The sequence below is a fragment of the Arthrobacter sp. ISL-65 genome (assembly GCF_018613795.1).
Taxonomy (GTDB): domain Bacteria; phylum Actinomycetota; class Actinomycetes; order Actinomycetales; family Micrococcaceae; genus Arthrobacter.
Genome location: NZ_JAGGPN010000015.1, coordinates 114050 through 170662 on the forward strand (window position 1 = coordinate 114050; position 56613 = coordinate 170662).

Genomic DNA, 56613 nt, shown 5'->3' on the forward strand with positions numbered 1-56613 from the left:
ACCTCCAGCCGGCACCGGAATCCGCAGCCCTCACCACCGACGCCGCCTAGGAAGACGCCATGGAAAAGTTCACCACCCACACCGGTATCGGCGTCCCGCTGCGCCAGAGCAACGTTGACACGGACCAGATCATCCCCGCCGTGTACCTCAAGCGCATCACGCGCACTGGCTTTGAAGACGCGCTGTTTTCCGCGTGGCGCAAGGATCCTTCCTTCATCCTGAACCAGGAGCCGTTCAATGCCGGGTCCGTCCTGGTTGCCGGCCCTGACTTCGGCACCGGTTCCTCCCGCGAGCACGCCGTCTGGGCTCTGAAGGACTACGGCTTCCGCGCCGTCCTCTCCTCCCGCTTCGCCGACATCTTCCGCGGCAACTCGGGCAAGCAGGGACTCCTCGCCGCCCAGGTTGCCCAGGATGACATCGAGCTCATCTGGAAGGTCCTCGAGAACGCGCCCGGGACCGAGGTGACCGTTGACCTCGCCTCCAAGACCGTCACCTGCGGCAACGTGGTTGCGCCGTTCGAGATCGACGATTACACGCGCTGGCGCCTGCTGGAGGGCCTCGATGACATCGGGCTGACCCTGCAGCACGAGGAGGACATTACGGCCTACGAAGCCACGCGGCCGTCCTTCAAGCCGCTAACGCTCCCGGCCAGGACTTCCTGACCGCTTATCAAAAAGCATTGCCAAAAGGCCCGCCGTGCATAGCCGCGGCGGGCCTTTCCGCTGCCCCCGGTCCGGCCGTCGGGCCCCACTCGCCCGCGTCAGTATTTCGGTTCGGTAACGCGAACTCATATGCTTAGCTGGTGCCTTTGTAAGGATTTGGGGGCGAGTAGTCGTGAGGAAACCGGTAAATGAGTAGTGTTCTGACAATCCGCGGAGGCGTCCCGCTAACTGGCCGCGTCAGCGTCCGCGGTGCCAAGAACCTTGTGCCCAAGGCCATGGTGGCCGCGCTGCTGGGCAACGAGCCCTCCGTGCTGCGGAACGTTCCGGAAATCAAGGACGTCGAGGTGGTCACCAGCCTGCTCCAGCTCCACGGCGTGACCGTCGAGAAGGACCCCGTCACCGGTGACCTGACCTTGGATCCCAAGGCTGCTAAGACTGCGCCGAGCACGGCCATCGACGCCCACGCCGGCGACTCCCGGATCCCCATCCTGCTGTGCGGTCCCCTGATCCACGCGGTCGGCGAAGCCTTCATCCCGGACCTGGGCGGCTGCAAGATCGGCGACCGGCCCATCGACTACCACATGAACGTGCTGCGGCAGTTCGGCGCCGTCGTCGAAAAGCGCCCGGGCGGCATCCACATTTCGGCGCCCAAGGGGCTGCGCGGGGCCAAGATTTCCCTGCCGTATCCCTCCGTCGGCGCCACGGAGCAGGTTCTCCTGAGTGCAACGCGCGCCGAAGGCATCACCGAACTCTCCGGTGCCGCCACCGAGCCCGAGATTGTTGACCTCATCGCCGTGCTCCAGAAGATGGGCGCCATCATCAGCGTCCAGACGGACCGCACCATCCGGATCGAGGGTGTCCGCGAGTTGGGCGGCTATAACCACCGGGCCCTGTCGGACCGCAACGAGTCGGCCTCCTGGGCGTCCGCGGCGCTGGTGACGCGCGGCGACATTTTCGTCGAAGGCGCCTCGCAGCGGGACATGATGACCTTCCTGAACACCTTCCGCAAGGTGGGCGGCGGCATGGACATCGGCGAGGACGGCATCCGCTTCTACCACCGCGGCGGAAAGCTCAGCCCCCTTGTCCTGGAGACGGATGTCCACCCGGGATTCATGACCGACTGGCAGCAGCCCCTCGTCGTGGCCCTGACCCAGGCCGAAGGCGTGTCCATCGTGCACGAGACCGTCTACGAGAACCGCTTCGGCTTCACCGACGCGCTCATTCGCATGGGCGCCAGCATCCAGGTGCATCGGGAATGCCTGGGCAGTGTGCCGTGCCGCTTCGGGCAGCGGAACTTCCTGCATTCTGCAGTCATCTCGGGCCCCACCCAGCTCAAGGGAACCGACATCGACGTGCCGGACCTCCGCGGCGGATTCAGCCACCTGATCGCCGCTTTGGCTGCCACGGGGACCTCGCGTGTAACCGGAATCGACATCATCAACCGTGGCTACGAGCGGTTCACCGAAAAGCTGGCCGGGCTCGGCGCCGACTTCGACATCTCGTCGGCGAAGTAGCGGGGGCCCGGTGAAGGAATCGGCCAAGAGCCACATAACGTTCGTGCTTATCGCCAGCCTTGTCCGGCCGGTCCTGAACCTGGTCATGAACAAAAAGTGGGAGGGCACGGAAAAGCTTCCCGCGGGTGGCTTCATCGCCGTACCCAACCACTGCACCGAGATCGACCCCCTCGTGATCGGGCACATGCTGTACAACCAGAAGCGCGCCCCGCACTTCCTGGCGAAGTCGGGCCTCTTCAAGGTCCCGGTGGTGGGCGCCGTGCTGCACGCCACCAAGCAGATTCCGGTGGAACGCTCGACGGCGGGGGCCAACCGCTCGCTGCAGCTCGCCCAGGAGGTTGTGGCCGAGGGCGGAGCGATCATCATTTACCCCGAGGGTACGCTGACCCGCGACCCCGACCTGTGGCCGATGAAAGGCCACACGGGCGCCGCCCGCCTGGCCCTCGAGGCCGGAATCCCGGTCGTTCCGATGGCGCACTGGGGCGCACATGAGCTCTTTCCCCGCTACGCCAAGCGGTTCCACCTGTTCCCGCGCAAGACGTCCAGAATCCGGATCGGGGACCCGGTAGACCTTTCCCGCTTCGCGGGCCGGTCCCGGGACAGGGCCACGCTTGCGGAAGCCACGGACGTCATCATGGATGCCGTCACCGGGCTCCTGGCCGAGCTCCGCGGGGAGCAGCCGCCGGCCCGGCGCTGGGACCCGACTGCCCACAACCAGACGAAGCACGGACGCGACGTCGAACGGGGCGGAAAATGACGCCTGTGTACGCCCGGCCCGGTTCTGCCGTGTCCGTGGCAGTCCTGGGCGCCGGTTCGTGGGGGACCACGTTCGCGAAAATTCTGGCCGACGCCGCCACGGCCTCCGGCGTTGACCGCAGCATCCGGCTTTGGGGCCGCCGGGCGGAAGTCGTGGCGGAGATCAACGGCAACCACCGAAACCCCCAGTACCTCACCGACATCGATCTTCCGCCGAGCATCACGGCCTCTGCCGACGTGGCGGATGTGCTGTCCGGAGCCGATCTGGTGGTCCTCGCCGTTCCGGCGCAGTCGCTGCGCCTCCAGCTGCGCAAGTGGAAGCCCCTGATCGGGCCCGACGCCCTCGTGGTGTCGCTGATGAAGGGCCTCGAACTGGGCTCGGACGCACGGATGAGCGAGGTCATCGCCGAGGAACTGGACATCCCTGCCGACCGCATCGCGGTCGTGTCCGGTCCCAACCTGGCCATGGAGATCGCCCGGGAGGAGCCCACGGCTTCGGTTGTTGCCTGTCCTGACGCAGCCGTGGCCGGCTGGATCGCCAGAAGCTGCACCGCCCCGTACTTCCGTCCCTACACCACCTCTGACATCGTGGGTGTTGAAATCGGCGGCATCGTCAAGAACGTCATCGCGCTGGCCGTGGGCATCTGCGAGGGAAAGCAGATGGGGGACAACACCAAGGCTTCCGTCATTACCCGCGGGCTGGCCGAAACCTCGCGGCTGGCGCTGGCGCTTGGCGGCAGAGCCCACACCATGGCCGGGCTGGCCGGACTTGGGGACCTGGTGGCCACGTGCTCGTCACCGCTGTCCCGGAACCACACTGCCGGCCGCCTGCTGGGACAGGGCCTGACGCTGGACGAGGTCGCGCAGAAAATGACCCAGACCGCCGAAGGCATCAAGTCCGGCCAGGCAGTCCACGAACTGGCCGGCAAGCTCGGCGTCGAAATGCCCATCACGGCGGCCGTCGTCGCGGTCCTCGCCGGAAAATTGTCCGTTGACCAACTCGGGCCGCTACTGCTGTCCCGGGAACTTAAAGCCGAAGGCGATTACTGACAGTGTCGGAAGATAACTTGACCGCAGCGGACATCACCAGCCAGGGCAAGACCGCCCACGGCGGAACTCAGCCCAAGCCCCGGGTGGCCGTCCTCTTTGGCGGCCGCTCCAGCGAACACGCCGTCAGCTGCGTGACCGCTGCCGGCGTGCTGGGGGCCATCGACCGGAACAAGTACGACGTCGTTCCCATCGGCATTGCCAAGTCCGGCCAGTGGGTCCTCGCGTCAGGGGACACGGCGCAGTGGTCCTTCTCCGCAACCTCGCTTCCGGAGGTCCCGCCGTCGGCCCAGACGGTAAGCATCACGGAGATCCGGGGAGAGCACCAGCTCATCGTGACGGCCCCCAACGAGGTGCCGCAGGAACTCGGATCCGTGGATGTGGTGTTCCCGCTGCTGCACGGGCCGTTCGGTGAGGACGGCACCATCCAGGGGCTTCTGGAGCTCTCCGACACCCGCTACGTCGGTGCCGGCGTGCTCGCCTCGGCGGTGGGCATGGACAAGCACTTCATGAAAGTGGTCTTCGAGGCCGCCGGCCTGAAGGTGGGCCCGTACATCGCTGTGACCGACCGGCAGTGGCGCAACGACCCCGAGTCTGTCCGCAAGCAGGTTGACCTGCTGGGCTTCCCGGTGTTCGTCAAGCCCGCCCGCGCCGGATCCTCAATGGGCATCTCCAAGGTGGAATCGCTTGACGGCCTGGACGCCGCTATAGAGGCGGCCCGCGAGCATGATCCGAAACTGGTGATCGAGGCCGGCATTGTGGGCCGGGAAATCGAATGCGCCGTGCTCGAGGGCCGCGGTGGCGATGCTCCCCGCACGTCCCTGCCCGGCGAGATCTCCGTGGCCGGCGGCGGGCACGAGTTCTACGACTTCCAGGCCAAGTACGTGGATGACGCGGCCGCCCTGAGCTGCCCCGCGGACATGCCCGAGGAAGCGATTGCCCGCGTCCGCGAGCTCGCAGCCGCGGCGTTCGACTCTGTGGGGGCGGAGGGCCTGAGCCGGGTCGACTTCTTCTACACGCCGGACGGCGACCTCATCATCAACGAGATCAACACGATGCCCGGATTCACGCCGAAGAGCATGTACCCGCAGATGTGGGCGGCCACCGGACTGAGCTATCCGGACCTGATCGACGAGCTGATCCACCTGGCGCTGACCCGCAAGACCGGCCTGCGCTAGTCCCCACCGGCACCCTAACCTCGCTCCGCTTCGGCCAGGGAACCCTGCCGGCGTGGGCCCAGCACCGGCACCCTAACCTCGCTCCGCTTCGGCCAGGGAACCCTGCCGGCGTGGGCCCAGCACCGGCACCCTACTTGCTGGTGGGCAGGTCTTGGAGATCCTCCTGGCCCACGCAGTTGCGGCTGGCCTTGATCTTCGCGGCTGCGGCGGACAGGTCAGCCAGGACGGTGGCCGAGCTGATCTTGTCCGGATCCATCAGGATTTCCGTGGCGGGTTCCCGGCCATAGGTGGTCAGCGTCCACGCAGGGCTGCCCTCCTTGATGACCCAGTCCACGTCGTTGACGCTGACGCAGCGGTCCGTGGTGGGCCCGGGGGCGTTGACGCCGCACCGCAGGACCACCTGAGACGGGTCGCCCCAGGCGGCGGTGGCCTGGCTGTTCGTCTTCCGCAGGCGGGCGTCGCCAATGGCGTCCGGAAGCGCCACCATCATCGGGGCGCAGGCCGGGTTGGCTGCGTCGGCGGCGGGGGCAACGTCGACGGCGGGTGAACAGCCGCCCAGCGCCAGTCCGGTTAGCGCCGCGGCCCCTGCCACTGTCAGCCTGCGGACGGGTTTCTGGGCGAGCGGGAAATGCATCCGTCAAGCCTATCGTTCCGCGGGGAGCCGGACTGACCGCCGAGTGACGCCCGCACTCCGTGCCGGCCCGGGGCCGGGAACCCGGCCAGCCAATGAATGTCGGTCCGTGGCGGTAGCGTAGTGGCGTGCCTCAAACACCATTGACTGTCGCCCAACTGTCCGAAGCGGAGCTTCTGGCACGGATTTTCCCGCGCCTGGAACTTAGCGCCCTGCACAGTGCCGCCGTGGTCCTCGGACCGGGCGATGATGCCGCCATCGTTGCGGTTCCGGATGGCAGGACCGTCATCAGCATCGACACCCAGGTCCAGGACCAGGACTTCCGGCTTGAGTGGAACAACGGCTACCGGACCACCGGATACGACGTCGGATGGAAGGCCGCAGCACAGAACCTCAGCGACATCAACGCCATGGGTGCCTCGGCAACGTCCATGGTGGTGAGCCTGACCCTGCCGCCTGGCACGCCGGTCGGATGGGTCGAGGATCTGGCTGACGGTCTCACGGCCGCCATCAGCAAGCTGGGCGCGGGTGCCTGCTCTGTCGCGGGCGGCGACCTTGGCCGCGGCCGCGAACTGTCTGTCACCGTTGCAGTCCTCGGCACGCTCGACGGCGGCCAGCCAGTACTCCGGTCCGGCGCCCAGGAAGGCGACACCGTGGCCATCGCCGGGCGGGCGGGCTGGGCTGCCGCCGGGCTGGCACTGCTGGAGTCCGCCCATCATGTGGATTCACTTTCACCGGAACTGCTGTCATTGCTTGAGCTTCAGTGCCGGCCGGAGCCGCCCCTGGATGCCGGGCCCCTGGCGCGCATGTCCGGCGCCACAGCGATGATGGACATTTCCGATGGCCTGGTGCGGGACGGAACCAGGATGGCCGTGGCCAGCCACGCTGTGCTGGACCTGGATCCCGGGCACCTCGGCCAGCTCGCCGAGCCGCTCCGCCCCGCAGCAACTCTGCTGGGCGCCGACCCGCGCGCCTGGGTATTGGGCGGCGGGGAAGACCATGGCCTCCTGGCGACATTCCCTGCGGCCATGCAGGTGCCGCCCGGCTTTACTGGGATAGGCTCAGTACAAGCCTGCGGCGCTGACAAGGCACCGGGCGTGACGATCGCGGGACGGCCCGCTGACTCCGTGGGATGGGATCACTTTGCAGACTAAGGTTGCCGCGAACGCGCAAGCGATGAAGCGGTGGTTGGGTAAGGCCGAAACCGCACTGGGCAACCACAGCGACCGCTTGAATGCCATCAATATCTTCCCGGTAGCGGACGGCGACACCGGTACCAACCTCTACCTGACGGTCCGTGCCGCCTACCGGGCACTGCAGGATGCCAGCCCCGCAGACGCAGTCGACGTGGGCGCCGTCCTTGCGCGTGCCGGCCAGGCAGCGATGGAGCAGGCCAAGGGGAACTCCGGCACGCTGTTCTCCGTATTCCTCTGCGCCGCCGCCGAACCACTGGCCGGGCATGCCAGGCTCACCTCGTCGCTCCTCGCCGCAGCCCTCAACCGGGCGCAGATCAGGGCCTGGTCCGCGCTGAGCGACCCCGTGCCGGGCACCATGCTGTCCGTCATGGAGGCGGCGGGCCGGGCCGCTGCTGCCGTCGACGCCGGACAGAACGGCAACGACAGCAACCACGCCCTCGGCCTGGTCCTGGATGCGGCCGTGGAGGCCGCCCTCGAGGCCGTGGTTCGCACGGAGGGGCAGCTCGATGCCCTGCAGGCCGCGCACGTGGTGGATGCCGGCGGCGTGGGCATGCTGCTGATCCTGGATTGCCTCCGCTCGGCGGTGCTCGGCGAGGAGCTCCGCAGCGAACTGCTGGACGGCCTGCACGGGTACGACCTCCAGGACCCCCACATCCACACCGACATGCCGGACGACGACGGCGTGGAGGTCATGTGCACCATCAGCCTGTCCCCGCTTGACGCCGCCACACTCCGGCTGCGCCTGGATGAACTCGGGGACTCCGTGATCATGAGCCAAGTTGGCCCTTCCGCTGATGCTGAGGGCCTGTACCGGTGGCGGGTCCACGTACACGTCCCGGCCCCGGCTCCGGCCCTTGCGGTGATCAGATCGCTGGGCGATCCGGCGGACGTGTCCGTCAGCGAGCTCGCCCTGCCCAGGGATCCGTCAGGAGAAGTGAGCGCAGAAGGACGATGAACGTCGAACTGGAACTCAGCCTGGAGCGCCGGGTCGGCAAGCGCTCCGCGGCCGTGATCGAGAAACATTTGGGCATCACCACGGTGGGCGGCCTGCTCAACTACTATCCGCGCCGCTACCTCAACCGCGGTGAACTGACGCCCATCAGCGAACTGCCGCTCGATGAGGAGGTCACCCTCATCGCCAGCGTTGTCTCCAACAGCACCCGGCAGATGCGCGCCCGGAAAGGCTCCATCACCGACGTCGTCATTACCGACGACGGCAGAACGGGCACGCTGAAAATCAGTTTTTTCAACGGCCGCCGCCCCAAGGCCGAGCTGCTGCCCGGCCGGCGGGCCATGTTTTCCGGGAAAGTGACGCGCTACGCCGGTTCGCTGGGACTCACCAACCCGAACTACCAGCTGCTGGACGAGGATCCGGATGTTCCGGGCATGGACCCGGAGAAGCTCGCGGCCATGCCCATCCCGGTTTACCCGGCCACCGCAAATCTCACCAGCTGGTCCATCCAGAAGGTCATGAAAACCCTGCTGGAAACGGCGGACCTGAACGCCCTGCGGGATCCGCTGCCGGCGGCCATCTCCACCCGCGAGAGATTTTTGCCGCTGCCGGAGGCCTACCGGCTCATCCACGCCCCGGAGACCGCGGAGGACTGGCGCAAGGCCAGGGACCGGTTCCGTTACCAGGAGGCGCTGGTCCTCCAGTCCGCCCTTGCCCGGCGCCGTGCCCAGCTTGCCGCGGAGGAGGCCACCGCACGGCGTCCCGTGCCGGAGGGACTGCTCGCAGCCTTCGACCGCCAGCTGCCTTTCACCCTGACCGCAGGCCAGTCTGCCGTCGGCAAGACCCTCTCGGAGGAGCTGTCGCAGGACGGGCCCATGAACAGGCTGCTGCAGGGCGAGGTCGGCTCCGGCAAAACCATTGTGGCGTTGCGGGCCATGCTCCAGGTGGTGGACGCCGGGGGACAGGCCGCGCTGCTGGCGCCCACAGAAGTTTTGGCGGCACAGCACTTCGATTCCATCCGTCGCACGCTCGGCCCGCTGTCCCGCGATGGACTCCTCGGCGGGCTGGGCGACCATTCGGTGCAGGTCAGCCTGCTTACCGGCTCCATGCCCACCGCCGCGCGCAAGCAGGCGCTGCTCGACGCCGCCTCCGGCACGGCCGGGATCGTCATCGGCACCCACGCGCTGTTGAGCGATAACGTCACCTTCTTTGACCTGGGCCTGATCGTGGTGGATGAGCAGCACCGCTTCGGCGTGGAACAGCGCGACGCTCTGCGTGCCAAGGCCAGCAAGCCGCCGCACCTGCTGGTCATGACCGCCACCCCGATCCCCAGGACCGTAGCCATGACGGTGTTCGGCGACCTCGAAACGTCCGTGCTTGACGAACTGCCCGCGGGCCGGGCGCCCATCACCACGCACGTCGTCGGCCTCGCGGAAAACCCCGCCTGGGCGGGCCGCATCTGGTCCCGGTCACGCGAAGAGATCGAGTCAGGCCACCAGGTCTACGTCGTGTGCCCCAAGATCGGGGCGGACGACGACGGCGACTTCACTCCCGGTGAAGCGGAACCCGACCCCGGGGAACTGGAGGGGGACGGAGGCGCGCGCGAACTGGCCTCCGTGACCGCCGTCGTCGAACACCTCAGGGAGGAACCGGCCTTGGCCGGAGTGGCGCTGGCGCCGCTCCACGGGCGCCAGGACCCGGTGTTGAAGTCAGACACCATGGCCTCCTTCACCGCCAACCAGACCAAGCTGCTGGTATCCACCACCGTCATCGAGGTGGGCGTGGACGTGCATAATGCCACCCTGATGGTCATCCTGGACGCCGACCGCTTCGGCATCTCCCAGCTTCACCAGCTCCGCGGGCGCGTGGGCCGGGGAGGGCTGCCGGGCACGTGCCTGCTCGTGACCACCCTCGAGCCGGGGCACCCGAGCCGGCGCCGGCTGGATGCCGTCGCGGCCACCACCGACGGGTTCGAGCTTTCCCAGGAGGACCTGAAGCTGCGCCGCGAGGGCGACATCCTCGGCGCCTCGCAGTCCGGTGGCCGGTCCACGCTGAAGTTGCTCCGTGTCCTGGAGCACGAGGACATCATTGCCCGGGCCCGGCAGGACGCCCAGAAGATTGTGGGCACAGACCCTGCGCTGGCCGGCTATGCGGCACTTGCCGAGGCCATTGATGAGTACCTGAATCCCGAGAAGGAGGCGTTCCTTGAACGCGGCTAGCACGATCCACCTGCCACCCGGACCGCCACGGGCGGGGGACGGGGCATGAGCAGGATCGTTGCCGGTGCCGCGGGCGGAACCCCGCTGGCCAACGTGCCAGGTTCAATGACGCGTCCCACTACGGACCGGGTCAAGGAGGCGCTGTTTTCCAGGATGGACGCGTTCAACGTGCTCGGCGGCGCCCGGGTCCTGGACCTGTACGCCGGATCCGGAGCGCTGGGGGTCGAGAGCGCCAGCAGGGGTGCGGAAACGGTTGATCTCGTGGAGTTCGACGCGAAGGCCAGCGCTGTGTGTCAGCGGAACGCGGACCTCATCAATGGCGTCCTGGGCCGGAAGGCCGTCACAGTGCACCGCTCCAAGGTGGAGTCCTTCCTCGAACGCACGGCCGGGGACACCACATGGGACGTCGCCTTCCTGGACCCGCCTTACCCCCTCGGTGAGCCCGAGCTGGCGTCTGTCCTGGCAAAGCTTGCCCCGCATCTCAACGACGGGGCAGTCGTGGTGGTCGAACGGTCGTCGCGCACCAGCGAACCCGGATGGCCGGACGGCCTGGAGCGCTTTGCCGAGAAGAAATACGGCGAGACACGGCTGTGGTACGCCGAACCCTCCAGCGGCCAGGATGTGGACCTCGCGCTGGAGGCCGAGGACTGAGCGCTAGTCCGATAGACCGTCCAGTTCCACGCCCGCCAGGACCTTGGCCGGATGGGGGCCGCGGGCCGTCAGGGCGGCGGTCCACTCGGGCGGCCACGGCTTGCGGGTGCCGGCAAGGATGATGTTCCCCGGATACTTGCCCGTGAACATGCCCGCCTCGGCGCAGGCTGCGACGTCCGTCATGGCCCTCCGCAGCGCAGCCACCTGGCTCCGGACGAGTGTCAGGCCGGGCTCGTCGCCGACATTCACGATCAGCACGCCCCGTTCCGCAAGGACCGCTGCGGCCTCCTGGTAGAACTCGGTGCAGGCGATATGACCGGGCGCCTCCGGTCCGGAAAAGATGTCAAGGATGACGACGTCGAAACGCAGGTCCGCGGGCAGCTCCGCCAGGGCAGCGCGTGCGTCGCCGATAACGGTATGCAGTTCGGTGCCGTCCGGCAGCGGCAGCCGCTCCAGCACGAAGTCCAGCAGCTCCCGCTCCAGCTCTACGGCGTACTGCACGGAGCCGGGGCGGGTCGCCTGGATGTACCGCGCCAGGGTCAGGGCGCCGGCGCCCAGATGGAGCGCGCGGATGGGTTCACCCCACGGAGCGGCGAGGTCCACGATGTGCCCGATGCGGCGCAGGTATTCGTAGAAGATGTCCTCAGGGTCGGCCAGGTCCACGTGTGACTGCTCGGCGCCGCCGATGCTGAGCACAAAACCGCCGTCAGTGTAGGTATCCGGTTCTATGACGGCGTGCTGGCCGGTGGCGCGCAGGAAGCGCGATGCCCGGGCGCCGTCGGCCATGGTCAGAGCCTGTCCCGGAGGGTCGCCAGCCGCCCGGCGGCCTCCTCAATTACTTCGTCGCGTTTGCAGAACGCGAACCGCAGCAGGCTGCGCGTCCTCTCCGCGCCTTCGGGGTGGCAGAACACGGGCACCGGGATGGCCGCCACTCCCAACAGCGCGGGCAGACGGCGGGCCAGGTCCACCGAGTCCCGGATGCCCAGCGGCGAGGTGTCCACGTTGACGAAGTAGGTGCCGTCGGGGCTGAATACCTCCAGTCCGGCGGCGCGCAGCCCCTCACTCAGGATGTCGCGCTTTTTCCGCAGCGTGGCGGAGATGCCTTCATAGAACTCGTCGGGCAGCGCCAGTCCGGTGGCGATGGCGCTCTGGAACGGCGTGCCGGAACTGTAGGTGAGGAACTGCTTCACCGTCCGGACCGCCGCTACGAGGTGCTCAGGGCCGCTCAGCCAGCCGACCTTCCAACCGGTGAACGAAAATGTCTTGCCCGCCGAGGAAATGGTGACCGTCCTGTCGGCGGCCCCCGGCAGCGTGGCCACCGGAATGTGGGTGACGCCGAACGTAAGGTGCTCGTAAACCTCGTCCGTGATGATGATCGCGTCATGCTTGCGGGCGAGGTCGACGACGCGCTGAAGCACCTCGCGCGGGAAGACCGCACCGGTCGGATTGTGCGGGTTGTTCAGCAGCACGACTTTGGTGCGGTCGGTGAACGCCACCTCCAGGGCTGCGGAATCCGGCAGGAAATCGGGGGCCAGCAGCGGAGCGGTGACATGAGTGCCGCCGGAGAGCCCGATGATCGCGCCGTAGGAGTCGTAGAACGGCTCGAAGGTCAGGACCTCATCGCCGGGGCCGACGAAGGCCAGCAGTGACGCGGCGATTGCCTCGGTGGCGCCGGTGGTGACGATAATTTCGGTGTCCGGGTCTGGCTCCAGCCCGTAGAACCGCCTCTGGTGTGCGGACACGGCCTTCCGGAGCTGGGGGATCCCCTTGCCCGGCGCGTACTGGTTGGAGCCTTCGGCGATCGCTGCCTGGGCGGCCGCCTTGATCTCTGCGGGGCCGTCCTCGTCGGGGAATCCCTGCCCCAGGTTGATGGCGCCGGTCTGCATGGCCAGCGTGGTCATCTCCTCGAAGATCGTCACGCCCAAAGTGCCGTCACTCGCTAGCAGGTTCGCCCCGGTGGCCGCACGCTGCCAGGGCGCCGGAAGTGTCTCTGTCATTGGTTTCCTGCCTGTCTGTTCAGCCGCGGCCCCCGTGGGCGGCCGGTGCCCAAGTCATGGTATCCCGGCCCGCAGATACGGTAGGTTCGGAGCATGAGACGCGCCGTATGCCCAGGCTCCTTCGACCCCATCCACAATGGACACCTCGAGGTCATCGCCAGAGCCGCGAGCCTGTTTGATGAAGTGATCGTCGCCGTGTCCACCAACTATGCCAAGAAGTACCGGTTTCCGCTGGAGGAACGGATTGAGATGGCCAGGGAGACACTGGCCTCCCTGCGCGGCATCGTCGTGGAACCCGTTGGGGAGGGACTCCTGGCGGAGTACTGCCGGCAGCGCGGCGTGTCCGCCATCGTGAAGGGGCTGCGGTCGTCGTCGGACTTTGACTACGAACTTCCCATGGCGACGATGAACCGCCAGCTGAGCGGAGTGGAGACCGTGTTCCTTCCGGCGGAGGCGCACTACCTTCACCTGTCATCAACCCTGATCAAGGAAGTGGCCACCCTGGGCGGCAGCGTCTCCGAATACGTCCCCAGGTCCGTTCTGAAACGGCTTCTCGCCGGCGGCGCGCCTTAGGCCGGCCAGCCCTCAAGGGGGTAGGCTTGTCCGGTACGTTTCCGGTGCACGCCGGCCGCGTGCCCCGGCGTGGCATCCGGTTTGAGTCCGTCAGGGAGTTCAGGCTAAGATGGTACGTCGGTCATATGTTCAACAGGAGTTCTCATTAAACGAGATGCAAGTTCGCCCTTGATGCTCGATGTCAAGGACCTCGGACGCAGTCCGGGGAGCATGCGTACACTGACGGAACATGTATCTGCGCCGGGGGATCTCGGCGTGGCGCTCATTGGCGTTCAGGAAGGCTCGGATATCGAGCTCGACCTGAGGCTTGAGGCCGTACACGAAGGAATTCTGGTATCAGGAACCGCCCTTGCCGAGGTAAAAGGCGAGTGCGGCCGATGCCTGGATCCCCTTGCGTATGACCTTGAGGTCAATGTGCAAGAGCTTTTCTTCTACGAAGGCGCACTGCCTTCCGATGAGGAAGACGATGAAGAGCAACGTCGAGTCGAGCACGATCTGATCGATCTTGAGCCGGTGTTGCGGGACGCAGTCGTGACCGCGCTGCCGTTCCAGCCGGTGTGCCGGGAAGACTGCCAGGGTCTGTGCTCCGAATGCGGGGCGCGCCTGGAAGACGATCCGGGGCACCACCACGAGATCGTAGATCCTCGCTGGGCTGCCCTGGCTGATCTGGCTAAGCCTGACCGGCAAAATTGATTTGTAAGTGTTTTTCTAGAGAGAAATGAGTTAGCCGTGGCTGTTCCCAAGCGGAAAATGTCTCGCTCGAATACCCGCGCCCGTCGTTCCCAGTGGAAGGCAACTGCCCCCCACCTGGTGAAGACCGTCGAGAACGGCCAGGTCACCTACAGCCTGCCGCACCAGGCAAAGGTCGTCACCGACTCGGCTGGCACTGCGCTGTTCCTTGAATACAAGGGCCGCAAGGTCGCGGACGTCTAATCGGCCTCCAAGCTGATCAGGATGTCTTCAACTGAAGAGCTTCTGAAGCGTCTCGGTGTCTTCATTGACGCCGGGACGCTTCGTCTTGCTCTCACACACCGTTCGTACGCCTACGAAAACGGCGGCATACCCACCAACGAGCGCCTTGAGTTCCTGGGCGACTCCATCCTGGGCTTCTCCGTCACCGATGCGCTGTACCGCGACAACCCGACGCTCCCCGAGGGCGACCTGGCCAAGCGCCGGTCGGCCGTGGTGAGCACGCGCGCCCTCGCCGGCATCGGCCGCAGCCTGGGCATCGGGGACTACATTTACCTCGGCCAGGGGGAGAAGCTCACCGAAGGCAAGAACAAGGCCTCGATTCTGGCCGACACCATGGAAGCCCTCATTGGCGCCACCTACGTGTCCAACGACATCGAGACCGCCCGCCAGCTGGTGATGCGCCTCGTCGGACCGCTCCTAAAGGACGCCGCCGCCCTCGGCGCCGGCACGGACTGGAAAACCAGCATCCAGGAGCTGGCCGCGGGACGGCAGCTGGGCAGCATCTACTACGCCGTCGAGGGCTCCGGCCCGGACCACGCGCGCACCTTCGTCGCCGTCCTCCAGATCGGCGGAACTGCCTACGGGAAGGGCTCCGGCCACTCCAAGAAGGAAGCCGAGCAGGAAGCTGCCGCGGATGCCTGGCGGAAGCTTACGGGCGCGGAGTCCAAGGTCCTTGGCGCGGAGTCTGCACCGGCAGATACAGCGGCGGCTCCTTTGGATTCCGCCGCGGGCAGCTAAGCGCCGGTGCCTGAACTTCCCGAAGTCGAGGTAGTCCGCCGCGGCCTGGTCAACTGGGTCCGCGGCCGGACCATCACCGGCGTCGACGTTGTGGACCCCAGGTCCGTGCGCCGGCACGCGCTGGGGCCGGAGGATTTCGCCGGGAACCTTGAGGGAGCCAAAGTCCTCGACGTCGTCCGCCGGGGCAAGTTCCTCTGGATGCCGCTGCAGGAGAACGGCATGCCGAGCGGCAGTACCGGTAGCGGTATGTCTGGGCGGCCGGGCGTCGCGCTCATGGTCCACCTCGGCATGAGCGGCCAGCTCCTGATGCAGGACAGCTCCGTTCCGGGCGAGAAACACCTGAAGATCCGCCTGCGGCTGAGCCCGGAGGGGACCATGCCGGAGCAGTTGCGGTTCGTGGACCAGCGGATCTTCGGCGGCCTGTTCGTGACCACTCTTGTTCCCACGGACGACGGCGGACCGGGCGGGATCGCGGAGGACCCGGTGCCGGTCATTGCGGAGGAAGCCTCGCACATCGCGCGTGACCCCCTGGATCCGCACTTTTCCTTTGACACCTTCTACCGCCGCCTCCGGAAGCGGAAGACCGGGCTGAAACGCGCACTGCTGGACCAGGGGCTCGTGTCCGGGATCGGAAACATCTACGCTGACGAGGCCCTATGGCGGGCAAAGCTGCACTATGCACGGCCCACCGACACTCTCCGGCGGACTGAAGCCGAACGCGTCCTCGCCTCTGCCCGGGACGTGATGGCCGATGCCCTGGCCGCCGGCGGCACCAGCTTCGATTCCCTGTACGTCAACGTCAACGGCGCGTCCGGTTACTTTGAGCGGTCCCTCAATGCCTACGGCAGGGAGGGGGAGGAATGCAGGCGCTGTGCAACCGCCGGAATCGTCAGCATCATGAAGCGCGAGCAGTTCATGAACCGTTCCTCCTACACCTGCCCGGTGTGCCAGCCGCGGCCACGCAACGGCCGCTGGTGACCATTGACACCTTGGTTGAAAAGGCCCGGAACGCCGTAAATCCGGGGATCCCGGCCCCATAGCCAGTAGATTTGGTGGAGGACCAGCACCCGCTGCCGCCACCTATGGAGATCTGAAACCTTGCACCTCAAAAGTCTGACCGTCCGGGGCTTCAAGTCGTTTGCGTCGGCCACGACGTTCGACTTTGAGCCTGGCGTCACGGCGGTCGTCGGGCCAAACGGCTCGGGCAAGTCCAACGTCGTGGACGCCTTGGCCTGGGTCATGGGGGAGCAGGGTGCCAAAACCCTCCGCGGCGGCAAGATGGAGGACGTCATCTTTGCCGGCACGTCCGGCCGACCGCCCCTAGGCCGGGCACACGTCTCGCTCACCATCGACAACGCCGACGGCGCCCTGCCGATCGAGTACAGCGAAGTCACCATCTCGCGCACGCTCTTCCGCACAGGCGGTTCCGAGTACGCCATCAACGGCTCGGCGTGCCGGCTCCTGGACATCCAGGAACTCCTCTCCGACTCCGGACTCGGCCGCGAAATGCACGTCATCGTGGGACAGGGGCAGCTGGACCGGGTGCTGCACGCCACTCCCGAGGACCGCAGGGGCTTCATCGAAGAAGCCGCCGGCATCCTCAAACACCGGCGGCGCAAGGAGAAGACCGTCCGCAAGCTGGAGGCAATGCAGGCCAACCTCCAGCGGCTCAGCGACCTGACCGGGGAAATCCGCCGGCAGCTCACACCGCTTGGCAAGCAGGCAGAGGTGGCACGGCGCGCGCAGACCGTCCAGTTCGAGGTCCGCGACGCCCGCGCCAGGCTGCTGGCCGATGATCTGGTCCAGCTCCAGAACACCCTTGCACAGGACATCGCCGACGAGTCCGCGCTCAAGGCGCGGCGCGCCGTCGTCGAAACCCGGCTTGCGGAAGGCCGCCGGCGGCAGGCTTCCCTGGAGCAGCTTGCGGCGGAGGCGACCCCGCAGCTGAACGCCGCCCGGGACACGTGGTACCAGCTGTCCGCAGGACGGGAGCGGCTGCGCGCCCTCGCGTCCCTGGCCCACGAACGCTGCCGCCTGCTGGGATCCGCGGATCCAGCGCCGGAGCCTGGCCGGGACCCGGACCAGCTGGAGCGGCAGGCCGCACGGGTCCGCGGCGAGCAGTCGGACCTGGAAAAGGACATCCTCGCCGGGCGCGCCGGGCTCGACGCCGCCACCGCCGCCAAGTCGGCGGCTGAGGATGCCGCGGCGGCCGAGGAGAAGCGGCTCACCGCCGCGCTGCGCGCGGCCGCCGACCGGCGTGAGGGCCTGGCGCGGCTGGCCGGCCAGGTGGGCGCGGCGCGGTCAAAGGTGGAATCTGCCCAAGCCGAAGTGGGCAGGCTGCGCGAGTCCCTGGCCGCCGGCGATGAGCGCCGCCGGCATGCCCAGTCGGAGTTCACCGCGCTGGAATCGCAGGTGGCGGGCGTCGAGGACGGCGAGGAAACCCTTGATGCCGAATACGAGGACGCCAGCGCCGCCCTCGACGGCATCCTCGCGGAGATCGACTCGCTGAAAAGCACCGAGCGCGACGCCGTCCGCGAACGGGACGCGCTGAGGGCGCGGCACGAGGCCCTTCAGCTGGGCCTCAACCGCAAGGACGGCTCCGAGCATGTCCTCGGTGCCGGGGTGGCTGGCACCGTCGGCCCGCTGGCGACGGCACTGACCGTTGAACCGGGCTATGAGGCCGCCGTCGCTGCAGCCCTGGGCAGCGCTTCGGATGCCATCGTGGTGCGGGACGCCGGAACGGCAGCAGAATTGGTCCGCCTCCTCAGGGACGACGACGCCGGCCGCGCCACGCTGCTGCTACTCGAGGAAGCGGCACCTCCCGCAGGAGCGCCCGCTGCCGCAGGAAAACCCGCTGCAGGAAGGGGTGCCCTGCCAGCCGGGGCCCGCCCGGCCGCGGACCTGGTAACGGCCTCCGGAACCACGGCGGCGGCCGTGCGTACACTGCTCGCTGCCACCGCCGTCGTCGAGGATCATGACACGGCGGCGGAGCTGGTCGCCGGGCGTCCCGACCTTACCGCCGTGACGCTCGCCGGCGATGTGTTCACCGCTTTGACCGTCACCGGCGGTTCCGCGAAGGCGCCCTCACTGCTTGAGGTGCAGGCCGCCGTCGACGACGCCGCGTCCCGCCTGACGGCGGTCACCGCCGGGCTGGAGCAGGGCCGCTTTGCCCTGGCTGCCGCCGAGGCCCGGCGCGCCGAGGCGCAGGAACGCGCGGACGCCGCGCTGGAGCGCCTGCACGAATCGGATGCCCGGCTGGCAGCGGTGGCCGAACGGCTGGGCCACCTCAACTCGGTCCTGCGCAGCGCCGTCGGCGAAAGCGAACGGCTCGCCGCGTCACTGGCCCGTGCCGAGGCAAACATTGTCACCGAGCAGGAGGCGCTGACGGCGGTGACCGCCCGGCTTGCGGCAGCACAGGACGCGCCCGCCGAAGAGGAACCGTCCACGGAACAGCGGGACGCGCTGGCCCTGGCCGCATCACAGGCACGGTCGGCAGAAATGGAAGCCCGGCTGTCCCTGCGAAGCCGGGAGGAACAGCTCACGGCCATCCGCAATCGGGCCACTTCGCTGGAACGGGCAGCGGCCTCGGAACGCCGGGCCCGGGAACAGGCGGCCGAACGGGCCCGCCGTCGAAGGATTCAAGCCAAACGGGCGGCAGCTGTCTCGACGGCGGCCGAGCAGCTGATCCGGTTCAGTAACGTTTCCGTTGAGCTGGCAGGCCGGGAACGGGACGGCGCCGAGCAGATCCGGGAGCAGCGGGACCGGGAACTGGCCGACATCCGTATGGCCAACGACGCGCTGGCCCGCGAACTCGCGGAGCTGACCGACTCCGTGCACCGCGACGAGCTGGTTCGTGCCCAGCAGCGGCTCCGGATCGAGGCGCTGGAAACGAAGTCGGTGGAGGAGCTGGGGCTGACGGCGGACCAGCTCGTGGCAGACTACGGGCCGGACCAGCCGGTGCCCCTGCCTGCCGCCGCGTCCACGGACAAGTGGGCGGCGCTGCGGACAGAGGTTGATGCCGAGGGCCAGCCGGTAGTGGAGGGCGTGCCGTTCGTCCGCGAGGAGCAGGAAAAGCGGCTCCGCAAGGCGGAACGGGACCTGTCATCGCTGGGCAAGGTCAACCCCCTGGCGCTGGAGGAGTTCGCCGCTCTGGAGGAACGCCACCAGTTCCTCAGCACCCAGCTGGAGGACCTCAAGGCCAGCCGCAAGGACCTGCTGGACATCATCAAGGAAGTGGATGACCGCGTGCAAAAGGTCTTCTCGGAGGCCTTCGCGGACACCTCCGCCCAGTTTGTGCGGGTCTTCGGGCGGCTCTTCCCCGGCGGGGAGGGAAGGCTGGTTCTGACCGACCCCGCGGACATGCTCACCACCGGCATCGAGGTGGAGGCCCGGCCCGCGGGCAAGAAAATCAAGCGGCTGTCCCTGCTGTCCGGCGGCGAGCGGTCGCTCACCGCGGTGGCCCTGCTCGTGGCCATCTTCAAGGCCCGGCCCTCGCCGTTCTACGTCATGGACGAGGTCGAAGCGGCCCTCGATGACACCAACCTCGGCAGGCTCATCACGATCTTCGAAGAACTCCGCGAATCCAGCCAGCTGATCGTGATTACCCACCAGAAGCGGACCATGGAGGTGGCCGACGCGCTCTACGGCGTGACCATGCGGGGCGACGGCGTCTCCACCGTCATCAGCCAGCGGCTCGGAGCGGACGTCTAGGGGACCTCCAGGACCGTTTCTCAGGACGGTCTTTCAGGACGGTCGTTCAGGACGGCGGCGGCCGTGGCTGTCCGCGCTGCCCGCCGCTTGCGGGAAGCTCCTGTGGCTTGTGAGAAGCTAGGGGTGTGAATGACATTATCCCCATTCTTCTGCCCATTCTGGCTGCCCTGGTAGTTATCGGCGGGCTGGTCCCGGTGCTGATGAAGGCCCGGAAATCCCGCACACAATACCTCGGCACCCGGGACGCCAACGACCCCGTTGAGCCGCTCGGAGGCGGAGGGACCCTCCTCGAGGACCGCCCCACGGCGCCTCCGACGCCTGCCGACCGTCAGGCGCCGGACGCCGTCGACCTTGAAGGACTGGAAGCCGACGTCCCGGACGACGCCGCCGGCCTGGAAACCATTCCGGTGGAGACGCCACTGCCCGTGGCCGGGCGGCTCATCCGCCTCCGGGAGCGCCTGGTCAAGTCCAACAACGTGCTCGGCAAAGGCCTGCTGGCACTGCTCGCCAGCGACAAGATCGACGAGAACGTCTGGGACGAGGTGGAGGAAACCCTGCTCCTGGCCGATCTTGGCACTGAACCGACCATGCAACTCGTGGACGCGCTCCGCGAACGCGTCAAGGTCATGGGCACACGCGACCCCGAGCACGTCAAGGCGCTGCTCCGGGAAGAGCTCATCAAGATCGTGGACCCGTCGATGGACCGGAGCCTGCGGACTGAACGGCACGCGGACCGGCCCGCCGTCGTGATGGTGGTCGGTGTAAACGGCGTGGGCAAGACCACCACCGTGGGCAAGCTGGCCCGCGTGCTCGTGGCGGAGGACAAGGACGTGATCCTCGGCGCGGCGGACACCTTCCGCGCCGCCGCCGCCGAACAGCTGGCCACCTGGGGACAGCGTGTGGGGGTTCCCACGGTGAAGTCCGACATTGACGGCGCGGACCCGGCGTCCGTCGCGTACGAGGCCGTCAAGGCCGGCATCGACCAGGAAGTCGACGTCGTCATGATCGACACCGCCGGCCGCCTGCAGAACAAGGTCGGCCTGATGGACGAACTCAGCAAGGTCAAGCGCGTCGTGGAAAAGCTGGCAGAGGTGGACGAGGTCCTCCTGGTGCTGGATGCCACGACCGGCCAGAACGGGCTGAACCAGGCGCGGGTCTTCGCGGAGGTCGTCAACATCACCGGCATCGTGCTGACCAAGCTGGACGGAACCGCCAAGGGCGGCATCGTGGTCGCCATCCAAAAGAGCCTTGGAGTACCCGTGAAGCTCATCGGCCTCGGCGAAGGTGCGGACGATCTCGCGCCGTTCGAGACCGAGGCTTTCGTCGACGCCCTCCTGAACTAAGGCCCGATCTCCCAAGTAGGTAGCAGCAGTAGGCGTTCCCAGCCTTGGGAACGCCCCCTGCTGCTACCTAGTTGGGTTTTAAGGGGTGGTGTCGGCAGGCTGGCGGTGCACCGTTTCCCGCGCGGCCAGCCAGCCCACCGCGGCGACCAGCAGCACGGCACCTGTGGCTGCGAAGGCCCAGCTGTAACCCAGCCGGTCGGCCAGCAGACCGACGAGCACCGGCCCGAGGATGGCACCTATGTCCGACGTCATCTGGTAGGCCGCCAGCACAGGTCCGCCCGACCGTTCGCGGCCGATCACATCGGCAACCGCCGCCTGCTGCGCCGGGTTGAGCATTCCCGCGCCCACGCCGGCCAGCAACGACGCGGCCAGGAACCACCACAGCCCCTGGGTGAGGCCGATTCCTGCCGTGGCTGCGCCGGTGACCACGAGGCCGGCCACCATCATCGGCTTCCGGCCCAGGCTGTCGGCGAGCCTGCCAGAAACGGTCAGGGCGAGGGCGTTTCCGGCTGCGAAAACTGCCAGTGCCCAGCCGGCCGCCTCCGGCCCGGAGCCCAGGGCCGTGACGGCAAACAGCGGCACCGTGGCCATGCGCACACCAAAAGTTGCCCAGCCGTTGGCGAAGCTGGACAGCATGGCGGCCCGGTAGGCACTGTCGCCGAAGGCCTCGCCGAGTTTCATGGCCGGGGCGCCCGCTGCCTCGCCACGGGCTGAGCCGGGAACATGGCTGAGCTGCGTCTGCACCACCAGGGCCGCCAGGACGAGCGCGGCCGCATAGGCCAGGAACGGGATGCGCAGGCCGAAGCCGGCGAGCAGGCCGCCGACGATGGGCCCGCAGACGTTGCCGATCAGGAACGCCGACGCGTACGCGCCGGACACCCGGCCACGGCTCTCCGGCGGCGCCAGCCTGATGACCAGCGCCATCGATGCCACCGTGAACATGACCGATCCGGCACCGCCCAGCCCGCGGAACACCAGCAGCTGCCAGTAGTTCTGGGCGAAGGCGCAGGCCGCGGTGGACGCAGCCACGATGAGCAGGCCGGCGACGTAGACCGGACGTTCGCCGAGCCTGCCGATCAGGGCACCGCCGGCAGGCGCGAACAGCAGCCGCATGAGCGCAAAGATGCTGACGATGACAGCGGCGGCCGTCGCGCCGACGTCGAACGTGGTGGCGAATTGTGGCAGCACCGGAGCAACGAGGCCAAAGCCCAGAGCTATCAGGAAGGCTGCGACGAGCATCACCTTGATGTCACGGGGCAGCGGAGCACCGTTGGGGCGGCGGACCGCCGAAAACCGTGGTTTGCCCGCGGCGTTACGGGGGAGTGGCGTCATGGAGCGGAGAATCCTTGCGAAACAGGCGGACGGGCGTTTGGGGGCGATGAAACATAACCGTAACAAGCAGGATATGCACCATTTACGTCAGGGAGGTTGTTGTAACAGGCCCGCAATCTAAATCCTCCGCCAGCGAAACACACCGCGGCAAAACTTGATTCAGGACGCAAAAGGCGTTGGGCAGGCGGATCACTCCGCAGCATTCGATCAGAGAGGACGTGCACCATGGAACTTACCGCAGGTCACGTATGGCTCATGGTGGCGGCGGCACTCGTGCTGTTCATGACACCAGGTCTGGCATTTTTCTACGGCGGCATGACGCGCGCCAAGGCTGCACTGAACATGATGATGATGAGCTTCATCTCCATCGGCATGGTCGGCGTGGTGTGGGTACTTTGGGGCGCATCGATGAGCTCCGGCGAGGGATTCCTGCAGATTGTCGGGAACCCGTTCGCCACCTTCGGCCTCGAGGGCATCACCACCCCTGACGGCCTCATCAAGGTCGGCTACGCGGCCACGTTCGCAATCATCACGGTTGCCCTCATCAGCGGCGCCATCGCGGACCGCGCGAAGTTCGGCGCCTGGAGCGTCTTCGTGCCCGTCTGGGTCACGCTGGTGTACTGCCCCCTCGCCTACATGGTCTGGGGTGGTGGCCTCTTCGGCCCCGAGGGCGCCATTGGCAAGGCTCTCGGCCCCGCGATCGACTTCGCCGGCGGCACCGTGGTTCACATCAACGCCGGCGTGGCTGCGCTGATCTTGGTCCTCATCATCGGCAACCGCAAGGGCTTCGGCAAGGACCCGAACCACCGCCCGCACAACATCCCGTTCGTCATGCTCGGCGCGGCCATCCTGTGGTTCGGCTGGTTCGGCTTCAATGGCGGCGCCGCAACCACCGCGGAACAGGGCGGCCTGATCTGGATCAACACCCTGGCGGCTCCGGCTGCAGCCATGCTCGGCTGGCTGGTCACCGAACGCGTCCGTGACGGCCACCCCACCTCGCTGGGTGCTGCCTCCGGTGTGGTCGCCGGCCTCGTCGCCATCACCCCGGCCTGTGCAAACGTGAGCCCGGTCGGTGCCCTTGGACTCGGCGTCGTCGCCGGTGTGGCCTCCGCCCTCGCCGTCGGCCTCAAGTTCCGCTGGGGCTTCGATGACTCGCTCGACGTCGTCGGCGTCCACCTCGTCTCCGGCATCATCGGCACCGTGGCCCTCGGCTTCATCGCCCTCCCCGCCGACGGCGTGGGCGGCGGCCTCTTCTACGGTGGCGGCTTCACCCAGCTCTGGGCCCAGCTGGCGGCAGCGGGCATTTCCATCGCCTACTCAGCCATCCTGACCGCGATCATCGCACTGGCCATCCACAAGACCATGGGCTTCCGTGTCTCCCAGGAGCAGGAAGCGGTGGGAGTGGACCTCAGCCTGCACGCAGAAACCGCCTACGAGTTCGGCGTCGGCGGCCACGGCGGCAGCTTCCAGCCCCTGCATGAGCTCATCACCGGCGGACAGGCCAGCGGCGACGCGGTAGCGGCAGGCACCGACGGCAAGAAGGCATCAGCAGCAACAGGTAAGGAAAGCGTGGGGGCATGAAACTGATCACAGCAATCGTTCGTCCGGAGAAGCTCGAATCGATCCGCGAAGGCCTGGAGGCCTACGGGGTCCAGGGCCTGACGGTCAGCGCCGCCAGCGGCTACGGCCGGCAGCGTGGCTACACCGAGGTTTACCGCGGCGCCGAGTACAACGTGGACCTGCTGCCCAAGATCCGCGTTGAGGTGCTGGCCACGGACGAACAGGCTGACGACATCCTGGATGTCATCATCGCCAGCTCCAACACCGGCCGGGCCGGCGACGGCAAGGTCTGGACGGTCGATGTGTTCGAAGCAGTGCGGGTGCGGACGGGTGAACGCGGCGTAGCCGCCATCTAGCACCGGCCACCAGCCCAACGCAGCGAGAGGGCCGGTCACCACAACGGTGACCGGCCCTCTCCGCGCGTTAAGCCTGTGTGGGTCCGGGCCCTCCGGAGCCCGCCCGGTATTCCTCCAGCGGCACCTTCCCTGCTGCCCAGGCAGCCAGCACCGGCTCCACGATCCGCCAGCATTCCTCGGCGGTGTCGCCCCTGACCGACAGCAGGGGATCGCCGGTCAGGACGCCTTCCAGCACTTCGCCGTACGGCAGCAGCTCGGAGGCGTTGAGCTCGGCCACGAGTGAGGCGCGGTCCAGGCTGAAAATGTCCCCGGGGCCGTTGACGTCGACGTCGAGCTCCAGGGTGTCCGGACCGAAGCCGATCCGGAGCGTGTTGGGCGTGTCCCTGCCTGTGAATCCGGCGGGCAGGTGCGGAACCGGCCGGAAGGTGACCACTGCCTCCTTGCGCTTGGTCCCGAGGGCCTTGCCGGAGCGGAGGATGAACGGCACGTCCTTCCAGCGCCAGTTGTCGATGTCCACGCGCACCTCGGCCAGGGTCTCGGTGTTCCGGCCCGGGTCCACACCCGCTTCCCCGGCGTAATCGGGGACGTCCTTGCCGCCGAGGCTGCCCGCCAGGTAGCGCGCCCGCCGGGTGCTGTCCGTGTAGGGCGGCTTGATGCTGCTGGCCCGCAGGACGGCGGCGATGGCGTCGCGGAGGTCGCGCTCGCCGATGGTGGCCGGCGGCTCGATCGCCAGCAGCGCCATGATCTGCAGCAGGTGGCTCTGGATCATGTCGCGCAGCGCGCCCGCGCCGTCGTAGTAGCGCGCACGACCCTCCAGGGCCAGGTCCTCGTCGAAGATGATTTCTACCTTGGCGATGTGATCGCGGCTCCAGACCGGCTCCAGGAAATTGTTGGCGAACCGCAGGCCAAGGATGTTCAGGACGGTGGCCTTGCCCAGAAAATGGTCCACCCGGTGGATGTGGTCCTCCGGAACAAGGGACAGGAGTGTCCGGTTGAGTTCGCGGGCCGACTCCTCGCCGGCGCCGAAGGGCTTCTCCATGACCAGACGGGTCCCGGCGGGGACCTGCTCAGGGCGCAGGATTTCGCAGGCCTTCTGGCTCACCTGCGGCGGCAAGGCGAAGTAGACCGCAACCGGCCCCTCGAGGCCGGCGAGGAGTTCTGCGAGCGGGCCGTCAGCGGTGACGTCGGCCTGGTGGTATTCCGTGGACTTTGCCATGGCCGCCAGCGCGTCCCTGCCGGCGTCGTCCGCCGTTTCGGCGGCAGCGTCAAAGGCGGTGTGCACGCGGTCCTGCCACTGTTCAGATGACCACGGGTCCGATCCGGCCCCCACTAGCAACAGGTCGGCGGCACGTCCTGTGGCCACCAGCCTGGCCAGGCCGGGAAGGAGGAGCCGGCCGGTGAGATCGCCGGAGGCACCGAGGATGAGCAGGGTTTTTACTGTCGTTTGGCTCGTCACCCTGCCAGCATGCCACCTTGCGGGCGTGTCTTGATACCCTAGATAGTCGAGTCTCGTACATCCACTGAAAGAAGTGCACGGCGCGTGTTCAATTCACTCTCTGACCGGTTGACAGCAACCTTCAAGAACCTTCGCGGCAAGGGCCGCCTCACCGAGGCAGATGTCGACGCCACAGTCCGTGAGATCCGGCGCGCCCTGCTGGACGCGGATGTTGCCGTGCCCGTGGTCCGCGAGTTCACCGGGCGGGTCCGTGAACGCGCGCTTGGCGCCGAGGTCTCCGGGGCCCTGAATCCCAGCCAGCAGATCGTGAAGATCGTCAACGAGGAACTTGTTGAGATCCTCGGCGGCGAGACGCGGCGCATCCGGATGGCCAAGACCGGCCCCACTGTCATCATGCTCGCCGGCCTCCAGGGCGCCGGCAAGACCACCCTGGCCGGAAAGCTCGCCAAGTGGATGAAGGCGCAGGGCCACAGCCCCCTCCTCGTCGCCTGCGACCTCCAGCGCCCCAATGCCGTGACACAGCTGCAGGTAGTGGGCCAGCGCGCGGGGGCCCCCGTCTTCGCTCCGCACCCGGGCGCCACCTCTGAACTCGCCCACCCGGCCGGCGACCCTGTCGCCGTGGCACGGGCCGGCGTCGAGGAAGCACGCCAGAAGCTGCACGACGTCGTCATCGTGGACACCGCCGGCCGTCTCGGCGTCGACGCCGACATGATGGAGCAGGCGCGCCAGATCCGCCGCGCCATTGTGCCCAACGAAGTCCTCTTCGTGATCGACTCCATGATTGGCCAGGACGCCGTCAACACGGCGACCGCTTTCGACGAAGGCGTGAACTTCACCGGCATCGTGCTGTCGAAGCTCGACGGCGACGCGCGCGGCGGTGCCGCGCTGTCCGTTTCGTCGGTCACCGGCAAGCCCGTGATGTTCGCCTCGACCGGTGAAGGCCTGGACGACTTCGAACTGTTCCACCCGGACCGGATGGCCTCGCGCATCCTGGACATGGGTGACGTCCTGTCCCTCATTGAGCAGGCCGAAAAGTCCTGGGACAAGGATGAAGCCGCCCGGATGGCGAAGAAGTTCGCCGACCAGGAGGACTTCACGCTCGATGACTTCCTCGCGCAGATGCAGCAGATCCGCAAAATGGGCTCCATGAAGAAGATGCTCATGATGATGCCCGGTGCGCAGAACATCCGGCAGCAGCTGGAGCAGTTCGACGAGCGCGAGATCGACCGGGTGGAGGCCATTGTTCGCTCCATGACCCCGCACGAGCGTGTGGCACCCAAGATCATCAACGGCTCCCGCAGAGCCCGCATCGCCCGGGGCTCCGGCGTGCACGTATCCGAGGTCAACGGGCTCCTGGAGCGCTTCGCCCAGGCCCAGAAGATGATGAAGAAGATGGCCCAGGGCGGCGGCATGCCGGGCATGCCCGGGATGCCCGGGATGGGGGCAGGCGGTGCCCGCAAGGGCGGCGGCAAGAACGCGCCCAAGAAGAAGGCCCGTTCGGGCAATCCTGCCAAGGCGGCGCAGGAGCTTCGCGAGGCGGAGGCCAGGCGGGCCGCCGGGCCCAAGGCGGTGCCCACCGGAGCCGCCTTCGGCCAGCAGTCGGCCGACTTTGATCCGTCCCAGCTGAACCTCCCCAAGGGCTTCGACAAGTTCATGGGCGGCAAATAGGGAGCACGGTCATGTCGGCCGGCGCCGATGTCAGACCGCTGCCATAAGGTTGGGTCATGTATAAGCAGCGGGTAGTGTTCGTCCACGGTGCCGGTAACTTCGGCTCCGCTGCGTGGCCGCGCCAGCACGGCATGGCACTGCAGTACGACGCCCTGTTTCTGCGGCGCCACGGCTTTGACGCCGAGGCAGAGCCGCTGGAGACCGACTTCGCCGAGGACGCCCGCATTGTGCTGCGGTCGCTGGCCGACGACGGCCGCGGGGCCGCCGGTGGCCACGTTGTGGCGCATTCGCAGGGGGCCATCGCAGCGATGATGGCCGCCGTCGAACGCCCTGATTTGGTCTTCTCGCTGACGCTCGTGGAGCCGGCATGCCTGTCGCTCACCGCTGAATTGCCGGCCACCGCCGCGCACCGTGCCCTGATGGAGCCGCTGTTCGAGGTCCGGCACCAGCTTGGCGACGACGACTACGAGCGTGAGTTCCTGCGCCGCGCGTTCGCTGCCGACACACCGGAGCCCAGTACCCCCGAGGCGAAGCTCGCGGCCAGGAGACTGCGGCTGCAGGCACCGCCGTGGCAGGCGCCGCTGCAGATCGTGCCGGGTGTTCCCACCCTGGTCCTCACCGGCGGCTGGGAGCCGCTGTACGAGGAGATCGCGGGATACCTGCGCGAGACCGGGGCCCTGCACCGCATCGCTGCGGGAGGGCACCGGCCCCACGACTCACCGGAGGGCGACCGCTACATCAGGTCATTCATCGCCGAGGTCAGCCGCCGGCAGCAGCCCCGCGCCTCCTGATCAACGTTCCGCGCCCAGATCCGGCTGGCCCCCAATGCCAGCCGGACCTGCGCACGAACGCCGGTTATTTGCGGGCTGACTCCGGAAGCCGCAGCTCCGGCAGATACACCTTTCCGCCCGCAGCGAGGAACTCCTGGCTCTTCTCGCGCATGCCCTCCGCCATCTCGGCGAGGGCGGCCTGGGCTTCGGCGGAGCCATACTCGTTCCGGATGTCCTGGCTGATCCGCATGGAGCAGAACTTGGGGCCGCACATCGAACAGAAATGCGCGGTCTTGGCAGGCTCCGCGGGCAGTGTCTCGTCGTGGAACGCCTCGGCCGTCACCGGGTCCAGCGACAGCGCGAACTGGTCGCGCCAGCGGAACTCGAAGCGGGCCTTGGACAGCGCATCGTCCCGCTCGTTCGCGCCGGGGTGCCCCTTGGCGAGGTCGGCCGCGTGGGCGGCGATCTTGTACGTGATGACGCCGGTCTTCACATCGTCCTTGTTCGGCAGGCCCAGGTGTTCCTTGGGCGTGACATAGCACAGCATGGCCGTGCCGTAGCGGGCGATTTCGGTCGCGCCGATGGCCGAGGTGATGTGGTCGTAGCCGGGGGCAACGTCCGTGACCAGCGGGCCCAGCGTGTAGAAGGGCGCACCCTTGCAGAGCTCCTGCTGGCGCTCAACGTTCTCACGCACCAGGTGGAACGGGATGTGGCCCGGCCCTTCCACCATGACCTGCACGTCGTACTCCCAGGCCCGCTGGGTCAGCTCAGCCAGGGTGTCCAGTTCGGCGAACTGCGCGGCGTCGTTGGCGTCCGCCGTCGCGCCCGGGCGCAGCCCGTCGCCCAGCGAGAAGGCGACGTCGTACTTCGCGAAGATTTCGCAGAGCTCGTCGAAGTGGGTGTACAGGAAGTTTTCCTGGTGGTGGGCAAGGCACCAGCCGGCCATGATCGATCCGCCGCGGGACACGATGCCGGTGACGCGGTTCGCCGTGAGCGGCACGTACCGCAGCAGTACGCCGGCGTGGATGGTCATGTAGTCCACACCCTGTTCGCACTGTTCAATGACGGTGTCGCGGAAGATTTCCCAGGTCAGGGCGTTCGCTTCGCCATTAACTTTTTCCAGGGCCTGGTAGATCGGGACCGTGCCGATGGGGACGGGGGAGTTGCGGATGAGCCACTCACGGGTGGTGTGGATGTCGTCGCCCGTGGACAGGTCCATCACGGTGTCCGCGCCCCACTGGGTGGCCCACTGCAGCTTGTCCACCTCCTCAGCGATGGAGCTGGTGACGGCCGAGTTGCCGATGTTGGCGTTGATCTTCACAAGGAACGCCTTGCCAATGATCATCGGCTCGGATTCCGGGTGGTTGATGTTGGTGGGGATGATGGCCCGTCCGGCGGCGAGTTCGCTGCGGACCAGTTCCACATCGCAGTTCTCGCGGAGGGCCACGAAGCGCATTTCGGGGGTGATGACGCCCTGCCGCGCATAGTGCATCTGCGTCACGGTCTTGCCTTCCGCCGCACGGCGGGGCACCGGCCTGGCGCCCTTCCATTCGGCGGAAGCCGCGCCGCGCCGCACGGCCGATTTGCCGTCGTCGAGCAGGTTGCGCTCACGTCCGTCGTACGGCTCCGTGTCTGCCCGCGCCTCAATCCATTCCGCACGGAACGGCGCGAGGCCCACCACCGGGTCGCTGCCGGGACCCGCCGTGCGGTAAACGCGCAGCGGATCATTCTGCTCGCCGTTCGGGGAAGGCTCCAAGGCGATTTCCGTTACCGGAACCCGTAGGCCGTCGCCCTCCAGATAGGCCAGTGAATGGGATTTCAGCGACTGCGTTACGGTGGCGGAACCGTTTTGGGCAGGGATCAGCTGTGATTTCTGGGTGCTCAATTTACTGCTCACTTCCTTCGCCGGCATTACCCGGACAGGTTCAACGGTCGCAGGCTGCGCCAGCCTGATCTCAGCCCCTGCAGGGGCACCCGTGTGGTCGTAACCGAAGCTACCACAGCTCGGATCGTGCCTGTCCATCTGTGAAGGGCCAGTCGGAAAAGGCACGATCCCCGTAGAGGGAGCCGATTAGGCTGGAACCATGGCGCACATCATCGAATTCAGTGGACCCGTGCTCACTGCGGCGGATGAGGAACGCCGTGGGCTCTGGGCCGTGGACGGGAAGCTGACGTTCAATTCTCCGGGCAGGCGGCCGGACGCCGTCATGGACGGCTGGGTCCTGCCCGGCTTCGTCGATGCCCACTGCCACATCGGGCTGGGCCCGGGCGGTGCCGTGGACGACGACGTGGCGTATGGCCAGGCCATAACGGACCGCAACGCCGGCACGCTGCTGGTCCGGGACGCGGGGGCCGCCAGCGACACCCGGTGGCTGCAGCAGCGGGCCGACACGCCGCGGATCATCAGGGCAGGCCGGCATGTGGCCCGGTCCCGCCGGTACCTGAGGAATTTCGCGGTGGAAGTTGAGCCGGAGGGCCTCGTGGAGGCGGTGCGTAAGCAGGCGCGGGAAGGGGACGGCTGGGTCAAGCTGGTGGGGGACTGGATCGACCGGACCGCCGGCGACCTCACGCCTTCGTTCCCTGCGGCGGCCGTGCGGGACGCTGTCCGGGCCGCCCACGACGAGGGGGCCAGGGTCACGGCGCACTGCTTCGGCGAGGACACCCTGGACGACATGCTGGACGCCGGCATCGACTGCATCGAGCACGCCACGGGCCTGCTGCCCCGGCACATTCCGCGGTTCGTCGAGCAGCAGGTGCCCATCGTGCCGACACTCATCAACATCGCCACCTTCCCGGACATCGCCAGCCAAGCAGAGCCGAAGTTCCCGCGGTATGCGGAGCACATGCGCGCACTCTGGACCCGCCGTCGCGAGCGCGTCCTGGAGGCCTACGAGGCCGGCGTCGAAGTCTATGCGGGAACGGATGCCGGCAGCGTGATCCGCCACGGCCGCATCGCGGACGAAATCCTCGAACTTCACGCTGCCGGGCTCCCGGCACGTGCGGCGCTGGACGCGGCCTGCTGGCGTGCCCGCCGCTGGCTGGGAGCCGAGGGTCTGGCGGAAGGCGCGGACGCGGACGTGGTGGTGTGCCGGGAGGACCCACGCACCGTGCCGGAGACCGTCCGCAGCCTCACGAATGTTGTGCTCCGGGGAAAGATCGTGCATTAGGAATAAATTGAAGCTTCAAGTAATTTAGAGATGTAGAGGCCGCCGAAATCCGGTGGCCCGGACATCCGGGAGTATTCGATGACAGCAGCAGCCAGCAGCCAGGACTTGCTTCCTGCCGACCTCACCATGGGCACCGTCATGCTCAAGGTGGGCGACATGAAGCTCATGACCGACTACTACCAGCGCGCCCTCGGCCTCGACGTCGTCGCCGAGCAGGACGGCGGCCTCTACCTCGGCCGGCTCAGGACGCCGCTGGTGCACCTCGCTCCCGCTCCGGGCCTCAACATTCCCGGCCGCGGCGAGGCCGGCCTCTTCCATACAGCTCTTCTGTTCGGGGACCAGTCCTCGCTGGCCGCCACCATTGCCAGTGCGGCCCAGTACGAGCCGCAGTCCTTCGTGGGCAGCGCCGACCACCTGGTGAGCGAGGCATTCTATTTCACCGACCCGGAAGGCAACGGGATCGAACTCTACTGGGACCGCCCGCGCGAGGCGTGGTCCTGGGACGGCAAGAACGTGGTCATGGACAGCCTGGCGCTGCCGCCGCAGAAGTACCTGCAGGACCACCTCACGCAGCAGTCCGTGGAAGGCCAGCGCGGCACCGATGCGGAGGTGGGCCACGTCCACCTGCAGGTCGGCGACGTCCAGTCGGCCCACGACTTCTACGTCGGCACCCTGGGGTTCGAAAAAACGGCGGGCTGGCACGGCCAGGCCCTCTTTGTGTCGGCCGGCGGCTACCACCACCACATGGCCATGAATGTCTGGAACAGCCGAGGCGCCGGCCCGCGCCGGGACACGCTGGGCCTGGGCGAGGTGCTCATCGAGGTGCCGTCCGGTGACGACGTCGGCGCGCTCGCGGACCGCCTCAGGGTCGCCGGAGTCGAATCGCAGCACACCGGCACCGAGCTCCGGTTTGAGGATCCGTGGCGCAACCGCCTCCGCGTCGCCGTGCGCTAAGTCGCGTGAACGCAGTTGGGTTAGGCTGATTTCGAAGAGCCCCGGCCGGTACTGTCGCGGGGCATGCACCGCCGACGGAATGAGGACGAATCCATGGGCTTTACCGAAGTGTTTGTCGCCACCCACAAAGACGCCCTCAAGCGTGCAGAAGCGCTGGCAGGCGGCGCCGCCGCCGCAGACGGCATCCGGATTGCCGGCATCAGTGATTTTGAGATCGAACAGCTCGGCGACCTCGCGGGTGCCGCGGTGCACGCCGCGGGTGCGGACTACGAGCTGGCCATGGTGGATGTGGCAACCGATTCACTTCTGGGCGTGCCAGCGGCGATGGTCCGGGCGCTGGCCGAGCTCCTCACGTACGAATCCGAGGGTGAGGGCAACGTTTTGGATGAGGTGTCCGAGCGCTGGGCCGCCGAGGATGACATGCCCTTTGGTGCCGGGGAAGCCAAGAATTACGTTCAGCAGCTGGCAGAGCTCGCCGGCACCGTGGACGAAGGCACCAGGACCGGCCTCTACGTCTGGTCTTCCTAGCGCCGCCTGGTCTTCCGGGGACCCCGCGAGGCTCCGTCCGCATGTCAAGTCGAAATAACGCGGACGATCTGGCACAATAAACAGGTACTCGATCTGCGCGGCCCCTCTCTCCGCGTCCGGATCCTGTCCTTTTCGAACCCCCAAGTACGGCCCGCCCCACGGGTGCAGAACGCGGGTTCAACCCCGTTTCAGAAACAGGAGTGACCACAAAAGTGGCCGTAAAGATTCGCCTTAAGCGCTTCGGTAAGATGCGCGCACCGTACTACCGCATCGTTGTCGCCGATTCGCGCACCAAGCGTGATGGCCGTGCCATCGAAGAGATCGGCAAGTACCACCCCACCGAGGAGCCCTCATACATCGAGGTCAACTCCGAGCGTGCACAGTACTGGCTCTCCGTCGGCGCGCAGCCGTCGGAGCAGGTCGCCGCGATCCTGAAGATCACCGGTGACTGGCAGAAGTTCAAGGGTCTGCCGGGCCAGGAAGGCACCCTGAAGACCAAGGCCGACAAGGAAGCATTCGTTGCTCCGGAGAAGGGTTCCGTGATCATCCCGGAAGCCATCACCAAGAAGGCCAAGGCATCGGAAGCCCCCGCCGAGGCTGAAGCAGAGACCACCGAGGCTGAGTAAGTTGCTGGCAGAAGCGCTCGAACACCTTGTCCGCGGCATTGTTGACTCCCCTGAGGATGTCAAGGTCAGTGCCAAGAACAACCGCCGCGGGGATACCCTCGAGGTGCGCGTTCACCAGGAAGACCTGGGACGGGTAATCGGACGCCAGGGCCGCACCGCGCGTGCACTGCGCACGGTCGTGGCGGCGCTGGCAGAAGGCGAGCCGGTCAGGGTCGACGTCGTCGACACCGACCGCCGCCGGTAACGCGCCTGCAACACTTGCCTTAACGTCCGGCCCCTCCACCAGCTAACGGTGGAGGGGCCGGACTGCTTTGGGCCCGGATACGCACAAATATTCGGACACCCGCAAAAGTCATAACCACGCATCAACACGCAGCCCAAAACAGAGGAACACATGCAGCTTCAGGTGGCCCGTATCGGCAAGCCCCACGGAATCCGCGGCGAGGTGACAGTCCAGGTTCTTACCGACGCCCCCGAGGACCGGTTCGTCCCCGGCACCGAGTTTGTGGTGGAACCCGCCTCCGCCGGGCCGCTCACGGTGCGCAGTGCCCGCTGGAACAAGGACATCCTCCTGCTCGGCTTTGAAGAGATTCAAACCCGGAACGAGGCCGAGACGTTCCGGGGCGCCAAGCTGTTCATCGAGACCGAAGAGCTCGACGAGGACGACGACGACGAGGGCTGGTACGAACACGAGCTCGTCGGCCTCGAGGCCCGCGTCGGAACCCGGGTCGTAGGCAAAATCACCGCCCTGAACACCATGCCGGTGCAGGACCTGCTCGTCGTCGAAACGACCGACGGCAAGGAAATCCTCATCCCGTTCGTGGAACAGATCGTCCCCGAGGTGAACACCGAGGGGGGCTACGTCCTGCTCACTCCGCCGGCGGGCCTGTTCGAGATCAACGAGGAGGGCGCGGGGGACCCGGAGACCAGGGGCTCGGACTCCGCCGAGGAAGAGGCTGAGCCGGAGGCCAACGCGTAGATGAGAATCGACGTCGTCAGTATCTTTCCCGAGTACCTGGCACCGCTGGAGCTGTCCCTCATCGGCAAGGCCCGCCAGGACGGGCTGCTGGACCTGAACGTGCTCGATCTCCGCACCTTCACCACTGACCGCCACCGCACCGTGGACGACACCCCGTACGGCGGCGGCGCCGGCATGGTGATGAAGGCCGAGCCGTGGGCCCTGGCGCTCGAATCCGTGGCGGCTGCCCGGCCGGCCGGCGCGGCCAAACCCGTGCTGATCGTCCCGTCCCCGGCGGGGGAGCGCTTCAACCAGGCGCTGGCTTACGAGCTTGCCGAGGAGGAGCAGTTGGTGTTCGCCTGCGGGCGGTACGAGGGCATTGACGAACGCGTCATCGAATGGGCCGAGGAGCACTTCACGGTCCGCCCGGTCAGCCTCGGCGACTACGTCCTGAACGGCGGCGAAGTCGCTGTACTGGCCATGGTGGAAGCCATCGGCCGGCTGCTCCCCGGCGTGGTGGGAAACCCCGAGTCGCTCGTGGAGGAGTCGCATTCGGACGGCCTGCTTGAGTACCCGGTCTACACCAAGCCGTCGGTCTGGCGCGACCGGGAGGTCCCGGCCGTCCTGCTCAGCGGCAACCACGGCAAGATCGCGCAGTGGCGCCGGCACGAGCAGTACCGCAGGACGGCGGAACGCCGTCCTGACCTGCTGCAGACGTTCGACGCCGGGACCCTGCCCCGCGCGGACCGCACCGCTCTCGCGGACCTGGGATACGACGTCGTCGACGGTCACCTAAAGCCCAGGCCGGAAGCCGACGGAGCAGCGGGCGCCTAATTGGTTGATCTTGGTTGTTGAACTACCAGAACGAACCAGAAATGTGGCACAATTAGTCCTTGTGTCTGCTGGGTCCGCGCCTGCCACAGGGGGAGCGTAACCAACAGCAAGGCACCCCGGTGCCGCCAAAGGGTGGCAGAACCGGATCTCAACACTTCGGCAGCGATTCCCGGAATATCCGGGCTTGGCCGCCGTGACCCAAAGTGGATGACCTGTGGCGTTCACCAGGAGTGGATCAATGCATATCCTCGATTCCGTAGATGCAGCCTCGCTGCGCACTGACGTTCCCGAGTTCCGCGCGGGTGACACCATCAAGGTTCACGTGAACATCATCGAAGGCAAGAACTCCCGTGTCCAGGTATTCCAGGGCTTCGTCCTGGGCCGCCAGGGTGACGGCGTTCGCGAGACCTTCACCGTCCGTAAGGTTTCCTTCGGTGTCGGCGTTGAGCGTACCTTCCCGGTGCACTCTCCGATCATCGACAAGATCGAGGTCGTCACCAAGGGTGACGTCCGCCGCGCCAAGCTTTACTACATGCGTGCACTGCGCGGTAAGGCTGCGAAGATCAAGGAAAAGCGCGACTTCAGCACCGCCAAGTAAGTCTTCACGGACTTTAATGGCGGGTCCCGAACCCGTATCCGGCCAGCGCCGGAGCCATCCGCAACAGCGCCACAGGATACGGATTATGGACCAGACAAAACGCCAGCCAGGGAGACCGGGCTGGCGTTTTGCGTTGCTGGCGGTGGTTGCTGCCGTCCTGCTCAGCGGGCTGATCCGGTCCCTCTGGCTTGACGTCTATTACATCCCGTCCGCCTCGATGGAGCCGCTGTTCGGCACGGGTGACAGGATCCTGGTGTCCCGCACCGCCTTCCAGTCGGAACCGATCCGCCGCGGCGACGTCGTGGTGTTCGACGGCCGGGGCTCGTTCGCCCCGCTGAACAGCGGGGAGGGTCCGCTGCAGCAAGCGGCGGCCGCGGCAGGACACTGGCTGGGACTGACCGGCAGTGATACTACATACGTAAAGCGGGTCATCGGGCTTCCCGGCGACCATGTGGTCTGTTGCGACGCCGGCAAACGCCTCACAGTCAACGGTCAGCCGCTCGTGGAACCATACCTCCATGACGGTGATGCAGCGAGCACCCAGAAGTTCGACGTGACTGTTCCCGAGGGCCGGCTGTGGCTGCTCGGGGACCACCGCTCGGTGTCGGCGGACTCCCGCAGCCTGCTGGGGGCGCCCGGCGGCGGCATGGTGCGGTCGGACAGGGTGATCGGCAGGCCGGTACAGATACTCTGGCCGCTTGATAGATTTGCGTCAGTGGCGCGGCCGCCGTTGGCGGCCAATACAACAACAAAGGACGGACAGTAGATGCCGGAAATCGATCCCGGGAGCTCCGAGCCGCGGCAGACTGCTGCGGGGCCGGGACGGCATGCCGCCCACGAGCCCGCTTCGGAAGTACCCGCTCCCGGCGGACCCGGACCCGGGTCACTTGCTCCTGCCGGTTCCCGCCGGCAGGAAAAGGGCGGTCCCCGCAACCCCTTCCTGCTGTGGCTGAAGGAAATCGCCACGGTGGTGGTGATCGCTGTTGTGCTGTCCTTCCTCATCAAAACCTTCCTGTTCCGGGCCTTCTACATTCCATCCGAGTCGATGGTGAACACGCTGGACATCAACGACCGCATCTTCGTGAACCTCCTCGTGCCTGAGCCGTTCGCCCTGGAGCGCGGCGACGTCGTTGTCTTCAAGGACACCAAGGGCTGGCTGCCGCCCACACCGCAAAAGGCCGACGGGCCGTTCAACGTTGTGGAGGACGGGCTGACCTTCGTTGGCCTGCTGCCGGACAACTCCGAGCAGCACCTGGTTAAGCGGGTCATCGGGCTGCCTGGGGACCACGTCATCTGCTGTGACGCCGGCGGGAAGATCACCGTCAACGGTGCCGGGCTGGACGAGGCGTACGTCAATCCGGCCGAAGTTCCCGCAGTGCGCACCTTCGACGCCGTCGTGCCCCAGGGCAAGGTCTGGGTGATGGGGGACAACCGCAACCATTCGGCGGACTCCCGTGCCCACACCGACACCAACGGAGGCTTCGTGGACATCGCCGACATCGAAGGCAAGGCAGCGGTCATCGCCTGGCCAATGAATCGCTGGGCGGCCCTGAACAACTATCCCGACGTCTTCAAGAATGTGCCATCGGCAGGTTAGCCATGTCCGTTGCACCCACCCTTGACTACGAGAAGCGCTTCCTGCCCCGCGGGGCGCGGTTCCTGGCTGGCGTCGACGAAGTAGGCCGCGGCGCCCTCGCAGGGCCGGTGAGCGTGGGAATCGCCGTCGTGGACCTGCAGAACATGGAACTTCTCGCCGACGTCCGGGACAGCAAACTCCTCAAGGCGGCAGACCGCGAACGGCTCGACCCGCTGGTGCGGGCCTGGAGCGTCGCCTCGGCCGTCGGACATGCCACTGCCCGCGAAATCGATGAACTCGGCATCATGGGCGCCCTCCGGGCCGCCGGGAACAGGGCCTGGTTCGAGATCCTCGGCGCCGGCATCACGCCCGACGTCGTCCTTCTGGACGGCAGCCACAACTGGCTCTCACCCGCCGTCCAGCCCTCTCTGTTCGACGAAGTCATCACCGACCCCGGCTGTGACGCGCCCGTCCACACCCTGGTCAAGGCCGACATGCAATGCCTCAGCGTCGCCGCCGCCAGTGTCCTGGCCAAGGTCGAGCGCGACCAGCACATGCAGCAACTCCACCTCGAGTACCCCGACTTCGGCTGGGACGTCAACAAGGGCTACGGCACGGCGGCGCACCGGGAAGCGATCCGCACCCGCGGCCCGAGCCCCTACCACCGGGTCAGCTGGAACCTGCTGTCCGAGTAGCGAACCTGCTCTCCGGGTAGCGCGGTGCGCGGGTTCCCGCCGCATGGTGCAAGATGGAACCATGAGTGCCGAAGACCTTGAGAACTATGAGACCGACATGGAGCTCCAGCTCTACCGGGAGTACCGCGACGTCGTGGGTCTTTTCAGCTATGTGGTCGAGACCGAGCGGCGCTTCTACCTCGCCAATCACGTCGACCTGCAGGCGCGCAGCGCCGACGGCGAGGTCTACTTCGACCTCACGCTCCAGGACGCATGGGTCTGGGATGTGTACCGCTCAGCGCGGTTTGTGAAGAGCGTCCGGGTCATCACGTTCAAGGACGTCAACGTCGAGGAACTGCCGCGCAACGAGGAACTTGCGCTGCCCAAGGACGTCGACCTCGGCAACTGAGGTTCCTGACCCTCCGGGGTCTCCCTGGGGCACTGCCTCAGGGGCACTGTTCCTCCACAGCCGGTGTTTCTCCGGCATCCCTGCCGCCTTTCCCCAGGATCCCCACGACCTTTCCCACATAGCGTGACAGTGCCCTGTTGGGCGTGATCCTGCCCCCGCAGTCTTGATGCGGAGGTGGATATGAAAGCCAAGGACCTGCTGGGCCGGCGCGGGGAAGAGCTCGCGGCGGAATACCTGGAATCGCTGGGAATGCTGATCGTGGAGCGCAACTGGCGCTGCCCGGACGGTGAAATCGACATCGTCGCCCTGGACGGCGATGCCCTCGTCATCGCCGAAGTGAAGACGCGGCGTTCGCTCGCCTACGGTCACCCGTTTGAAGCAGTGGGCGCAGACAAGCTCGCCCGGCTGCACCGCCTGGGTTCGGCCTGGTGCCGGGACCACGGACTGCGGTTGCCGCTGCGCAGGGTGGACGTCATTGCCGTGCTGGACGACGGCGTCGGCAAACCCACCGTTGAGCACCTCAGGGAGGTGCTGTGATGGCGCTGGGGAGAGCCTATTCGGTGGCCCTCGTCGGCCTGAACGGCTACATCGTGGAGGTCGAGGCCGACATCGGCCAGACACTGCCGGCCTTTGTGCTCCTCGGGCTGCCGGACGCTTCCCTCAACGAAGCCCGTGACCGCATCCGCTCGGCGGCGCAGAACTCCGGTATTCCGCTGAGCCGGCGTAAGATCACCGCCAACCTCGTTCCGGCGTCCCTGCCCAAGCGCGGATCCGGCTTCGACCTTGCCATCGCGATGTCGGTGCTGCGTGCCGCGGAGGACATCAGGCCCACCGGGCGCACCGTCTTCATCGCCGAGTTGGGGCTGGACGGACGCCTGAGGCCTGTCCGCGGCATATTGCCGGCCGTGATGTCCGCGGTGCAGGCGGGGTTCCACGACATCGTGGTGGCCCACGCGAACGCAGCCGAGGCCGAACTCGTCCCCGGCGCCAAGGTCCGCGGCTACCGGACCCTGGCACGGCTGGTGTTCGACTTTGGTGCTGACCCGCAGGAACTTGTGCTCGACCTCGCACCGGAGGACGAACCCGCCGGGACTGAGCCTGTGTCCGTGGATGCGCCTGCCCCCGACATGTGTGACGTGTCCGGCCAGGCAGAGGCACGGCGTGCCCTTGAGGTAGCCGCCGCCGGTGCGCACCACCTGCTGCTGACCGGCCCTCCCGGCGCGGGCAAGACCATGCTGGCCGAGCGGCTTCCAGGGCTTCTGCCCGATCTGCGCGACACGGAGGCGATGGAGGTGACGGCGATCCATTCCCTGTGCCAGCTCCCCTCAGCCGGAGTGCAGCTGGTCCGGCGGCCGCCCTTCGAGAATCCCCACCACTCGGCCACAGCAGCGGCGATCATCGGCGGCGGGTCGGGGCTTCCGCGCCCCGGCGCGGCGTCGCGGGCGCACCGCGGAATCCTGTTCCTGGACGAGGCGCCCGAATACGAACGCAGGGTCCTCGATGCACTCAGGCAGCCTCTTGAGAGCGGCGAGCTGGTCATCCACCGCTCGGCCGGAGCAGCGGCGTACCCCGCGCGGTTCCAGCTGGTGCTGGCAGCCAATCCGTGTCCGTGCGGCAAGGCCTCGGGGAAGGGCCTTGAATGCACCTGCACCCCCTTCATGCGGCGCCGCTACATGTCGCGCATGTCGGGGCCTCTCCTGGACCGTGTGGACATCCAGCTGCAGGTGGACCGTGTGTCGCTGGCGGACTTTGGCCAGTCCGGGGGAGCGGAGGACAGCGCAGCGGTCGGTGCCCGCGTCCTGGCTGCCCGGGCAAGCCAGCTGCAGCGGCTTCAGCCCTGGGGCATGGAAACCAACTCCCAGGTCCCCGGACGCATCCTGCGTGGCGAGCTGAGACTGGCGGCCGCTACAACCCGGATCCTGGACCACGCACTGGAACGGGGCGTCCTCACGGCCAGGGGCTATGACCGTGTCCTCCGCCTCGCCTGGACTTTGGCAGACCTCGCTGGCCGGGAGCAGCCGGACGGGAACGACATCGGACAGGCCCTGAGCCTCCGCCAGACCGCCTCAGCGGCGGCGTGAAAGGAAAGCCACATGCACAACGAGAGACTTGCCCGGGCCGCGCTGTCCAGGCTGATGGAGCCACAGGACGTGGCGGGACTGGCCCTGGTGCATGTCGCCGGGGCTGAGGACGCCTTGCGGATCGCCACCGGCCAGGTCAGCTACGGGCCGGGGCTGGAACAGGACATCACCGGGTTGCTGGCACAGCACAGTGCCGTGACTTCATGGGCCGGCCTCGGTGCAGCGCTGAAACGCTGGGCGCCGAGGATCCCCGACCTCGCCCCGGAGCGCGACGTGGCCACCATGCAGCGCCTGGGCGGCCGGATGATCATCCCGGCGGACAGGCTCTGGCCGCGGCAACTGGACGACCTTGGCCTGCACCAGCCAATTTGCCTTTGGTGGCGGGGCATCGAGCTCGAACTTCCCCCGGCAGCCCAAGCGGTGGCCCTGGTGGGCTCGCGGGACAGTACCAGCTATGGCGCGTCAGTCACCGGTGACCTTGCCTACTCGCTGGCGCAGCGGGGCTTTACGGTGGTGTCCGGCGGCGCGTACGGAATAGACGCCCACGCGCACCGGGCAGCCCTGGCTGGGGGCTCGGACGCCATGCCGACCATCGCCGTGATGGCAGGCGGTGTGGACCGCTTCTATCCCTCCGGCAACGAGGACCTCCTGCGCGCTGTCGCCAACCAGGGTGCCGTGCTCGCCGAAGTTCCGCCCGGTTCCGCACCCACCCGCTACCGGTTCCTTCAGCGGAACCGACTGATCGCTGCCCTTGCGTCCGTCACGGTTGTGGTGGAGGCCAGATGGCGGTCCGGAGCCCTGAATACCGCCCATCACGCGGAAACTTTGGGCCGTGCGGTCGGAGCTGTCCCCGGATCTGTCCACAGCGCCAACTCGGCCGGCTGTCATCGGCTCCTGCGCGAGGGCGGCGCTGTCTGTGTCACTGATGCCGGGGAGATCGCCGAGCTTGCGTCGCCCAGCGGCCAGTCCCTGCCTGATGAGAAGAGCGGGCAGCCTGCCGATCACGACGGCCTGACGCTCGAGGACCTGATCCTGCTGGACGCACTCCCGCTGCGGTCCGCCAGCTCCGTCGAAAAACTCTGCAGTGTCGCCGGACTGGCCGCCGAATCGGTGCGCGCGGGCCTTGGCAGGCTGGCGCTGCTGGGACTGGCCGCATCCGAGAAGGGAGGCTGGAAGCGCACCAAGCAGTCAACATAGGGCCTGCCGCCCGGCGACGTCCCCCTCGCCGGGCGGCTCCGCCGTGCCGTTCCTTGATTCCGGGCCAAATGCTGGGACAGTGGGGGAGTGGAGAAACAGGAACTGCCGGCCGCCCTCGCCAAGGCCGTCGCGGGTTTCGGACGGTACCTGACGGGTGAGCGGGCCCGGTCCGAACACACGGTGCGCGCGTACCTGTCCGACGTCTCCAGCCTGCTGAGCTATGCGTCAGGCGAAGGAGTCTCCGATCCCGCGGGGCTCGAGCTGGGAACCCTCCGGCGCTGGCTGGGCAGCCAGAGCGAGGCTGGCGCGTCACGTTCCACCCTTGCCCGCCGTGCCGCCACGGCGCGGACCTTCACCGCCTGGGCGCTGCGGGAAGAACTCATCGAAACTGATCCTGCCCTGCGCCTGCAGGCCCCCAAACGCGACGGCTCACTGCCGGGGGTTTTGCAGCAGCAGCAGCTCGCCCGGCTGCTGGCCGACCTCAACGAGGCAGCGAAAGACGGTGCTCCCGTGGCCCTGCGCAACAGGGCCATGGTCGAGCTGCTCTACGCCACCGGTGTCCGCGTCGGCGAGCTGGCGGGTCTGGATGTCGATGACCTCGACCCGGACCGCAGAACCCTCCGTGTGCTCGGCAAAGGCAACAAGGAACGGACGGTGCCGTACGGGCTCCCGGCTGCGCTCGCCGTCGACGACTGGCTGCGCCGCGGACGGGGAAAGCTCGCAGTCCCGGACAGTGGCCCGGCACTTTTCCTCGGGATGCGCGGCCGCCGCGTGGACCAGCGCCAGGTCCGCAGCGTGGTGAAAGGTCTGTTCGACGCACTGGGCGATACCTCCGCTACCGGACCACACGCCCTGCGGCACACCGCCGCCACGCATCTGCTCGACGGCGGCGCTGACCTTCGGGCGGTCCAGGAAATCCTCGGCCACAGCAGCCTCGCCACCACTCAGATTTACACCCACGTGTCGGTGGACCGGCTGCGTAAGAGCTATCAGCAGGCCCACCCGCGCGCCTAGGCACTTTCCGCCGGCGCGTCTTCTACACCACGCCGAATTGCACTGGCGTAATTAGACGGCGTACGGCACAATAAGATCCAAGTTAGGCAACTTTCAAGTTGTGCTTGAAGCACCCGTCTTCGGGCCTCTCTTGTCAGCCCGGCAGAAATTTTCATAGATTGGCAGGAATCACCGGCACCACGCGGTGCCCAAAGCAGCAAGTATCCCGTCCATGCAGGTCGTTGGGGAAGACGTACCTACAGCTATGGAGGATGGAATGTCTGTTGCAATGACCCGCGGTGTGCTGTTTATTCACTCGGCCCCTACCGCACTGTGCCCTCATGTTGAGTGGGCCATCGGATCCGTCGTGGACAAGCGAACGGACCTGGAATGGACCCCTCAGCCCGCCGCGCCCGGCATGTTCCGCTCGGAGCTGTCCTGGACCGGCGCGCAGGGGACAGGTGCGCAGCTCGCGTCTGCCCTCCGGGGCTGGGCACATCTGCGCTTCGAGGTCACCGAAGAACCCAGCCAGGGCGTGGACGGCGGACGCTGGTCCCACACTCCTGAGCTGGGTATTTTCCACGCCGTGACCGATGTGCACGGCAACATCATGGTGTCCGAGGACCGGATCCGCTACGCCTACGAGGCCGGCGCCGGCGACCCCTCCGCCGTCTACCACGAGCTGTCGCTTGCCCTCGGCGAGGCGTGGGACGAGGAGCTGGAACCGTTCAGGCACGCCGCTGAGGGCGCGCCGGTCCGCTGGCTGCACCAGGTCGGCTGAAGCGGCAGCTCAGCTAAAGACTGCAGGGCCGGTTGATACGCCAGCCGCAGCAATTACCCCATAGCAACGAAGAAGCCCCCGCCAACCGGCGGGGGCTTCTTCAGCCGTTCAGTCAGGTCTCATCACACGCTGCGGATGGCAACGACGGCGTTGTGGCCGCCGAAGCCGAATGAGTTGCTCAGCGCCACAATGTCGCCGGCCGGCAGGTCGCGTGCGGAGGTCACAACGTCGAGCGGGATCTCCGGATCCTGGTTCTCGAGGTTGATGGTCAACGGAGCCTTCCGTTCGTGGACGGCCAGGACGGTGAGGACGGCCTCAACAGCGCCCGAGGCGCCGAGCAGGTGGCCCATCTGCGACTTGGTGGCCGAGACGGCCACGTTGTCGACGTGGCTGCCGAGCGCCGCTTTCAGCGCCGTGTATTCCGGCTTGTCACCCACCGGTGTCGACGTGGCGTGGGCGTTGACGTGGACAACGTCCTCCGCCTGGATGCGCCCGTCGAACATGGCTGCCTTGAGCGCGCGGGTCGCGCCGAGGCCTTGAGGGTCCGGGGCGGTGATGTGGTAGGCGTCGGCCGTCACAGACGTGCCGGCCAGCTCACCGTAGATCCGTGCGCCGCGGGCAAGGGCGTGCTCCTCAGCCTCAAGCACCAGCGCGCCGGCGCCTTCGCCCATGACAAAACCGTCACGGCCAAGGTCGTACGGGCGGGAGGCGTGCTCGGGATCGTCGTTGCGGCGGGAGAGCGCCTGCATGGAAGAGAACGCTGCCAGTGGCATAGGGTGGATGGCCGCTTCGGCGCCACCGCACATGACGACGTCGGCCTTGCCAGACCGGATCAGGTCCAGTCCGAGGTGCATCGCTTCGGTGCCGGACGCGCAGGCGGACACCGGCGTGTGCGCACCGGCGCGGGCGCCGAGGTCCAGGCTGACCGCTGCGGCCACGCCGTTGGGCATGAGCATGGGAACCGTCATGGGCAGGACGCGCCGGGGCCCTTTCTCCTTCAGCGTGTCCCACGCGTCAAGGAGCGTCCAGACGCCACCGATGCCGGTGGCGAACGCCACGGCCAGCCTGTCAGGGTCGATTTCGGTAATGCCGGAGTCGGCCCATGCCTCGCGTGAGGCGATGACGCCGAACTGCGTTGACGGGTCCATGCGCTTGGCCTCGACCCGGCTCAGGACGTCGAGGGCGGGGGTGGTGCACCTGGCGGCGAAGTGGACCGGCAGCTCGTACTTGGCGACCCAGTCGTCCTCAAGGGTGTGGGCGCCGGAAACCCCCTTCAGCGCGTTCTGCCACATCGTGGGTACGTCGCCGCCGATGGGCGTGGTGGCGCCCAGACCTGTTATGACTACTTTGCGTGTCATGTGATCACTCTCTGTCGGTGCGCCTGCCGTGTCCTATGCTGCTGGCCGGAGGCCGGAGTGGGGGGCGTGCGGGGAGTCTGCAAAAATTTAAGGGTGGTGCATCGGCTGGCCGGTCCGGAAAGGTGTCCGGCCCGGCCAGCCGGGTTCAGCCGTGAGGGCTGGAGCCTGTGGAGGCTGGTGCCAATGAAGGCGGTTGTCCTACTTACGCCTGGGCGCCGGAGATGAAGTCCACGGCGTCGCCGACGGTCTTGAGGTTCTTGACCTCTTCGTCGGGGATGCGGACGCCGAACTTCTCTTCGGCGTTGACGACGATGGTCATCATGGAGATGGAGTCGATGTCCAGGTCCTCAGTGAAGGACTTGTCCAGCTCGACGGCCTCGGGGGCCAGGCCGGTCTCTTCGTTGACGATTTCAGCCAGTCCGGCCAGGATCTCTTCGTTGCTAGCCATTGATGGCTCCTTTTCTTGTTATTGCCGGCAGGGGATGCCGGAAATGGGCAAACCGCGGTTGCGGCTTGGTGATCGGAATTGCTACGGAAGGACAACTACCTGGGCGCCGAAGACCAGTCCGGCGCCGAAGCCAATCTGGAGGGCCAGTCCGCCGCTCAGTGCGGGGTTTTCTTCGAGCAGGCGGTGTGTGGCCAGGGGGATCGATGCCGCCGAGGTGTTGCCGGCATCGGCGATGTCACGCGCCACGGTAACGGTCTCGGGCAGCTTGAGCTTCTTGACCATCTCATCGATGATCCGCATGTTGGCCTGGTGCGGAATGAAGGCCACCAGGTCCTCGGCCTGGACGCCGGCGGCTTCCAGCGCCTGCTGGGCAACCTTGGCCATTTCCCAGACCGCCCAGCGGAACACCGTCTGGCCGTCCTGGCGGAGGGTCGGGTAGAGCTCCTGCGCCTCTTCGAGGAGCGCGAGGTCGCCGGTGGAGTCGGACCGGCGTGCGGCCATGCCAAGGTCGCGGACGTCCAGCATGGAGCGGGTCATGCCGATGGCATCCCACTTACTGCCGTCCGATCCCCACACCGACGGAGCGATGCCGGGGGTGTCCGACGGGCCGATGACAACGGCGCCGGCGCCGTCACCCAGCAGGAACGAGATGGTGCGTTCGCGGTTATCGATGACGTCGGAGAGCTTTTCCGCGCCGACAACGAGCACGTAGTTGGCGGCCCCCGAACGGACCAGCGCATCGCCCTGGGCCACGCCGTAGCAGTAGCCGGCGCAGGCAGCGGAGATGTCGAAGGCAGGGGCAGGCGTGGCGCCCAGCCGGTCGGCGAGGCTCGCGGCGGCCGACGGCGTGGCGTACGGGTGGGTCACCGTGGAGACGATGACGGCGCCGAGCTGGGATGCCTCGATCCCTGCCTTCTGCATGGCCTCACGGGCGGCGCCCTCGGCCATGTCAATCACGCTGACGTCGGCGGGTGCGCGGTGGCGGGTGACGATGCCGGTACGCTGGCGGATCCACTCGTCGGAGGAATCGATCCACTGGCACACATCCTCATTGGTGACCAGGACGTCGGGGCGGTACGCGCCGATGCCCAGGATCCGGGTGTGCTCGTTGGGCGGGGTCTGCTTCAGTACCGGCGTGCTCATGCCTGTCCTTCCAATTCTGCGAAGAGTGCAAGGGCCGCGGACAGGTCGTCCGGCGTTTTGACAGCAACAGTCTTGACGCCGGGCATGCCCCGCTTGGCCAGTCCGGCCAGGGTACCCGCCGGTGCGAGTTCAATGACTCCGGTGACTCCGCGGTTCACGAGGGTCTCCATGCACAGGTCCCAGCGGACCGGGCGTGAGACCTGGGCGATCAGGCTGTCGACGGCGGCGGTGCCCGCGGTGACTTCGCGGCCGTCAAAGTTGGACAGCAGCGGCACGGCGGGTGCCTGCGGCTGCAGTTCCGGCCGGAGTGCCTCGAGTGCGCTCACCGCGGGAGCCATGTGTGCGGTGTGGAATGCGCCGGCGACCTTCAGCGGAATCACGCGCGCCTTGGCCGGCGGATTCTCGGCCAGGGCCTTGAGCTGTTCGAAGGTGCCCGCGGCGACGGTCTGGCCCGCGCCGTTGACGTTTGCGGGCGTTGCGCCGGTGGCCTCGATGGCGGCGAGGACCTCGGCGGGGTCGCCACCCACCACGGCGCTCATGCCGGTGGGGGTGACGGCAGCGGCCGCGGCCATGCTGTTGGCGCGTTCGCGCACAAACGTCATGGCTTCCTTTTCGGTGAGCACTCCGGCCAGCGCGGACGCCGTGATCTCGCCCACCGAGTGTCCGGCCAGGATGACCGGCAGCGTGTTGAGTTCGACGTCGAACAGCGACTTGGCGGCCACCAGCCCGGCCGCGACGATGAGCGGCTGCGCGACGGCAGTGTCCTTGATGGTTTCCTCGTCAGAGGTGGTCCCGTGCGCAGTGAGGTCGATACCTGCAATTTCGCTCAGGGAGGCCAGATGGCCTGCTACGGAAGGCAGTTCCAGCCACGGGGCCAGGAAACCGGGGGTCTGTGAGCCCTGTCCAGGGCAGACGATTGCAAGCACGTATCCAGCTTTCCAAATTACCGGGTGATTCATTGGTGTTTGCGTACACCAACCTCACGGGGTCAGATTGTAGGAAGTCTACAACGGTTCAGTTCGTGTTCCGCGCGGCAACACGCTCGACGGCGGGCTTCGGGGGAGTGGAAAGCCGCCCCACCACAAGGGCCGCCTGCAGCACGAAAGCCTCCCGGGGGAGCAGCGGATCCCAGCCGGTCACGTCACAAACACGCTTGAGCCGGTACCGCACAGTGTTGGCGTGGACGAAGAGTTCACGCGCTGTGGCCTCGAGTGAATGCCCCAGCTCCAGGTAGGTGCCGAGCGTTTCCACCAGCCCGTTCGACGCCGCGAGGAGCGGCCGGTAGATGTTCTTCACCAGCGACCGCCGGGCGGCATCGTCCCCGGAAATGACCCGTTCCGGGAGGAGATCGTCGGCCGCAACCGGGCGCGGAGCGGCGGGCCATGCCCGGGCGGCCGTGAGTCCGGCGAAGGCGGACTGCGCCGAGCCGCTGGCTTCCAGCAGGGAGCTGGCCTCCGCTCCGTAAACCACCGGACCGGGGGCGAACATCTCGCTGAGCTTCACATACGCGGTCTCCCGGTCGTGCACGCCGCCCAGGATCAGGATGAGGCGGTCGCCCTGGATGCCCACAAGGGCATCCTCCGCGTACCGGCCTGCCATGCGGCGCAGTTCGCTCACGTAGCTGGCGCTGGGTTCCGACGGCGAGTTGCCCACCATCACGGTGAAGCGTTCCTGCGCCTTCCAGCCGAGCGCGGCGATCCTGGACCGCAGCGCGTCGGTGTTCTCACCGCGCAGGATGGCGTCCACGATCAGGGCTTCGAGCCGCGTGTCCCAGGACCCCCGGGATTCCGCGGCCCGGGCGTACACGTCGGCGGCGGCAAACGCCACTTCCCGCGAGTACCGGAGGACTGCTTCGCGCAGGGAAGGCTGGTCCGCTTCGGGAGCGATCACCGGAACCTGGTCCTCCACCACTTCCACGACGATCCGGATGAGCTGAAGCGCCTTCTGCAGGCTGATGGACCGGGTCAGTTCCGTCGGGGCGGTACCGAAAACGTCGGAAAGGATCCAGGACGGGGAACTGGGGCGCTCATACCAGGTGACGAATGCGGCGATGCCGTTCTGCGCCACCAGTCCCAGCGCGGAGCGCTCGTCCGAACTGAGCCGGCTGTACCAAGGCAGCGATTTCTCCAGCTGGCGCATGGTGGTGGTGGACAACTGACCGACGCTGGCCCTGAGCTTTTTCAGGGTCTCCGTCTTCTCCGGAGTCGTGGTCCGGGAGGACGGTTTGCGCGGTGCAGGGGCGGGGGACGGCTCGGGCATAATTCGAGCATACGGTGCCTGCGGGACAAGCTCCATTTTGTGCAAAGGCTACAACTGAGCTTGTGCTGCGTCACAACCCTTCCGGCGCTTCCGGAAGCACCCCAAACGACGACGGCGGCCCCCACCGTGGGTGGGGACCGCCGTCGTTCGTTTCTCCGGAGTTTCTGTACAGATATCGCGACTTCAGAGGCCTTTTGGGGCCATTATCTGTACAAAAACTCGGGGGGTTGGGGCCTAGGACTCGCCTCCGGCGTTGCCCGTGGTGCCGGCGTTCACATTGAGCAGGCGGTACTTCTCGATGGCCTGCGCCGGTGCCTGTCCGTCAACCTCACCCTTGGCTGCGAGCAGCTGCAGGGTCTTCACAACGACGGAGTGGATGTCGTTCTTGAAGAAGCGGCGGGCGGCGGCGCGGGTGTCGGAGAAGCCGAAGCCGTCGGCGCCGAGGGTGGCGAACTCGTTCGGGACGAACTGCCGGATCTGGTCCGGGACGGCCTTCATGTAGTCCGAGACGGCTACGACGGGGCCCTGGGCACCTTCGAGCTGTTTGGTGACGAACGGTTGGCGGGCGTCCTTGCCGGGGTTGAGGAAGGCTTCCTCCTCGGCGGCGAGGCCGTCGCGGCGCAGTTCGTTCCAGGAGGTGACGGACCAGACGTCGGCGGAGACGCCCCAGTCTTCGGCGAGGATCCGCTGGGCTTCCAGGGCCCAGGGGACGGAGACGCCGGAGGCGAGGATCTGGCTCTTCGGGCCCTCGGTGGTGGAGGCCGCGAGCTTGTAGATGCCCTTCAGGACACCTTCGACGTCGAGGTTCTCCGGTTCCGCGGGCTGGACGATGGGCTCGTTGTACACCGTGAGGTAGTACATCAGATTCCGGTCGGTGGAGTCGTGCCCGTACATGCGCTCCAGGCCGTCGCGGACGATGTGGCCCATTTCGTAGCCGTAGGCGGGGTCGTAGGTGACCACGGCGGGGTTGGTGGAGGCCAGCAGCGGGGAGTGCCCGTCGGCGTGCTGGAGGCCTTCGCCGGTGAGGGTGGTCCGTCCTGCGGTGGCGCCGATGATGAAGCCGCGGGTCATTTGGTCGGCGGCGGCCCAGAAGGCGTCGCCGGTGCGCTGGAAGCCGAACATGGAGTAGAACACGTAGACCGGGACCAGGGGAACGCCGTGGGTGGCGTAGGCGGTGCCGGCGGCGGTGAAGGCTGCCACGGCGCCGGCTTCGTTGATGCCGGGGTGGATCAGCTGGCCCTGCGCGGATTCCTTGTAGGCCAGGACCAGGTCCCGGTCCACGGACAGGTAGTTCTGGCCCTTGGGGTTGTAGATCTTCGCCGTCGGGAAGAACGCGTCCATGCCGAACGTGCGGGCCTCATCCGGGATGATCGGCGCGATGTGCTTGCCGAAGTTCTTATCCCGCATCAGGTCCTTGAGCAGGCGGACGAACGCCATGGTGGTGGCGGCCTGCTGCTTGCCCGAACCGCGCTTGGCGACCTCGTAGGTCTTCGCCTCGGGCAGCTCGATGTCCGAGTGCTTCGAGCGCCGTTCCGGGACGGAACCGCCGAGGGCGGCGCGGCGCTCGAGCAGGTACTTGATTTCCGGCGCGTCCGTGCCCGGGTGGAAGTACGGAGGACGGTACGGGTCCTTCTCCAGCTGCTCATCCGTGACCGGGATCCGCAGGTGGTCGCGGAACTTCTTCAGGTCGTCCAGGGTGAGTTTTTTCATCTGGTGGGTGGCGTTGCGGCCTTCGAAGTGCGGGCCCAGGCCGTAGCCCTTGACCGTTTTGGCCAGGATCACGGTGGGTTTGCCCTTGAATTCGGTCGCGGCCTTGTACGCGGCGTAGACCTTGCGGTAGTCGTGCCCGCCGCGCTTGAGGTTCCAGATCTCGTCATCGGTCAGGTCGGCGACGAGGTCCTTGGTGTGGGGGTCCTTGCCGAAGAAGTGTTCGCGGACGAACCCGCCGGATTCGGCCTTGTAGGTCTGGTAGTCACCGTCCGGGGTTTCGTTCATGATCTTTACCAGCGACCCGTCGGTGTCGCGGGTGAGCAGGTCATCCCATTCCCGGCCCCAGACGACCTTGATCACGTTCCAGCCCGCGCCGCGGAAGAACGCCTCGAGTTCCTGCATGATCTTGCCGTTGCCGCGCACCGGCCCGTCCAGGCGCTGGAGGTTGCAGTTGATCACGAAGTTCAGGTTGTCCAGGTTCTCGTTCGCGGCGAGCTGGAGCAGGCCGCGGGACTCGGGCTCGTCCATTTCGCCGTCGCCCAGGAACGCCCAGACCTGCTGGTCGGCGGTGTCTTTCAGGCCGCGGTTGTGCAGGTAGCGGTTGGACTGGGCCTGGTAGATCGCGTTCATCGGGCCGATGCCCATCGACACGGTCGGGAATTCCCAGAAGTGCGGCATCAGCCGCGGGTGCGGGTAGGAGGAGAGCGCGTGGCCTTCCCTGGACTTTTCCTGCCGGAACCCGTCCAGGTCCTCCTCACTGAGGCGGCCTTCCATGAACGCGCGGGCGTACATGCCCGGGGACGCGTGGCCCTGGAAGAACACCTGGTCCCCGCCGCCGGGGTGGTCCTTGCCGCGGAAGAAGTGGTTGAACCCGACCTCGTACAGGGTCGCGGCGCCGGCGTAGGTGGAGATGTGCCCGCCCACCCCGATCTCGGGCCGCTGCGCCCGGTGCACCATCACCGCTGCGTTCCAGCGCATGTACGCCCGGTACCGGCGCTCGTACTCCTCGTTGCCCGGGAACTGTGCTTCCTGGTCCACCGGGATCGTGTTCACATAGTCCGTGGTGGTCACCATCGGAACCCCGACGCTCTGCGCGCCGGCACGCTGCAGGAGACTGCGCATGATGTATTGGGCACGCTCCGTGCCCTGTTCCCTGATCAGCGCATCCAGGGACTCAACCCACTCGGCGGTCTCTTCCGGATCACGATCAGGCAGCTGGTTAGTCAACCCGCTGAGGATATGGGAGGTATCTTCTCCTGCAGCCACGTCCAACCTCTCTTTGCGCGCATTCACCGGCGCACTCAGGTCCGGCAGGGTAGCTGCCCGGCGTGAACGCGTCGTGTGCGTCATATCGGTTACAACAGCCCGGTCATGTGCGCCGGGCAGGGTTCTATCTCGTGTGTTTGACTGCCTATTTGCTGGGGGCGGTCGCCCCTCTAGGCATAGTTGTCAACAGTCACTGTAGCTCTGACGGCCTGCCGATGCGTAGCCGCGCTTGAACCTCCTGCCCTATTTGACCGTCATACTTGTTGTGTGACGCACAATAAGCCGCACCGCGGCGCCCGTAGCTTGAAGCGCACGCCCAAAGGGTGTTGGCTTGGAGTAATCGAAATCACCATGCACAGGAGGAACACGTGAGCGAGGCCGACGCCGCCACTTCGGTAAATGTGGCGGAAAAATTGGGTTTCAAGGATGGGGATCTGATTCAGGAGTTCGGTTACGACGACGACGTCGACCTCGACTTACGCGACGACATAGAGGATCTGACCGGGTCAGAGCTTCTGGATGAGGACGATCACGACGTCGTGGACGCCGTGATCTTCTGGTGGCGGGACGGCGACGGCGACCTCGTGGACACGCTGGTCGACTCGCTCACGACGCTCACCGAGGGCGGCGTGGTGTGGGTCCTCACGCCGAAGTCCGGACGAACCGGATATGTCTCGCCCTCCGACATCCAGGATGCGGCACCCACCGCAGGGCTGCACTGCACCACGTCTGCGGGCGTTTCCAAGGACTGGAGCGCCACGCGACTGGTGACCAGGAAGAACAAGTGACCGGACAGGGCGCCGTCGCATCGGCGGATCTGGCCGGAGTGCCCGAAGTTGGGCAGCAGGCGCCGGACTTCACCCTGGTCAATCAGTTCGGTGAACCCGTCCGGCTTGCCGACTTCCGCGGACGCAACGTGGTGGTTGTCTTCTACCCCTTCGCGTTCTCCGGCATCTGCACAGGCGAGCTCTGCGAGATCAGGGACAATCTGGCCGTCTTCGAACATGCCGACGCCGAGGTGCTGGCGGTCTCGGTGGACAGTAAGTTCACCCTCCGGGCGTATGCCGAGCAGGAAGGCTACGGCTTTAGCCTGTTGGCCGACTTCTGGCCGCACGGCGCCGTAGCGGGGAAGTACGGTGTGTTTGACGAGGAAAGCGGAATGGCACGGCGCGGAACGTTCATCATCGACGCCGGCGGAACGGTCCGCTACGTCGTTGTGAATCCGCGGGGCCAGGCCCGTGACCTCACCGAATACCGCCGCGTTCTGGCAGAACTGGCCCAGGGTTAGGCGTCAGGGCCAGCCCATGGATCAGCGGCGGACCGGCATCGGCCTGACAGGGTTCGCCAGTCTCCCTACTGCCCCGCCCGCCGAGTCATCGGCCGGCGACCTCGAAGTGCTGGGGGGGATCCGCGACGTGCTGGCCGGGCTGCCCCTGGCGCTTCTGACCGGGGCCGGGCTCAGCACCGACTCCGGCATACCGGACTACCGCGGACCAGATTCGCCCCCGCGTTCACCTATGACCTACCAGGAGTTTGTGGGTGAGGCGGCCAACCGGCAGCGCTATTGGGCGCGCAACCACATCGGCTGGTCCCACCTGAGGCGGGCCAACCCCAATGCCGGCCACGCCGCCGTCGCCGTCCTGGAGCAGCGTGGGCTCCTGACCGGACTGATCACCCAGAACGTGGACCGCCTCCACGAGGACGCCGGCAGTGTCAACGTGGTGGACCTTCACGGACGCTTCGACCAGGTGATTTGCCTGGAGTGCCGCCGCACGTACTCACGGCAGCTGCTCGCAGGGGTTTTGGAGGAGCTGAATCCGGACTTCCTTGACCATGCCATGAAGTCCGGACTTGTCGAGATGGCTCCCGATGCCGACGCCACAGTGGAGGACCTGCGACTGATCCGGAGCTTTGTGGTTGCCCGCTGCCCAGCGTGCGGCGGCGTCCTGAAGCCGGACTTTGTGTATTTCGGCGAAAACGTCCCCAAGGAGCGCGTGGAGCGCGCCTACGCAATGGTGGATGAAGCCGAAGCCCTGCTTGTTGCCGGTTCCTCACTCAGCGTTATGAGCGGGCTGCGGTTTGTCCGTCACGCCGCCAAGCAGGGCAAGCCCGTTGTCATCATCAACCGTGGCCAGACGCGAGGCGACGACCTTGCCACGATCAAGCTGGAGTCCGGGGTCGGCGAGTCCCTCGCCTGGTTGGCAGATGAATTGCCCCCGCTCGCTACCGCCAGACCCGATTAGCGTTTGCGGGCACTGGTCGGGTAGAGTCTATGTTCGTTGGTTGGAGCGCTTCGGTGCGAAAACATTTCTTTGGGTCTTTAGCTCAGCTGGTAGAGCGCCACGTTTACACCGTGGATGTCATCGGTTCGATCCCGGTAGGACCCACCTTGAAACCCCCGTTTGACCAAGTCTTCGAGCTTGGTCAGGCGGGGTTTTGTGTTTAATGTCTGTGCCCCGCAATAACCTGCGGGCATGGAACACGTACTTGTGAGGACTGCTGCTGACGGCCAGCCGGGGGCTGTCATCCGCGGCGGCCAGGAATGGACGGTGGGCGCGGAACCGCTGCGATGGTTTGAACGCGTCAGCTGGTGGGAGGCGGAGCGCCGGATGCCGCTGGGGCTTAGCCGTGTCGACGTCGAGGTATGGAGGCTTCAGACCCGATTGGGGCGAAACGCGGATCGGCGCTGACCACCATGGAGATTGTCCGAGATGGACTTGGCGGCGGGTGGAGGCTCCGGAGCGCTGTAGCGGACAATACCGCCGCGGAAAACGCCGTTGCGAATGCGGCCTGAGCAGCAGGCTTGAGGGCTGGACAATCAGAAAGCGTTGAAACGGGAAGGGCCCGAGAACTGGATAAGCCTTCCACCGCGACTATTGGGGGATGCCGCGGTGGAAGGCTTGAAATTGAATATACCGTGAACATTCGGAAACACGAAACCATTAGGAAGGTCGCTTCCAGTGCTCCTTTCGTGTGTGGTCGACTACGCAGGCCTTCAGCGGTAGCCGCCCAGCCAGTATGATGATAGGTGTTCAGTTGACTGGACATTTTGGCATCGTCGCCGGTGTTCGCGCGCGATGCAGTCCGCCGACCCCGCCGTCTGAGCGCGTACCGAAAAGGAGAATCATGCCCGATTCCCGTACCCCCAAAGCCAATGACGGATTGGGCAGCGCGTCCCCGGCGCCCGCTGTCACGCGAGCCGCCGCCGTCCTGGAGTCGCTCGCGGCGTCCGCCACTGGCCGGCTTACCCTCAGCGACCTCGCCCGGGACCTCGGAATCCCCAAATCCTCCACCTCCAACCTCCTGCTGGCCCTCGAGGAGGCCAGACTCATCAGCAGGCAGGGCGCCGAGTACACGCTGGGGCGCAAGCTCGTTGAATTGGGCGCCGCCTACCTGAGCCGGCTCGATGAAGTCCAGGAGTTTTACCGTTTCTGCGAGCAGGCGCCCACGCTGTCAGGTGAAACAGTGCGCATTGCCATGCTGGACGGCGCCAACGTCATCTACCTGGCGCGCTACGAGGGTCATCCGGCCGTCCGCCTGACATCCAATATCGGCGACAAGATGCCGGTGTCCCTCTGCGCCGTGGGCAAAGCCCTGATCGCCAGGCTTCATGACCACGACATCGATGCGATGTTCGCTGACGATATGGAGCTTCCCGTGCTGACGCCCAAGTCACTGCGCACGGGAGCGGAGCTCAAGGCCCAGCTGGAGAAGATCCGCGAGCAGGGTTTTGCGTTTGAAGATGAGGAATCCACCACGGGCGTGGTCTGCCTCGCCGTGACTGTACCCACGCGGGGAGCGCATGGCCCCAGCCTTGGCTTGTCCGTCACGGCACTGAAGGCGACCTACTCGCAGGAGCAGGGCGCGCAGATGGTCAAAGAGCTGAATGAGCTGGCGAGGTCCCTGGGTAACCCCATGGGTTAAGCAGGGATTCCCGGGGCTATTGGCTAGCTGTTCATCATGTTGTACTCTGTTCAACATAGTGACCGACGCGATAGTGCTGTCGCTACTCACCAGGCCAACGGGGGCCTGGAGTGTCTTTGAGGGAGTGCTAGTGACAACTCGTACTGATTCACCGCTGGCTGATGCGGACGGCGCCGTCGTCGAACCGGAACAGCTGCGAAGGGCAACACTTGCCAGCTCCGTGGGCTCGGCCCTGGAGTACTACGACTTCTACATCTACGGCCTGGCTTCGGCCCTCATCTTCGGACCGCTGTTCTTCAAGCCGCTCGGCGAGGAGGGTGCGCTGATCGCCTCATTCGCCACCTACGGTGTGGGCTTCGCTGCCCGCCCGTTCGGCGGCATCGTCTTCGGTTACATCGGAGACCGGTTCGGCCGGAAAATGGTGCTGATCCTGACCATCGGGCTGATGGGTGCCGCAAGCTTCGCGATCGGCCTGCTGCCGACATTCGAGCAGGCAGGTATGCTCGGCGCAGTGCTCCTGGTGATCCTCCGGATCGTCCAGGGCCTCGGTGCCGGCGCGGAGCAGGCCGGCGCTACGACGCTGATCTCCGAAGTGGCCCCGCCCCGCCGTCGTGGCTTCTTTGCCTCACTGCCGTTCGTGGGGATCCAGCTGGGCACCCTCCTGGGCGCCGGCACCTTCGCTCTCATCGCCACCGCGGACAAGGCCGACCTCGAAGGCTGGCTCTGGCGTGTGCCCTTCCTGGCCAGCGTGATTCTGATCGCCATCGCGGTGTTCATCCGCCTGCGGCTCAAGGAAACCCCGGTGTTCCAGGAGCTGGAGAAGCACAAGAACGTCGTCAAGAACCCGG

56 protein-coding genes, 1 tRNA gene and 1 riboswitch (2 of these 58 only partly in view) are annotated in these 56613 nt (G+C 66.8%); of the genes, 45 read left to right on the forward strand and 12 right to left on the reverse strand.

Annotated features, from left to right (window positions below; genetic code table 11):
• From leuC to J7I85_RS06520, 6 genes are all read left to right on the forward strand, one after another.
• On the forward strand, nt 1-50 hold the 3' end of the coding sequence (leuC, locus tag J7I85_RS06495) for a 3-isopropylmalate dehydratase large subunit (protein ID WP_214848233.1). It extends 1405 nt beyond the left edge of the window; only the last 50 of its 1455 coding nucleotides appear in the window; the start codon falls outside the window, past its left edge; it ends in the stop codon at nt 48-50.
• Nucleotides 51-59: 9 nt separating this feature from the next.
• Nucleotides 60-662 (forward strand): 3-isopropylmalate dehydratase small subunit, encoded by a 603-nt coding sequence (leuD, locus tag J7I85_RS06500; RefSeq protein WP_214848238.1) that lies wholly within the window; start codon nt 60-62, stop codon nt 660-662.
• Nucleotides 663-850: 188 nt separating this feature from the next.
• Complete coding sequence (gene murA, locus J7I85_RS06505; protein ID WP_214848251.1) at nt 851-2176, forward strand: UDP-N-acetylglucosamine 1-carboxyvinyltransferase; 1326 nt, start codon at nt 851-853, stop codon at nt 2174-2176.
• A gap of 10 nt (nt 2177-2186) precedes the next feature.
• A complete protein-coding gene (locus J7I85_RS06510) occupies nt 2187-2933 on the forward strand; it encodes a 1-acyl-sn-glycerol-3-phosphate acyltransferase (protein WP_214848256.1) in 747 nt (248 codons plus the stop codon).
• Nucleotides 2930-3982: an NAD(P)H-dependent glycerol-3-phosphate dehydrogenase gene (locus tag J7I85_RS06515; RefSeq protein ID WP_214848268.1), complete on the forward strand. Its 1053-nt coding sequence runs from the start codon at nt 2930-2932 to the stop codon at nt 3980-3982. The genes J7I85_RS06510 and J7I85_RS06515 overlap by 4 nt, the downstream gene beginning before the upstream one ends.
• A gap of 17 nt (nt 3983-3999) precedes the next feature.
• Nucleotides 4000-5157, forward strand: a complete 1158-nt coding sequence (locus J7I85_RS06520) for a D-alanine--D-alanine ligase family protein (RefSeq protein WP_214848501.1) — start codon at nt 4000-4002, stop codon at nt 5155-5157.
• A 130-nt stretch (nt 5158-5287) separates the two neighbouring features.
• Here the strand turns inward: J7I85_RS06520 and J7I85_RS06525 are convergent, their stop codons facing one another.
• Complete coding sequence (locus J7I85_RS06525; protein ID WP_214848271.1) at nt 5288-5791, reverse strand: DUF3515 family protein; 504 nt, start codon at nt 5789-5791, stop codon at nt 5288-5290.
• A 125-nt stretch (nt 5792-5916) separates the two neighbouring features.
• Between J7I85_RS06525 and thiL the strand changes: the two genes are divergently transcribed.
• From thiL to rsmD, 4 genes are read left to right on the forward strand one after another with little or no spacing between them, the layout of a single operon-like run.
• Complete coding sequence (gene thiL / locus J7I85_RS06530) at nt 5917-6942, forward strand: thiamine-phosphate kinase (protein WP_214848273.1); 1026 nt, start codon at nt 5917-5919, stop codon at nt 6940-6942.
• A gap of 22 nt (nt 6943-6964) precedes the next feature.
• Entirely contained in the window at nt 6965-7939 is a 975-nt protein-coding gene (locus J7I85_RS06535) for a DAK2 domain-containing protein (protein ID WP_214848504.1), read from the forward strand.
• Nucleotides 7936-10155, forward strand: a complete 2220-nt coding sequence (locus J7I85_RS06540; RefSeq protein WP_214848276.1) for an ATP-dependent DNA helicase RecG — start codon at nt 7936-7938, stop codon at nt 10153-10155. The genes J7I85_RS06535 and J7I85_RS06540 overlap by 4 nt, the downstream gene beginning before the upstream one ends.
• Nucleotides 10156-10200: 45 nt before the next feature.
• A complete protein-coding gene (gene rsmD / locus J7I85_RS06545) occupies nt 10201-10806 on the forward strand; it encodes a 16S rRNA (guanine(966)-N(2))-methyltransferase RsmD (RefSeq protein WP_214848291.1) in 606 nt (201 codons plus the stop codon).
• 3 nt (nt 10807-10809) lie between these two features.
• Here rsmD and J7I85_RS06550 read toward each other — a convergent pair whose 3' ends face one another.
• Together J7I85_RS06550 and J7I85_RS06555 are read right to left on the reverse strand one after the other, a co-directional pair.
• A complete protein-coding gene (locus J7I85_RS06550) occupies nt 10810-11592 on the reverse strand; it encodes a spermidine synthase (protein WP_214848294.1) in 783 nt (260 codons plus the stop codon).
• 2 nt (nt 11593-11594) lie between these two features.
• Nucleotides 11595-12803, reverse strand: coding sequence for an aminotransferase class I/II-fold pyridoxal phosphate-dependent enzyme (locus tag J7I85_RS06555; protein WP_214848326.1), 1209 nt, complete (start codon nt 12801-12803; stop codon nt 11595-11597).
• A 93-nt stretch (nt 12804-12896) separates the two neighbouring features.
• Here J7I85_RS06555 and coaD point away from each other — a divergent pair, with 93 nt between their 5' ends.
• From coaD to ftsY, 7 genes are all read left to right on the forward strand, one after another.
• Nucleotides 12897-13376 (forward strand): pantetheine-phosphate adenylyltransferase, encoded by a 480-nt coding sequence (gene coaD / locus J7I85_RS06560; protein WP_102972153.1) that lies wholly within the window; start codon nt 12897-12899, stop codon nt 13374-13376.
• Nucleotides 13377-13544: 168 nt separating this feature from the next.
• Nucleotides 13545-14069 carry a DUF177 domain-containing protein gene (locus tag J7I85_RS06565; protein ID WP_214848328.1) on the forward strand — a complete coding sequence of 175 codons (525 nt, stop codon included), beginning with the start codon at nt 13545-13547 and terminating at the stop codon, nt 14067-14069.
• Nucleotides 14070-14105: 36 nt separating this feature from the next.
• Entirely contained in the window at nt 14106-14309 is a 204-nt protein-coding gene (gene rpmF, locus J7I85_RS06570; RefSeq protein WP_009356569.1) for a 50S ribosomal protein L32, read from the forward strand.
• A 21-nt stretch (nt 14310-14330) separates the two neighbouring features.
• On the forward strand, nt 14331-15086 hold the full coding sequence (gene rnc / locus J7I85_RS06575; protein ID WP_214848332.1) for a ribonuclease III: 756 nt from the start codon (nt 14331-14333) through the stop codon (nt 15084-15086).
• 6 nt (nt 15087-15092) lie between these two features.
• Nucleotides 15093-16064, forward strand: a complete 972-nt coding sequence (gene mutM / locus J7I85_RS06580) for a bifunctional DNA-formamidopyrimidine glycosylase/DNA-(apurinic or apyrimidinic site) lyase (RefSeq protein ID WP_214848335.1) — start codon at nt 15093-15095, stop codon at nt 16062-16064.
• Nucleotides 16065-16184: 120 nt separating this feature from the next.
• Complete coding sequence (smc, locus tag J7I85_RS06585; protein ID WP_214848338.1) at nt 16185-19796, forward strand: chromosome segregation protein SMC; 3612 nt, start codon at nt 16185-16187, stop codon at nt 19794-19796.
• 125 nt (nt 19797-19921) lie between these two features.
• Nucleotides 19922-21139: a signal recognition particle-docking protein FtsY gene (gene ftsY / locus J7I85_RS06590; protein ID WP_214848341.1), complete on the forward strand. Its 1218-nt coding sequence runs from the start codon at nt 19922-19924 to the stop codon at nt 21137-21139.
• Between the two features lie 78 nt (nt 21140-21217).
• On the opposite strand, the gene J7I85_RS06595 is transcribed toward ftsY, so the two are convergent.
• Nucleotides 21218-22471: an MFS transporter gene (locus J7I85_RS06595; RefSeq protein WP_214848344.1), complete on the reverse strand. Its 1254-nt coding sequence runs from the start codon at nt 22469-22471 to the stop codon at nt 21218-21220.
• 225 nt (nt 22472-22696) lie between these two features.
• Here J7I85_RS06595 and J7I85_RS06600 point away from each other — a divergent pair, with 225 nt between their 5' ends.
• Together J7I85_RS06600 and J7I85_RS06605 are read left to right on the forward strand one after the other, a co-directional pair.
• On the forward strand, nt 22697-24052 hold the full coding sequence (locus J7I85_RS06600; protein WP_214848347.1) for an ammonium transporter: 1356 nt from the start codon (nt 22697-22699) through the stop codon (nt 24050-24052).
• On the forward strand, nt 24049-24387 hold the full coding sequence (locus J7I85_RS06605) for a P-II family nitrogen regulator (protein ID WP_003806050.1): 339 nt from the start codon (nt 24049-24051) through the stop codon (nt 24385-24387). Before J7I85_RS06600 ends, J7I85_RS06605 begins: the two co-directional genes overlap by 4 nt.
• Nucleotides 24388-24454: 67 nt before the next feature.
• Here J7I85_RS06605 and J7I85_RS06610 read toward each other — a convergent pair whose 3' ends face one another.
• Nucleotides 24455-25843, reverse strand: coding sequence for a glucose-6-phosphate dehydrogenase (locus J7I85_RS06610; protein WP_214848350.1), 1389 nt, complete (start codon nt 25841-25843; stop codon nt 24455-24457).
• An 84-nt stretch (nt 25844-25927) separates the two neighbouring features.
• On the opposite strand from J7I85_RS06610, the gene ffh reads away from it, so the two are divergent.
• Nucleotides 25928-27511, forward strand: a complete 1584-nt coding sequence (gene ffh, locus J7I85_RS06615) for a signal recognition particle protein (RefSeq protein ID WP_214848353.1) — start codon at nt 25928-25930, stop codon at nt 27509-27511.
• 56 nt (nt 27512-27567) lie between these two features.
• Complete coding sequence (locus J7I85_RS06620) at nt 27568-28302, forward strand: alpha/beta hydrolase (protein ID WP_214848367.1); 735 nt, start codon at nt 27568-27570, stop codon at nt 28300-28302.
• 64 nt (nt 28303-28366) lie between these two features.
• Here the strand turns inward: J7I85_RS06620 and thiC are convergent, their stop codons facing one another.
• Entirely contained in the window at nt 28367-30166 is a 1800-nt protein-coding gene (gene thiC / locus J7I85_RS06625) for a phosphomethylpyrimidine synthase ThiC (RefSeq protein WP_214848370.1), read from the reverse strand.
• A riboswitch (TPP riboswitch) is annotated at nt 30162-30269 on the reverse strand. It overlaps the preceding gene by 5 nt.
• A gap of 96 nt (nt 30270-30365) precedes the next feature.
• Between thiC and J7I85_RS06630 the strand changes: the two genes are divergently transcribed.
• The 17 genes from J7I85_RS06630 to J7I85_RS06710 all read left to right on the forward strand — a co-directional run bounded on the left by J7I85_RS06630 (nt 30366) and on the right by J7I85_RS06710 (nt 43657).
• Complete coding sequence (locus J7I85_RS06630) at nt 30366-31448, forward strand: amidohydrolase family protein (protein WP_214848373.1); 1083 nt, start codon at nt 30366-30368, stop codon at nt 31446-31448.
• 78 nt (nt 31449-31526) lie between these two features.
• Nucleotides 31527-32402, forward strand: coding sequence for a VOC family protein (locus tag J7I85_RS06635; protein ID WP_214848376.1), 876 nt, complete (start codon nt 31527-31529; stop codon nt 32400-32402).
• Nucleotides 32403-32495: 93 nt separating this feature from the next.
• The gene (locus J7I85_RS06640) at nt 32496-32930 is read left to right on the forward strand and encodes a hypothetical protein (protein ID WP_214848379.1); all 435 of its coding nucleotides are present in this window, start codon (nt 32496-32498) and stop codon (nt 32928-32930) included.
• Nucleotides 32931-33142: 212 nt separating this feature from the next.
• Nucleotides 33143-33556, forward strand: coding sequence for a 30S ribosomal protein S16 (rpsP, locus tag J7I85_RS06645; RefSeq protein WP_102972220.1), 414 nt, complete (start codon nt 33143-33145; stop codon nt 33554-33556).
• A 1-nt stretch (nt 33557) separates the two neighbouring features.
• The gene (locus J7I85_RS06650) at nt 33558-33800 is read left to right on the forward strand and encodes an RNA-binding protein (protein WP_214848382.1); all 243 of its coding nucleotides are present in this window, start codon (nt 33558-33560) and stop codon (nt 33798-33800) included.
• 150 nt (nt 33801-33950) lie between these two features.
• Nucleotides 33951-34535: a ribosome maturation factor RimM gene (gene rimM, locus J7I85_RS06655; protein ID WP_214848385.1), complete on the forward strand. Its 585-nt coding sequence runs from the start codon at nt 33951-33953 to the stop codon at nt 34533-34535.
• On the forward strand, nt 34536-35348 hold the full coding sequence (gene trmD / locus J7I85_RS06660) for a tRNA (guanosine(37)-N1)-methyltransferase TrmD (protein WP_214848389.1): 813 nt from the start codon (nt 34536-34538) through the stop codon (nt 35346-35348).
• Between the two features lie 238 nt (nt 35349-35586).
• Nucleotides 35587-35946 carry a 50S ribosomal protein L19 gene (rplS, locus tag J7I85_RS06665; RefSeq protein WP_214848392.1) on the forward strand — a complete coding sequence of 120 codons (360 nt, stop codon included), beginning with the start codon at nt 35587-35589 and terminating at the stop codon, nt 35944-35946.
• Between the two features lie 85 nt (nt 35947-36031).
• Nucleotides 36032-36712 carry a signal peptidase I gene (gene lepB / locus J7I85_RS06670; RefSeq protein ID WP_214848395.1) on the forward strand — a complete coding sequence of 227 codons (681 nt, stop codon included), beginning with the start codon at nt 36032-36034 and terminating at the stop codon, nt 36710-36712.
• On the forward strand, nt 36713-37543 hold the full coding sequence (gene lepB / locus J7I85_RS06675) for a signal peptidase I (protein WP_214848398.1): 831 nt from the start codon (nt 36713-36715) through the stop codon (nt 37541-37543). It abuts the gene before it with no gap.
• 2 nt (nt 37544-37545) lie between these two features.
• Entirely contained in the window at nt 37546-38217 is a 672-nt protein-coding gene (locus J7I85_RS06680; protein ID WP_214848400.1) for a ribonuclease HII, read from the forward strand.
• A gap of 61 nt (nt 38218-38278) precedes the next feature.
• Nucleotides 38279-38605, forward strand: a complete 327-nt coding sequence (locus J7I85_RS06685; protein WP_003806068.1) for a DUF2469 domain-containing protein — start codon at nt 38279-38281, stop codon at nt 38603-38605.
• 180 nt (nt 38606-38785) lie between these two features.
• Nucleotides 38786-39142: a YraN family protein gene (locus tag J7I85_RS06690; protein WP_190602311.1), complete on the forward strand. Its 357-nt coding sequence runs from the start codon at nt 38786-38788 to the stop codon at nt 39140-39142.
• The gene (locus tag J7I85_RS06695) at nt 39142-40686 is read left to right on the forward strand and encodes a YifB family Mg chelatase-like AAA ATPase (RefSeq protein WP_214848404.1); all 1545 of its coding nucleotides are present in this window, start codon (nt 39142-39144) and stop codon (nt 40684-40686) included. The genes J7I85_RS06690 and J7I85_RS06695 overlap by 1 nt, the downstream gene beginning before the upstream one ends.
• 12 nt (nt 40687-40698) lie before the next feature.
• Nucleotides 40699-41883, forward strand: coding sequence for a DNA-processing protein DprA (gene dprA, locus J7I85_RS06700; protein WP_214848407.1), 1185 nt, complete (start codon nt 40699-40701; stop codon nt 41881-41883).
• Between the two features lie 87 nt (nt 41884-41970).
• Entirely contained in the window at nt 41971-42897 is a 927-nt protein-coding gene (locus J7I85_RS06705) for a tyrosine recombinase XerC (RefSeq protein WP_214848411.1), read from the forward strand.
• 256 nt (nt 42898-43153) lie between these two features.
• The gene (locus tag J7I85_RS06710) at nt 43154-43657 is read left to right on the forward strand and encodes a DUF3145 domain-containing protein (protein ID WP_003806074.1); all 504 of its coding nucleotides are present in this window, start codon (nt 43154-43156) and stop codon (nt 43655-43657) included.
• 122 nt (nt 43658-43779) lie between these two features.
• Here the strand turns inward: J7I85_RS06710 and J7I85_RS06715 are convergent, their stop codons facing one another.
• The 6 genes from J7I85_RS06715 to aceE form a co-directional block, all read right to left on the reverse strand.
• Nucleotides 43780-45015, reverse strand: coding sequence for a beta-ketoacyl synthase (locus J7I85_RS06715; RefSeq protein ID WP_214848414.1), 1236 nt, complete (start codon nt 45013-45015; stop codon nt 43780-43782).
• A 202-nt stretch (nt 45016-45217) separates the two neighbouring features.
• A complete protein-coding gene (locus tag J7I85_RS06720) occupies nt 45218-45463 on the reverse strand; it encodes an acyl carrier protein (protein ID WP_190602322.1) in 246 nt (81 codons plus the stop codon).
• Nucleotides 45464-45544: 81 nt separating this feature from the next.
• Nucleotides 45545-46606, reverse strand: a complete 1062-nt coding sequence (locus tag J7I85_RS06725; RefSeq protein WP_214848417.1) for a beta-ketoacyl-ACP synthase III — start codon at nt 46604-46606, stop codon at nt 45545-45547.
• Complete coding sequence (locus J7I85_RS06730) at nt 46603-47532, reverse strand: ACP S-malonyltransferase (protein WP_214848420.1); 930 nt, start codon at nt 47530-47532, stop codon at nt 46603-46605. The genes J7I85_RS06725 and J7I85_RS06730 overlap by 4 nt, the downstream gene beginning before the upstream one ends.
• Nucleotides 47533-47620: 88 nt before the next feature.
• Nucleotides 47621-48865 (reverse strand): CdaR family transcriptional regulator, encoded by a 1245-nt coding sequence (locus tag J7I85_RS06735; RefSeq protein WP_214848423.1) that lies wholly within the window; start codon nt 48863-48865, stop codon nt 47621-47623.
• Nucleotides 48866-49099: 234 nt separating this feature from the next.
• Nucleotides 49100-51841 (reverse strand): pyruvate dehydrogenase (acetyl-transferring), homodimeric type, encoded by a 2742-nt coding sequence (aceE, locus tag J7I85_RS06740; RefSeq protein ID WP_308159408.1) that lies wholly within the window; start codon nt 51839-51841, stop codon nt 49100-49102.
• Nucleotides 51842-52209: 368 nt separating this feature from the next.
• Between aceE and J7I85_RS06745 the strand changes: the two genes are divergently transcribed.
• The 7 genes from J7I85_RS06745 to J7I85_RS06775 all read left to right on the forward strand — a co-directional run.
• Complete coding sequence (locus J7I85_RS06745; RefSeq protein WP_214848426.1) at nt 52210-52629, forward strand: DUF3052 domain-containing protein; 420 nt, start codon at nt 52210-52212, stop codon at nt 52627-52629.
• Complete coding sequence (locus J7I85_RS06750) at nt 52626-53129, forward strand: peroxiredoxin (RefSeq protein WP_308159409.1); 504 nt, start codon at nt 52626-52628, stop codon at nt 53127-53129. Before J7I85_RS06745 ends, J7I85_RS06750 begins: the two co-directional genes overlap by 4 nt.
• A 16-nt stretch (nt 53130-53145) precedes the next feature.
• Nucleotides 53146-54084 (forward strand): NAD-dependent protein deacetylase, encoded by a 939-nt coding sequence (locus tag J7I85_RS06755; RefSeq protein ID WP_214848439.1) that lies wholly within the window; start codon nt 53146-53148, stop codon nt 54082-54084.
• A gap of 71 nt (nt 54085-54155) precedes the next feature.
• Nucleotides 54156-54228 (forward strand) — tRNA-Val (locus J7I85_RS06760).
• Between the two features lie 87 nt (nt 54229-54315).
• Entirely contained in the window at nt 54316-54531 is a 216-nt protein-coding gene (locus J7I85_RS06765; RefSeq protein ID WP_374102447.1) for a hypothetical protein, read from the forward strand.
• Between the two features lie 436 nt (nt 54532-54967).
• Nucleotides 54968-55765 carry an IclR family transcriptional regulator gene (locus J7I85_RS06770; RefSeq protein ID WP_214848442.1) on the forward strand — a complete coding sequence of 266 codons (798 nt, stop codon included), beginning with the start codon at nt 54968-54970 and terminating at the stop codon, nt 55763-55765.
• Between the two features lie 130 nt (nt 55766-55895).
• Nucleotides 55896-56613, forward strand: the 5' portion of a protein-coding gene (locus tag J7I85_RS06775; protein ID WP_214848445.1) for an MFS transporter. It continues 632 nt past the right edge of the window; only the first 718 of its 1350 coding nucleotides appear in the window; it begins with the start codon at nt 55896-55898; its stop codon lies beyond the right edge, outside the window.

Bases quoted from the DNA above. Each gene is read 5' to 3' on its own strand.
- J7I85_RS06605 (WP_003806050.1), top strand. From the start codon at position 24,049: ATGAAACTGATCACAGCAATCGTTCGTCCGGAGAAGCTCGAATCGATC.
- J7I85_RS06770 (WP_214848442.1), top strand. From the start codon at position 54,968: ATGCCCGATTCCCGTACCCCCAAAGCCAATGACGGATTGGGCAGCGCG.
- J7I85_RS06695 (WP_214848404.1), top strand. From the start codon at position 39,142: ATGGCGCTGGGGAGAGCCTATTCGGTGGCCCTCGTCGGCCTGAACGGC.
- J7I85_RS06680 (WP_214848400.1), top strand. From the start codon at position 37,546: ATGTCCGTTGCACCCACCCTTGACTACGAGAAGCGCTTCCTGCCCCGC.
- J7I85_RS06535 (WP_214848504.1), top strand. From the start codon at position 6,965: ATGAAGCGGTGGTTGGGTAAGGCCGAAACCGCACTGGGCAACCACAGC.
- J7I85_RS06710 (WP_003806074.1), top strand. From the start codon at position 43,154: ATGTCTGTTGCAATGACCCGCGGTGTGCTGTTTATTCACTCGGCCCCT.
- J7I85_RS06630 (WP_214848373.1), top strand. From the start codon at position 30,366: ATGGCGCACATCATCGAATTCAGTGGACCCGTGCTCACTGCGGCGGAT.
- coaD (WP_102972153.1), top strand. From the start codon at position 12,897: ATGAGACGCGCCGTATGCCCAGGCTCCTTCGACCCCATCCACAATGGA.
- J7I85_RS06685 (WP_003806068.1), top strand. From the start codon at position 38,279: ATGAGTGCCGAAGACCTTGAGAACTATGAGACCGACATGGAGCTCCAG.
- rplS (WP_214848392.1), top strand. From the start codon at position 35,587: ATGCATATCCTCGATTCCGTAGATGCAGCCTCGCTGCGCACTGACGTT.
- trmD (WP_214848389.1), top strand. From the start codon at position 34,536: ATGAGAATCGACGTCGTCAGTATCTTTCCCGAGTACCTGGCACCGCTG.
- J7I85_RS06635 (WP_214848376.1), top strand. From the start codon at position 31,527: ATGACAGCAGCAGCCAGCAGCCAGGACTTGCTTCCTGCCGACCTCACC.
- J7I85_RS06725 (WP_214848417.1), bottom strand. From the start codon at position 46,606: ATGAGCACGCCGGTACTGAAGCAGACCCCGCCCAACGAGCACACCCGG.
- rnc (WP_214848332.1), top strand. From the start codon at position 14,331: ATGTCTTCAACTGAAGAGCTTCTGAAGCGTCTCGGTGTCTTCATTGAC.
- murA (WP_214848251.1), top strand. From the start codon at position 851: ATGAGTAGTGTTCTGACAATCCGCGGAGGCGTCCCGCTAACTGGCCGC.
- J7I85_RS06690 (WP_190602311.1), top strand. From the start codon at position 38,786: ATGAAAGCCAAGGACCTGCTGGGCCGGCGCGGGGAAGAGCTCGCGGCG.
- J7I85_RS06550 (WP_214848294.1), bottom strand. From the start codon at position 11,592: ATGGCCGACGGCGCCCGGGCATCGCGCTTCCTGCGCGCCACCGGCCAG.
- J7I85_RS06620 (WP_214848367.1), top strand. From the start codon at position 27,568: ATGTATAAGCAGCGGGTAGTGTTCGTCCACGGTGCCGGTAACTTCGGC.
- J7I85_RS06600 (WP_214848347.1), top strand. From the start codon at position 22,697: ATGGAACTTACCGCAGGTCACGTATGGCTCATGGTGGCGGCGGCACTC.
- J7I85_RS06720 (WP_190602322.1), bottom strand. From the start codon at position 45,463: ATGGCTAGCAACGAAGAGATCCTGGCCGGACTGGCTGAAATCGTCAAC.
- rimM (WP_214848385.1), top strand. From the start codon at position 33,951: ATGCAGCTTCAGGTGGCCCGTATCGGCAAGCCCCACGGAATCCGCGGC.
- leuD (WP_214848238.1), top strand. From the start codon at position 60: ATGGAAAAGTTCACCACCCACACCGGTATCGGCGTCCCGCTGCGCCAG.
- J7I85_RS06755 (WP_214848439.1), top strand. From the start codon at position 53,146: ATGGATCAGCGGCGGACCGGCATCGGCCTGACAGGGTTCGCCAGTCTC.
- J7I85_RS06640 (WP_214848379.1), top strand. From the start codon at position 32,496: ATGGGCTTTACCGAAGTGTTTGTCGCCACCCACAAAGACGCCCTCAAG.
- J7I85_RS06715 (WP_214848414.1), bottom strand. From the start codon at position 45,015: ATGACACGCAAAGTAGTCATAACAGGTCTGGGCGCCACCACGCCCATC.
- J7I85_RS06525 (WP_214848271.1), bottom strand. From the start codon at position 5,791: ATGCATTTCCCGCTCGCCCAGAAACCCGTCCGCAGGCTGACAGTGGCA.
- lepB (WP_214848398.1), top strand. From the start codon at position 36,713: ATGCCGGAAATCGATCCCGGGAGCTCCGAGCCGCGGCAGACTGCTGCG.
- J7I85_RS06540 (WP_214848276.1), top strand. From the start codon at position 7,936: ATGAACGTCGAACTGGAACTCAGCCTGGAGCGCCGGGTCGGCAAGCGC.
- lepB (WP_214848395.1), top strand. From the start codon at position 36,032: ATGGACCAGACAAAACGCCAGCCAGGGAGACCGGGCTGGCGTTTTGCG.
- J7I85_RS06555 (WP_214848326.1), bottom strand. From the start codon at position 12,803: ATGACAGAGACACTTCCGGCGCCCTGGCAGCGTGCGGCCACCGGGGCG.
- rsmD (WP_214848291.1), top strand. From the start codon at position 10,201: ATGAGCAGGATCGTTGCCGGTGCCGCGGGCGGAACCCCGCTGGCCAAC.
- J7I85_RS06515 (WP_214848268.1), top strand. From the start codon at position 2,930: ATGACGCCTGTGTACGCCCGGCCCGGTTCTGCCGTGTCCGTGGCAGTC.
- dprA (WP_214848407.1), top strand. From the start codon at position 40,699: ATGCACAACGAGAGACTTGCCCGGGCCGCGCTGTCCAGGCTGATGGAG.
- J7I85_RS06735 (WP_214848423.1), bottom strand. From the start codon at position 48,865: ATGCCCGAGCCGTCCCCCGCCCCTGCACCGCGCAAACCGTCCTCCCGG.
- J7I85_RS06595 (WP_214848344.1), bottom strand. From the start codon at position 22,471: ATGACGCCACTCCCCCGTAACGCCGCGGGCAAACCACGGTTTTCGGCG.
- J7I85_RS06765 (WP_374102447.1), top strand. From the start codon at position 54,316: ATGGAACACGTACTTGTGAGGACTGCTGCTGACGGCCAGCCGGGGGCT.